Raw genomic sequence first — 57,671 nt, forward strand, 5'->3', positions numbered from 1 at the left:
GATATTTTCAAGATTAATAAAATCTATTATATCTTTATTTTTTATAATATTAATTTTAAATAATTGCATTTTTGGTAATAGCATGAAATTTATTTTATTGTTATTTTTTTAGAATTAAAGGCGATAAACTAAATTATCTAAAATGATAATACATTTTTTTACTCGTGCAATTTACATATAAATTAAATCTTATTTTTCAATAATAAGATCTATTTAATACACTAAAGCTAAATTCTAATAAATTATTTTCTCTTGCTATTTTTCTAAATTCACTAGATATAAAAACAGCTATTTCATTATCTTTGATGGCTTTTAAAATCGAGTTGGTTTTTAAGGATGCTTTTCTAAGACTAAATTCCTCATTAAACGTATATCTATACTCAGAATTTCCATAGTCTAATATACCTAAAGAATTAATCGCGTGCATAATTTTACAATCATAATAAATTATTTTTTTACTTCTGATTTCTCACATCCATTCTAATACTTGACTAAGTTCCTTAGCCACAAAACATTTCAAACCCACATCTTCAATAGGTTTTGAAGGAATAATAGCATTTTTAAATTTTTGCATTTTTGCTTCTTTTAAACGAGTATCAAGACTAAAAACTTCTCTAATTTCACCATTTAAACTAAGCTCTCCGATAAAAACACTATCTTTACTTAAAGGACGATTTTTAAAACTCGAAATTATAGCTGCAACCACAGCCAAATCGGCTGCAGTTTCACTTACTCTAACGCCACCGCTGATATTTACAAACACATCATAATGCCCTAATGGAATTTCAAGTTTTCTTTCAAGTAAAGCCAAAAGCATATCAAGACGATTTTTTTCATAGCCTGTAGCACTGCGTTTTGGATAAGCACTTTCACAAACTAGAGCTTGCACTTCCAAAACTAAAGCGCGAGATCCTTCCATCACTACACCTAATGCACTTCCTGAAATGGCTCTTCCGCGAGTAAAAAAACGATTTGCGAGATCTTTTGCACTCACTAAACCCTTAGAAGTCATTTCAAAAATCCCTACTTCACTTGTCCCACCAAAACGATTTTTAAAGCCCCTTAAAAGTCTAATTTCTTTTGTTGCATCGCCTTCAAAATAAAGCACCACATCCACCATATGTTCTAAAACTCTAGGACCTGCTATAGATCCCTCTTTGGTGATATGCCCTATAATAAAAGTGCTTATATTAAAAGCCTTGCTCACTCTCATAAGTTCAAAAGTGATCTCACGCACCTGAGTAATGCTTCCTGCTGCGGAAGAAATTTTATTAGAATACAAAGTTTGTATGGAATCAATGATTAAAATTTCATAATCTTTTTTGTGCAATTCCTCTAAAATATTTTCAAGGCATAATTCAGTCAATAAAAATAGATCAGACGCATTTGCTTCAAGCCTATCTGCTCTTAATTTGATTTGTGCTTTGCTTTCTTCACCACTTACATAAAGAACTTTTTTACCTTTTTTGGCTAAATTTGAAGCAATTTTTAACAAAAGTGTTGATTTGCCAACACCAGGACTTCCCCCAATAAGAATCAAAGAGCCTTCAACCAATCCTCCGCCCAAAACCAAATCAAGCTCATCATCTCCTGTGCTTGATCTTGAAAAATGTTCAAGTTCTACATCTTCAATACATACAGCTTCACTAGCCTTTGAACTTGCTTTAGCCATTTCTTTTAAGACTTGAATTTGTTCAGTTTTTAACTCTACAAAACTATCCCAAGCACCACATTCTGGACATTTTCCTAACCATTTACTTTGTTGATTTCCACAAGCTTGGCATTCAAAAAGAATTTTATTTTTGGCCATTTATTCAAAAACACCCTCTAATAAAATATCTAAAAAACTATCCGGATTAAATTCGATTAAATCTTCCATTTTTTCGCCTACTCCTATATATAAAATAGGAAGTTCAAGCTCTCTTGCTATACCCAAAAGTGCTCCGCCTTTAGCTGTGCCATCTAGTTTGGTAATGATAACTCCATCAAGTTTAACAATTTCATTAAAAGCTTTAGCTTGTAAAATTCCCGCATTTCCTTGAGTTCCATCAAGAACTAAAATTTTTCTATGAGGGGCCCCTTCTAAGGCTTTGTTTGAAATTCTTACAATTTTTTCAAGCTCATTGGCTAAATTTTTTTGATTTTGTAAACGACCTGCCGTATCTATAATAACTTGATTAAAATTTTTAGCCTTGGCTTTGCTGATCGTATCAAATGCAACCGCTGAAGGATCGTGCCCTTGATTAGTAAGCACAATATCTACTCCAATTTTTTCAGACCAAAGGCGTAATTGTTCAATCGCACCCGCTCTAAAGGTATCACAAGCACCTAATATCACTTTTTGCTGTCTATTTTTATAAAGATAAGCAAGTTTGGCAATCGTTGTTGTTTTTCCTGCCCCATTAACCCCTAAAATTAACTCCACAAAAGGCTTAGAATTTACAATTTCAGGTTTATCATAAAGAAAATAAGAACGCATCACTCGTTTTAAGTCTTCTTTTTTAACCTCATTGCTAGGCGGTAAATAATAAATGATTTCTTCAACGATTTCATAACTTACATCAGATTCTAATAAAATTTCCTCAAGTAAATCTTTAGTTATTTTTTTACTATCACCCTTAATACTAATAATTCCTTCAAGGGTTTTTGAAAGTCCTTTTTTTATAAAATCAAACATTAAAATATAGCCTTTTGAATATCAACTTCTAACATTTCTTGAGGAATAAGACCTAAATATTCATTGATTAATTTAGAATATTTATCATATAAAAACATGGTAGGAATGCCATTAACACCTCCTAATGACTTTGCTAAAAGATAATTGTTTTCTCCATTAGCTATTTCATATACAATCTTATTTTCATCTTTAAATGCCTTGATATCTTCATCGCTTTTATCTTCGAGTAAAACGCCTACTATATTGATTTGGTCTTTATATTTATTTTGAAGATTATTTAAATAAGGAATTTCTGCAACACAAGGGGTACACCATGTAGTAAAAAACACAAATAAAGTTGCCTTATCAGTATCAAAAGTGATTTTTTCATTGCTTTTTTGAACCAAAATCGAATTTCCATCAATCAAATGAATATCAAAATTCACATCTTCGCCTTGTTCTAAATTTGCCTCTATATTTGCGCTTGTATTTTCATCTTTATCTTTTTGTTTATCATTGCTACAGGCTGCAAAAAAACAAATCATCAAAGTCAATAAAAATATTTTTTTCATAATCTTTTATTTCCTTATTCTCATTTAAAAAATGGTAAAATTATAACACAACTAAGATAATAAGTTTTTAAAAAGGCATATGATGCAAAAAATCCATTTTAGAGCTTTGCAAAAAACTAAATTAAAACGCCATCCAAATTTGTATTTTAAACAAGATTTTCAAATATTTCAAGAATGCTTTCATATCATTAAAAAATTAAAGGCAAAAAGAATCCTTATTTTTATTCCTTTAGCTTATGAACCAAATTTGGTTAAATTTCGTCATCTGCTTAGCAAAAAATGCATACTTTTCGCTCCATTTATGCAAGATAAAAGTTTAAAAATTGTAAAATTAAGGCTACCTTTTGTTAAAAAAAGGTTTGGAATATTAGAACCTATGAATTCTTTTTTAGAAGCTAAAATTGATCTAGCTATTGTCCCAGTTATCGGGATAGATAAAAATTTAAAAAGAATAGGACATGGGCAAGGTTTTTATGATAGATTTTTCGCAAATTTACATTATAAACCTAATATAATTTTTACTCAAAGTATCCATGCTTTGAGTGAGAAAGAAATCACTCAAGAACATGATATTATGGGTGAATTTTATATCAATCCTTATAGAAAATATTATAAGAAAGAAAGAAAAAATGATAGAGTCAATAATCGCATTTGTATCCGCTATAATAGGCATCGCAATCGGATACCTAATTGTTAAAAAAATTAATGATGCTAAATATGAAATTTTTGTTGAGCAAGCTAAAGCAAAAGCAAGAGCTATAGAGCACGAAGCTGAGCTTACTCTTAAAGATGCTAAAAATTCTATACTTAATGCAGAACTTGAGGCAAAGAAAAAATATGAAGATAAAATTCATAAAATTCAAAGAGACTATAATCAAAAATTTGACGAGTTATCCAAAAAAGAACAAAAACTTCAAATTCAAGAAGAAAAAATAAAAGAAAATGAAGAAAAACTCACGCACACTAAAAGACAAATTCAAGATTTGCATTTAGATGCTGAAAAAGTAAAAACTCAATATGAGTTAAAACTTCATGAACTACTTAATATTTTAGAATGTTCTACAGGACTAACCCAAGATGAAGCACGTGAAATTATCCTTAAAAAAGTCGAAGAAGCTTCACGCAGCCAAATCGCACACATAGTAAGAAAATATGAAGAAGAAGCCAAAAATGAAGCCAAAAGAAGAGCTAATTATATCCTAGCTCAAGCGACTTCGCGTTTTGCAGGAGAATTTGCCGCCGAAAGACTTATCAATGTGATCAATATCAAAAGTGATGAGTTAAAAGGGCGCATCATAGGCAAAGAAGGACGTAATGTAAAAACCTTAGAAATGGTTTTAGGAGTTGATATTATTATCGATGATACACCTGGAGCTATCATAGTAAGCTGCTTTAATCTTTATCGTCGTGCTATTGCTACAAAGGTGATAGAACTGCTTGTTCAAGATGGAAGAATTCAACCTGCACGTATAGAAGAAGTTCATGATAAAGTGTGTCAAGAATTTGAAAGCGCTATTTTAGAAGAAGGTCAAACCATCGTTATGGATTTAGGATTAAGTAAAGTTCATCCAGAGATTGTTAAATTGATTGGAAAACTTAAATATCGTGCAAGTTATGGGCAAAATGCTTTGACTCATTCTTTGGAAGTCGCTCATTTAGCAGGAATTATTGCAGCTGAATGCGGGGGTGATGAAAATTTAGCTAGAAGAGCTGGAATTTTACACGACATTGGAAAAGCTTTAACACATGATTATGAAGGCTCACATGTTGATTTAGGCGGAGAGCTTTGTAAGCGCTATCAAGAACATCCTGTGGTGATCAATGCGATTTATGCCCATCATGGACATGAAGAAGCAACAAGCATCGAAGCGGCTGCTGTATGTGCTGCTGATACCTTAAGCGCAGCAAGACCTGGCGCAAGACGAGAAGTTTTAGAAGCCTTCTTAAAAAGAGTCACAGAGCTAGAAGACATTGCAAAAAGCAAAGAAGGGATTAAAAATGCTTATGCTATCAATGCAGGTAGAGAAATTCGCGTCATTGCTAATGCAAGATTGATCAATGATGATGAAAGTGCTTTACTGGCTAAAGAAATTGCCAATGAAATTCAAGAAAAAATGCAATATCCTGGAGAAATTAAAGTTAATGTCATACGGGAATTAAGATCTATAGAATATGCTAAATAAGGACTTATAATGCAAGATATGGTTGACACTTTAATCCAATATGGTTATATAGTCCTGTTTTTTTATTCTTTAGGTGGTGGCATGGTTGGAATTTTAGCTGCTGGAATACTTTGTTCTCAAGGAAAAATGGAAATTGGCCTATGTATTTTTCTAGCTTTTTTAGGAAATACCTTAGGCTCTACTTTATTATTTATACTTGGAAAATATTACAAAAAAGACATCATGCCCTATTTTAAAAACCATCGACGCAAACTTGCACTAGCAACAATGAAAATTAAACAATACGGTATGATTTTACTTATCGTGCAAAAATTTATTTACGGATTAAAAACTTTCATACCAATAGCGGCTGGAATAGCAAAATATAATTTTACAAAATTTGCATTTATTAACGCTTTTGCGAGCTTAATTTGGTCAATCATCCTAGGTTTAGCAGCCTATATTTTTGGTCATATTATAGAAGAAATCTTTACCCAATTAGGAGAATATCCTTATATCGCTCCTCTTTTTTTATTAGCATTAGCTGGAATTATTTGGTTTTATTTGGCTAAATTTTCTAAAAAATAATGCTTTGGCGAAATTCTTTTTTTAATCATTTTAAAGAATTTCGCTATGTATTTTTGTTTGGAATCATTATTTTTGCTTTTAATATAGCTTTGCAATACTATAATTTTTCACTGTTTAAAAAAAATAAACACTATCTCATAGAAAATGCTATTCTCTTGCAAAATTATACAAAAAACAATAAAAAAAATAAAAAATATTGGATTTTAAAAATACAAACAAAAGATTTTGCTTTTTACACGACAAGTTTTAAAGATCTAAATTTGAGTAATAATCAACTTTTAAATTTAAAAATCATTACTGAAAATGTCACTTTTAAAGATTATCTTAGTCAAATTTTTTACGCGCCTAGTTATGATCTTGAAAAGCTAAAAATAAAGGAACAAAATGCCATTATTTCTTATTTTTTAAATCAACATACAAATCAAAAAATTCGCGAATTTTACGGGGCTTTATTTTTTGCATTGCCTATATCTAAAGATTTAAGAAATGATGTTAATTATTACGGAATTGCTCATTTAATTGCTATTAGTGGATATCATATCGGTCTTATTTTTAGTTTGATATTTTTTATCCTAACTCCAATTTATAGCTTTTTTCAAAAAAAATATTTTCCTTATAGAAATCTGCGTTTTGATTTAAGTATTTTAATTTTTATTTTGCTTTTTTCTTATACCTATCTTATAGGCTTTGTTCCTTCTTATGTGCGTTCTTTAACTATGGCTATTTTTGGATTTTATCTTATTTGTAAAAATATCAAAGTGCTTAATTTTTTCACACTTTTTACTAGTGTTTTTATTTGTATTTGTTGCTATCCTAAGCTTTTATTTAGCGTGGGATTTTTATTTTCCATCATGGGAGTTTTTTATATTTTTTTATATTTACATCATTTTTCAAAATCTTTTAACGCTTTTTTTAATGTCCTTTTTTTAAATATATGGACTTTTTTTGCTATGACTTTACCTGTTATTTATTTCTTTCCATTGATTAGTTATCAACAAATTTTATCCATATTTTTAAGCGCTATCTTTGTAATATTTTATCCCTTAAGTTTGATTTTACATTTTATTGGAATTGGAGATCTATTTGATTTTGCATTGAAAGAATTTTTTGATTTTAAATTTTATGCAAACAATGTTCAAATTCCATTTTGGATTTTTATCAGTTATCTTGGAGCTTCGCTTTTGTCAATTCGTTTTAAATTATTAGCTCTTTTTTGTATTTTTTCTAACCTTCTTCCCTTCATTATCATTGTGATTTAGAAAAAAATAAACCTTAAGTCCAAAAAGGTAAATTATCCAAGAAATATAAATCCAAATAAAGAAAAAAAGTATAGTAGAAAAAGATCCATAAACACTTGCATAGGTTTTATTATAAACTATATAATAAACAAATAAATTCTTTCCGATATACCAAATAGCACTTGCGCTAAAGGATACAAGAAATAAACTTTTCAAAGAGCTTTTATACACAGAACTCGAATAAGATATAAAAAATAAGCCCCAAACAATCACAAAGGGTAAAATTTCAAAAAAATTAAATCCTATTTTATAATCATCCAAAGTTTGTTGAATAAAACCAGAAATATAAAAACTAAGCCCGAGTCCCAAAGGAACAAGAGTCAATAAAGTCCAATAAGAACTAATGCTTTGCCAAATTCCTTTAGGTTCGCTTTTAGTGATACGATTAATAACAAAATCATAACCAGAAAAAAACGCTAAGGAAGTAAAAGTCATCGCTATAAGACCGACTATACCTAAATTAACACTATTTTTTAAAAAAGTATCTAAATAAGTAGCCACTATATCTTGTTGCGCAGGAATTAAAAAAGCAAAAATAACGCGCTTAGCTTTTTCATAATACATTTTAAAACTTGAAATTTGAGTAAAAACAGAAAAACATATAAATAAAATCGGAATTAAAGATAATATAGTATAAAAACTAAGTGCAGCAGCATAATTTAAAATTTCTTTATCACGAATACTCAATAAAATATTAAAAATTCTTTTCAAATTTTCATTCCTTTAAAGTCCCATTTTGAAAGGGTTAAGTATGTTGTTTGGATCAAAAGCTTTTTTTATATTTCTCATTAAATTCATTTCAGTATCAGAAAATGCCAAATTCATAAAAGATGCCTTTGAAATTCCTATGCCATGCTCCCCGCTTAAAGTCCCGCCTAGTTTAATTGTAAGTTTAAAAAGCTCTTCTACGGCTAAATATCCTTTTTTAACCTGCTCTTGATCATTTTTATCTTCAACCATAATATTAGTATGCACATTGCCATCACCTGCATGACCAAAACAAGGAATTTTAAAACCATATTTTTCTGAAATTTCAGCAATACCTTCTAACAAATCAGGAAGTTTTGACCTTGGAACAGTGATATCTTCATTTAATTTTAAATTTCCATACATAGCAATACTTTGAGAGCAATTTTTTCTAGCAAACCATATATCTTTAGCCTCTTTTTCATCTCTAGCGATCTTAAATTCACTTGCTTTTTCTTCTAAAAAATAATGCTTTATTATTTTCAAATCCTCATTAATAGATGCCTCAATATTACCATCCACCTCAACAACCAAAATCGCTCCAGCATTTATAGGCAATCCTATATTAAATTTAGTCTCCACCGCATAAATGCTAAGATTATCTAAAAATTCCATTGAAGCAGGAGTAACTCCACTTGCTAGAGTTTTAAAAACGGCATTCATAGCACTTTTTACATTTGGGAAAACTCCCATGGCTGTTTTTTTAAATTTAGGCAAAGCAACTAATTTCAATGTTAACTCACTAAACACCGCTAAAGAACCCTCGCTAGCGATTAAAATTCCAGCTAAATTATAACCTGCAACATCTTTTACAGTCCGTTTGCCTGCGGAAATTATCTCTCCATTTGGCAAAACCGCTCTTAAAGCTAAAAGATAATCTTTTGTAATTCCATATTTTGTTGCACGCATTCCACCAGCATTTTCACTGACATTGCCCCCTAAGCTTGAATGCTCCATGCTAGCAGGATCAGGCGGATAAAAAAGTCCATATTTGGCAATTTCTTTTTGTAAATGTATATTTATAACGCCTGGTTGAACAACGGCAACTAAATTATCTAAATCGATTTCTAAAATTTTATTCATATGCTTTTCAAAAGCTAAAATCAAACCACCATTAACAGCCAAAGAACCTCCACTCATACCAGTTCCTGCACCGCGTGGAACTACAATGATACCTTTATCATTGCAAAATCTTAAAATGTTAGAAATATCTTCTTCGTTTCTTGGAAAAAGCACGCCATCAGGCAGATAATGATTTTTAGTTGCATCATAACTATAAGCAATTTTGTGTATTTGATCAAAATAAGCATTTTCTTTGCCTAAAAGTTTGATAAAATATTGCTTAAATTCTTCTTTCATTAATCCGATAAAACCTTAGAAAAATCAATTAAAGCATTATAATAACGGTAATAATCATTCATCTCTTGTGCATTAAAATCAAAAAAGTTAGTTTTATATCCACTCACGCGAGAATAAAAAGGAATTTGCACACTAGAGGCTTTTTCAATAGGAAATTCATAAAGTTCATTGAAATTTTGACAATCAATGATTTTAGCTTTATTCTCTAAAGCAAAAATTAAAACGCCCACCGCATTATCTGCACAAAATTTCCTAAAATCACTACGCTTTGGTGCAACAGTAGAACTTCTAATTAATTGTGCTCCAAAAATATCTATATGAGTAAAATAAATTTGAGGAAAATCCGATACCAAATCTTTATAAGTTTTTTCATCTGGAGCGATGATCATTCCTCTATCATAAAGAAAATTTAAAACCACTTCATCACCACTTTGAGGTAAAACATTTGGTAAAGGCAAGGCTTCTTGTTTTAAATCTGAAAAAACACTAAATTCTAATTTTGCAAGACCATTTTCTTTCGCAATCACACTTGCTCTAGCTATAATGCTTTTAGAATTTTTAAATTGTTGTAATACAACACCACTAGAATTGATTTGAATTTCTGAACTATCCTTGATATAACCATAAATATCATCTACTTTTAAAAGTTCTGTTTTAAAAGGCTTTAAATCGAAATTTGCAGCAAATAAAGTAAGATTTAATGTTAGAAAAAGTGCTATAAATCTAAGCAAATTTTGCTCCTTTAAAAAATAATTTTATGTAATTATATTCCTTTTTTGTTAAGCAATTGTAAGAAAAATAAAGTAAAATATAGATTTTAAATTTTCAAAATCTATAAAAATCAAGGTTTTTTATGAGAAAAATTTTACTTTTATTTGTATTTGTTATCCAAAGTTTTGCTGCCTTAAGTGTTGAAGAATTGACTTGGGATAATGGAGATACTTTACTTAAATTTTTACAACGAAATTCTATTCCTATGTCACTTTATTATGGACTTGATAAAGAAGATCAAGAGCTTGCTTCTGACATACTTTATAAAACAAGATATCAAATTTTAAAAGATGATAATAACAATATAGAGCAAGTTTTAATTCCAATAAGCGATGATTTGCAAATTCATATTTATAAAAATAAAAATAATCAATATGCACTAACCTTTACTCCAATCATTTATCAAATTGATAATAGAATTTTACACCTAACCATTAAAAATTCAGCCTATCAAGATGTGTATGAAGAAAGTGGAAGTAGTACTTTAGCTCGTGCAATGGTTCGAGCTTTTAAAGGGATTAATTTTAGAAATATCCAAAAAGGAGACGAAATAACCCTTTATTATGAGCAAAAAAGACGTATGGGGAAACTATGGGGAGATATTACAATTAAAATGGCTACAGTTGAAATTAATAAAAACACCCAAGAGATCTTCTCCTATAATGATACTTTTTATGATCGAAAAGGTAGAGAATTGGATAATTTTTTACTGACAAAACCTGTTAATTATATAAGAATTTCTTCTCCTTTTAGTACTGCAAGATATCATCCTATACTTAAACGTTACCGCGCACATCTTGGTATAGACTATGCTGCACCTACTGGCACACCTGTTAAAAGTGCTGGTAAAGGAACGATTATTTTTGTTGGAACAAAAGGGGGATATGGAAACGTTGTACAGGTAAAACATGAAGGAGGATACACGACTTTATATGCGCATTTAAGTCGTTTTGCCAAAATAAAAACAGGCCAAAGGGTCAATCAAGGACAAATTATTGCTTATGTGGGATCAACAGGAATGAGCACAGGCCCTCATTTACATTTTGGAGTGTATCTTAACAATAAAGCTATCAATCCGACCTCAGTTGTAAAAATCGCTAAGTCTGAATTAAAAGGAAAACAAAAAAAGGAATTTGAAAACACTATAGCCCAATATGAAAAAACTGTTCAGGAGGCTTTAAACAATCACCAACCAAATCCTCCAAAAGAAGAAGATTTTGAAAATTATATAGAATTAAATTAATTGCTAAGCAAAGCCTTGTCTTTAGCTTTTATTAAAGAATTTAAAAGAGCGATCAGCTCTTCTTTTTCTTTAGATTCTATTTCGTTAAAAACTAAATTAACAAGCTGATGAACTAAAATTTCATTGCATAGATCCAAATCACCAAATTCTCTAGCCTTTTGAATAATCTTTAAAACCCTTAAATCTTTTTTTTCATACATTATTCAATCCTTTAAATAAATCACACTCGCAAAACGTTTTTGTGTTTTATTTCTACGATAAGAAAAAAAATCTTTATTTTCAAAGCTGCAAATTTCAGAGTCTAAAATATGATTTATATTTAAATTTTTAGCTTGAAATTTGACTAAAGATTTCAAATCTAACCGATTATCTGATAAAAAATCTTTAAAATTTTGCTGTGAAAAATTTAAAATATCTCCACTAATTTCATAATTTTTCCAGCAAATACTTGGCATGATAAAAAGATGAAATTTAGTTTTATCTAAATTTGGATTTTCTAAAATAATCTTATCTACACATTTTTTTAAAATATTTTCAAAACTTCCTTTTCTACCAGAATGCAAAGCCGCTATAATACCATCTTCATGATACAATAACAAAGGTAAGCAATCAGCACTTAAAACACAAAGTGCAGTATTTGTTTTTTTAGTGATTAAACCATCACAAGTTAGATCTTTTAAATTTGTATCATAATTTTGCACCAAATCAGAATGAATTTGATCCATAAAAACACATTCTAAAATACCCTCAAAACCTAAATGAGAAAATAAATTTTGCTTAAAAGAATTAGCTCTAAAAATATTATAATCTTGATCATAAGCACAAAAAACACTTACTTTTTCATTGTCTAATAAAGATAAGAAATTTTGTCTATTTCTTTCCATGATATTTCCTTGGTGTCTTTTAGTTGTGCGTGTATATATCTAGCAAGTAAGTCAGTTTCGATATTGATTTTTCTACCTACCTTATATCCTTTAAAAAGAGTTTCTTTAAAAGTAATAGGAATAATAGTCAATCTAATCTGATTTTCAAAAACCTCATTCACAGTCAAACTCACCCCATCAATCCCTATACTACCTTTAGAGGCAACAAATTTCATCGCATCTTTAGGTAAGGAAATAAAAAAATCCACTCCATTTTCATCTTGATGAATTTTTTCTAGTGTTCCTATAAAATCAATATGTCCTTGCATTAAATGTCCATCGATTCTATCTCCAAACCTTAAAGCCGGCTCTATATGGACATTTTCTTTTAAATTTTGCACCGCTATATGCAAACGACTTTCATGAGAAAGTTCAACCTCAAAACCATTGTGATAAATTTTTGTTACACTTAAACAAGCTCCATTAACAGCTATGCTATCCCCTAAATTGGGTTTATGATGCGCTTTTAATCTTAAAATATTATTCTGATAAGATACAACCTGTGCAATTTCTCTTATAAGGCCATTAAACATTGAAATTCCTTAAAATATCTTGTTAATTATCTTATTAATTGCTTTGTCCACTTTTTTATTTTTATCTGTAGTATCATTATTTTTTACACCAAATATATTTTTTACAGAATCAACAACACTGCTTGCATCTAATTTTATTTTAGGATTATCAGTTGTTCCTGTAATATTTCCTTTAAAATCAACCTTATCGATTTTGGCACTAAAAGGAAGATTTAAAGAACCGCTTTTTGAATTAAGCTCTCCTGAATTTATAAGAATACTGGCATTATCAGCTTGCATATTTAAATTTAGTTTTATATTTTCTTTATTGATTAATGCTTTTGCGTTTGCTGTATGAAAAACTTCTTGAGTAAAATCTTTAAAAGTTAAAACTTTTAACGCCGTTGTAATTGCATTTGGCTTAAGTTTTCCTTCTTTGATATCTAAATTGACCTCACCTTTCTCATTTAATATATCATAATTTGCTTTTACATTAGCCTTGCCTTGATAAACATCCATAATACCTATTCCTTGAGCTAAAGTATCTAAATCTACATTGTTTAAATCAGCATTAATAATATTATCTTTTAAAATTGCGTTTAAAGCTCCGTTGAATAAATTTTTACTCATGATATTAAAATTGAAAGTTTTATCATAGCTAACATCACCATTAAAACTCGCAGAACCTTTAAGTTTTCTATCTAGCAAAAATCCTAATTTAGAAAAATCATTGACATCTAAAATAAAATCAGATTTTAAATTTATTTTATTAATATCAAAACTGCCTTTTAAATGTGTAAGATTAACTAAGGTAGAATTTAAAGCATTGTCAAATTGGGCGATATTATTTTTTAAAATTATATTTGAATTTAGATCATAATTTACATTATTTGGAAATTTTTTATCTAAAATTTTACTTAAAATCACAGAATTTAAAATACCTTTGACTTTTAAATTCAAATTACCATTTAAATTTTTAAAATCAACATTATCCAAATGTGCTTTTGCATTAATATCTCCACTTGCATAATTTGGCATACCTACAATCACTAAAAGCTTTGAAAGATCAAGTTTATTAATATCTAAATCTAATTTTTCACCATTAGAATTTGCTTTTATAATTCCATTGGCAATATTTGCATCCGCGCTTAAATTTTTTATCTGAGATCCTATAAGATGGGCTTTTGCGTTTAACTCTGCATTACCTTGTAGTTTTTGTCCTGCAATAGCGCTAAATTGGGATAAATCATCGATAAAAGAATTTAAATCTGTATTAAGTTCTTTATTTTTTAGATTGTAAGTTCCGGATAATTTTTTGATATTTAATAAATTAGAAGCCAAAATCGCATTATAAGCAATATTGCTATTTTTACCAACTGCTTTTGCATTAAAACTAAAGCTTGTATTTGGAAGTTCTATATGGGCGATTTTTTTAAGCTCCTCAGTGTTTATTTTTGCATTATTGATTTTTGCTTCAGCACTAAAATTTGCAAAATCAAGTCCTGTGCTGTTTAAATTAGCATTCAAATTACCATTGATCAAGCTACCATATCCAGCAATGGCTAAAATTTTTCCTAAATCTGCATTATCAATTTGAGCGAGTAATTGATTATTTTTAAAACCGGCCTTAATTTCACCGCCCAATCCTATAACATTGGCATTCAAAGTTTGTAAGGAATTGTTCGCCAAACTTAAGTCTCCTACGGTTTGTAAATTACCATTTAATTTTGTTTTTGTCAGTTTTTCAAGTTTAGCCAGACTAGGAATTTTTAAATCAAAATCAGTAAAAAGAGTATTATCGAATAAATTATATAAAGTTTTTTGGGTTTGTAAATTTAAATAATCATTATAAATCTTACTTATAGCATAAATTTTATCGTCTTTTACATTTGCCAAAATTTGAGCTTTTAAATTTGAATTTTCAGGTAAGTCTAATCCAAATTCTTTTTTAATCATAGCATAGTTTATATAACTATTATCAAGTTTTATTATAATATTCCCATTAGGTTTTAAATCTTTTGCACTGATTTTACTTGCTATATCTAAAGTTCCTTTTGCTAAATTTGCTCGACCAAAAAGTCCTAGCAATTCTGAAATTTGCACATCTTGGGCACTTAAATTTAAAGCAATAGGAGAATAATCATAAATGCGTGCATTTAATAAAACATCAGATCCAAACAAATAACCTTTACCATTAGCTGTAAAATTACTTGCTTTGCCTTGAATTTTCCCTCCAAAAGCCAAATTTTCTTTTAAATTTAAACCTAAATTTTGAGCATAATTTTTATTTAATTTAACGATATAATCAAGATCAAAACCTAATTTAAAAAAATTTAATTTTCCATACACATTAAGATTAACCATATTGGCTAAACTAAGCTGAAGATCAACATTAGAAAAACGAAGTTTAAAACGCGTAATATTTACATCAAGTCCAGAACTTTCTTTAATCTTATTTTGAGCTATATTGGCAACGATACTATTACCAAAGCCTGTAAATAATATCACATAAGAAGCTATTATAAGCACCACAATTAAAGCAAGTATTGTATAGAAAATTTTTTTCATTTTTTATCCTTATAAGTTAATTTATAAAAAAACTTTAGTCAATTTAACTCAAGTTATATAAATATTTTTACTAAAAGTATTGACAAAATTCATTTTTTATAGTATGATTTTATCACTCTAAATTAAAGAGTGCTAGAAATCAATATTATATTAAGGATGGACAAAAATGAATTTTCAACCTTTAGGAAAACGTGTTTTAATCAAACGCGTAGAAGAAACTAAAACAACATCTTCAGGTATAATTATACCAGATAATGCTAAAGAAAAACCACTAATGGGAGAGGTAATTGCAGTAAGCAAAGAAATAAGTGATATATCAAGTGGAGATAAAATTATGTTTTCCAAATACGGTGGAACCGAAATTAAACTTGATAATGATGAGTATCTAGTACTAAATATAGATGATATTTTAGGAATTTTAAAATAATTTAAAAAAAGGATCAACGATGGCAAAAGAAATTATTTTTTCAGATGAGGCAAGAAATAAACTTTATGAGGGCGTTAAAAAATTAAATGACGCTGTAAAAGTAACTATGGGACCGAGAGGTCGCAATGTTTTAATCCAAAAAAGTTTTGGTGCTCCAACAATTACAAAAGATGGTGTTAGTGTTGCTAAAGAAGTTGAATTAAAAGATTCTTTAGAGAATATGGGTGCTTCTTTGGTAAGAGAAGTTGCAAGTAAAACAGCTGATCAAGCAGGTGATGGAACAACAACTGCAACTGTTTTAGCTCATGCTATTTTCAAAGAAGGTTTAAGAAATATCACAGCAGGAGCTAACCCTATCGAAGTTAAACGCGGTATGGATAAAGCTTGTGAAGCTATTATAGATGAACTTAAAAAACTTTCTCGTGAAGTTAAAGATAAAAAAGAAATAGCTCAAGTCGCTACTATTTCAGCAAATTCTGATGAAAAAATCGGAAATTTAATTGCTGATGCTATGGAAAAAGTAGGTAAAGACGGCGTGATAACTGTTGAAGAAGCTAAATCAATTAATGATGAATTAAATGTTGTTGAGGGTATGCAATTTGATAGAGGATATTTAAGCCCTTATTTTATCACAAATGCTGATAAAATGTTAGTAGAACTTTCAAATCCTTATATTTTACTTTATGATAAAAAAATATCAAGCTTAAAAGATTTATTGCCAATTTTAGAGCAAATTCAAAAAACAGGCAAACCTCTTTTAATCATCGCTGAAGATATTGAAGGTGAAGCACTTGCAACCTTAGTTGTTAATAAACTCAGAGGTGTTTTAAATATTTCAGCTGTAAAGGCACCTGGTTTTGGAGATAGAAGAAAAGCTATGCTTGAAGATATTGCTATTTTAACAGGCGGAGAAGTGATTTCTGAAGAACTTGGAAGAACTTTAGAAAGCGCAACCTTAGAAGATCTAGGACAAGCTTCAAGCGTAATTATTGACAAAGATAATACAACTATCGTAAATGGCGTAGGTGAAAAAGCAAATATTGATGCAAGAATCAATCAAATTAAAGCTCAAATTGCTGAAACAACAAGTGATTATGATAAAGAAAAATTACAAGAAAGACTTGCAAAATTAAGCGGTGGTGTAGCTTTAATCAAAGTTGGAGCTGCAACTGAAACTGAAATGAAAGAGAAAAAAGATCGTGTTGATGATGCTTTAAGCGCAACAAAAGCTGCTGTTGAAGAAGGTATAGTAATTGGTGGTGGCGCTGCACTTATCAAAGCAAAATCAAAAATCAAACTAGATCTTAAAGGTGATGAAGCTATTGGAGCTGCAATAGTAGAAAGAGCTTTAAGAGCGCCTTTGAAACAAATTGCTGAAAATGCTGGTTTTGATGCAGGCGTTGTTGTTAATACTGTAGAAAATACAAAAGACGAAAATACAGGTTTTGATGCCGCTAAAGGCGAATATGTAGATATGTTTGCCTCTGGTATTATCGATCCTGTTAAAGTAGAAAGAGTTGCTTTGCTTAATGCAGTATCTGTAGCAAGCATGCTTTTAACAACTGAAGCAACTATCAGTGAAATTAAAGAAGATAAACCTGCTATGCCTGATATGAGCGGTATGGGTGGAATGGGAGGTATGGGTGGAATGATGTAATTTCCATCTAAGCTAAAATCAAGTCAGTTTTTCTGGCTTGATTTTTACCAACTTAATTTAAAAACACTCCCTTCATTCTCTATAGATTCACAAACAATCTTTATATTATTATCATGACAAATCTTTTTTACTAAAGATAAACCTATACCAAAGCCCCCTTGATCTTTGTTAAATCTTGCATAGCGATCAAAAATAAATTTTAAATTTTCTTTTGAAATGCCACAACCTGTATCAGCAATACTAAAAAAATTTTCTTTTAGTTTTATAAAAATAGTTCCATTTTTCTTATTATATTTAATGGCATTACTTAAAAGATTGTCTAAAAGTTTTGAGATTTGATTTTTAGTGGCAAAAATCATAACTTTATTATCTAACTTAAGATCCAAATTAATCTTTTTTTGCTCAAAAAATAATCTAAAATATTCTATCCTTTCTTCGAATAAATTTTTGAGATCAAATTCTTCTTTTTTATCTTCTAAAGTATTAGGAAAATTATAAAAAACTAAATCAGAATATACTTGAGATAAACTTTTTGCTGCAATTTTTATACGCTTAAATTTATTGTTATCTAAATTTTGCCGTTCGAGTTGTTCTATACTCATTAAAATAACACTTAAAGGCGTATTTAGCTCGTGCGTGGAATCTTTGATAAATCGATTTAAGACAGTAATTTTATCTTCTAAAGGTTTTAAGGCAATTTTAACTAATATATAAGCAATAAGTCCTAAAACAAAAAAAGCCAAAAAAGAAAAACTAAAAACCTTAACCCTGATCCAAAAAAGCTCCTTACTAACATCTTCTCCTTGAATTAGAACTTTTAAGCCATTTTCTTGAGTTAATTCCTCATTTCTTGAGTATTGTAAATAATACAAATCCGTGCTCATAGGAAAAATAAAAAATACCTTTCCATCATAAATTCCCCTACCCTTGAATTCAATTTTTGCTTTTCTAAAATCAAAATTTAGATTATTAAAAATCGTATGATTATTATCAAAAATTGCAAAATTTAATCCTGAACTTTCTGCTATATTTTTAGCACTTGTAGCAATTGGAGTGAAGCGAGAATTGATAATATTAATCACGATATTTCTATGAATTTCTCTTAAAGAACTACTCCTTAAAATCACCAGTTCTTCATACAGTTTTTGATACCAAATGACAAAAAAGAAAGCTAGAAAAAAACCTGTGGTTGTAAGATAAATGAGTAAAATTTGCCTGATAACTTTTTTACTCATAACGATAGCCTCTGCCTCTTTGATTGATAATTTTTTCTTTGCCCAATAATTTTCTTAAATTTTTAATATAGGCTCTTAAACTAAGTTCACTTGGTTCTTCATTATAATCCCAAAGTTCTTCAAAAATCTTTTCTGCGCTTAAAAAGATATTTTTATTTTTTAACAATAAAGATAAGAGCTTAACTTCCTTGCTTGGCAAAGGTAAAGCTTTATCAAAATGAAAAAGAATTTGGGATGCAAAATTAAATTTAAAACCATTACCTAAATTTTCAAAATCTTCATTCTTATGAGAAAAAGATCTTTTTAATAAAGCTTTTATACGTATAGCAAGTTCGGCTAATTCAAAAGGCTTTTTTATATAATCATCACAACCTGAACTAAAGCCTTCTTTTAAATCATTTACCGTATTTAAGGAAGTCATAAAAATAGCTGGTGTTTCCTTTCCGTAACTGCGCAAATCTTTAAGCAAAGAAAAACCATCTCCTAATGGAACTTTAACATCTAAAATCCATAAATCAAAATACTTTTCATAGGCTAAATTTAAAGCCTCTTTGGCATCAGTACAAACACTAACTTCATATCCTTCATCACTTAAAAATTCTTCTATAATTTCACTTAAGCTTAAATCGTCTTCTAAAAGCAAAATTTTTGCTGCCATAAATTTAATCCCTTTTTATTGTTTTTGAGAATTATACAAAAAATAATTATTGATTTGAAAGCAAACATGAAGTAAAAAGTGGCTCCGGATGTAGGATTCGAACCTACGACCAATCGGTTAACAGCCGACTACTCTACCGCTGAGCTAATCCGGAATATGAAAGTTTTAAAAATGTAATTATATTTAAAATTAATGTCTTTGTCAAGATTTTTTGCAAAATTTTTTAGAAAATTATTCTTTTACTAAAATATTATTCAAACCAATAAAATAAAAATGATTCACTCCATCTTTATAATCATAATCAAGTTTCATATCATGAGCTTCTAAAATTGTATTAACTATATAAAGTCCCAATCCAAAACTTGATTTTTGTTTTGTACCTTGAGTAAAAGCTTGGGTATAATATTCTAAAGTATTATTAAGTTCAGGACCACAATTTTTAAAACATATATAATTATCTTTAATGCAAATTTCCACAAAACCATCTTGAGAATGCTTGATACCATTATCAATCATATTTTTAATCGCCGTTGTAAAAAGTTTAAAATCCACATTGACAAAAAAGCTTTCACCCATAAAAATACGTATATTATTATCATCGCGCATCGCTATCTCTTTAGCCTCATCTAAAATATCTAAGATGTTATATTTTTTTCTATTAATGAAAGCAGCTCCTGAGGTTACCTGCTCTATCGCAGCAAATTCATTGATTAAAATTTCAAGTCGATTAAATATACCATCTAATCTTTCTTTATATTTATTATCCTCTAGCATTTCAAGAGTAATAAGCCCTTTTGTAATTGGAGTTTTTAATTCGTGCATAATATTTCTTAGAAAAAATTGACGAGATTGATTAAGTTTTCGAATTTGCAAAATAGCTTGATAAAAAGCTTCACTTACTTGAGAAATTTCATCTGCCCCAGTGCTAACATCCTCAATATCTCCAAGTCTTCCTTCTGCAAATTTATCAATTTGCTTTTTTAAAGTTTTTAAAGGTTTTAATTTTTTAAAAATAAAAATATAAAGCAAAATAAGTATGCAAATAACAGCCACTGCAATTGCTTTTATAATAAAATATCTATAAGTTTGATAATCTTGATCTTTATAAAGATTAATCTTCCCATCATAAATAATATTTAAATAAACTTGATTGTCATAAGAAATAATCTCTATTAGACCATTATTAACTTCAACGCGAGCAAGAACATCTCCGCTAAAAAGAATTTTACGAATTTGTTTTGGCTCTATAATTTGCTCCATTTTATTGTAATTTTTTGTTTGTTCTTCAAATTCTTTTTCATTAATAACTCCAGCAAAATACAAAAGTCTAGCATTAGCAATTAAAGAATACTTTGTATTCAACTCTCTTGTATAATTTTGCTGATCGTATTCAATTAACCATAAAAATCCTAAAACAACACTTACTCCAGCAAAAATAAAAATAAAAGTAATGGTATAAAAAATCGAAGATTTATTCATTGAGTTAATTTATAGCCTATCCCTCTGATGGAATGTATATATTTTGGCGTTTTTGGATCATCTCCCATTTTTTGACGAATTCGACTAATGATAACATCTATACTTTTATTGCTAGAATCTTCACTAATAGAAGAACAATTATATACAAGCTCTTCTCTGCTTACTACTCCGCCTTCTTTTTTGATTAAATAACTTAAAATATCAAATTCAGCATTAGTTAAAATAAGTTCTTGTCCCTTCATTGAAATTGTATGCTTGTATTGATCATAAACAAGATCTTTAACACTTTTAGAAAGAGTGCTTTTTGTATTTGAAATCCTTCTTAAATGACTTTTAATGCGTGCTTGAAGTTCTTTGGGATTATAAGGCTTTGGTAAATAATCATCTGCACCAAGCTCTAAAGCATTTACTTTGTCTGTAATATCATGTCTGGCACTTGAAATAATAATAGGAGTGTCATACTTTTTACGAATTTCCTCACACACTTCAAGTCCATCAAGTCCCGGCAAAGAAAGATCTAAAATAATCAATTGATATTCTTTTAAAGCAAGCTTTGAAAGTCCTATATAAGGTTCGTGAGCAATATCGACTTTCATATCAAATTTTTCTAAGTATTCAGCAGTAATTTCAGCTAATTCTAAATCATCTTCTATCATAAGAATATTTGTCATTATATTCCTTTTTTAATTAATCTTAAAATCTAATTTTAAACTAAAATTTATAACGAAAGGAAAATCCTTTCGTAAAATTATCTTAGCACCAATAAAGTAGTAAAGCCATTTCTATACACCCAAATTTTCATAAATTCCTTTTTATTAACTTGTTTTAAAGCCTGATCTAAATCTTTTAAATTTTTAATTTCATCTTGCCCTATACCTATAATCACATCTCCTTCTTTAAAACCAACCTCTTCTGCTTTGCTTTTACTCTTAACCTTCTCTACTAAAACTCCGTTAATATCTCTTGGAAGTTGCAAACGATCTTTTATTCTAGGATCTAAATTCCTTAAACTCAATCCTTCAATTAAATTATTTTGCACTCCTTTATTTTCTTTTTCTCCTTTAAGAGTAAAGCTTGTTTGTTTATTACTTCCATCTCTTTCATAATCAATTACTACCTTTTCTCCAATCTCGAGAGTTCCTATGTAATTTTTCAAATCAATTGGACTTTTAATAACCTTATTATTTACCTTAGTCACCAAATCTCCTCGTTTTAATCCAGCTTCATCAGCGCTAGATCCTTTTTGAACATCTGTGATTAAAGCACCTTCTTGATTTTTATAAGCTTTTTTAGTTTCTCCTTGTAAAGCTGAAATGGTTACCCCTAAAAATCCCCTTTCAATTTTACCTTTTTCAATAAGCTTTTTCGCTATATCTTCAACCATATTTGAAGGAATAGCAAATCCTATACCATTATTGCCACCTCCACGAGAAAGTATAGCAGAGTTAATGCCTACTAAAAATCCACGACTATCAACCAAAGCACCGCCTGAATTTCCTGGATTAATAGAAGCATCAGTCTGTATGAAATTTTCATACTGATTAAGGCCGATATTATCTTTATTTAATGCTGAAATAATTCCACTTGTAACACTAAAGCCAACCCCAAAAGGATTTCCCAAAGCAAAAACAACATCACCCTCCATTAAATTATCTGAATTAGCAAAAGTAATAGCTGAAAGATTTTTAGCTTCTATCTTAATCACCGCTAAATCTGTTTTTGGATCTTTTCCTATTAATTTAGCCTTATATTCTGTATCGCTTCCTGGCAAATTTACAGTGATTGTATCTGCATCTTCTACAACGTGATTATTGGTTACTATATAGCCATCTTTTGAAATGATTACCCCAGAACCTAAAGAGCTAATTACCTCCTTATCGCTTTTGTTTTTTCTTTGAGGAATATCGAAAAATTGTTTAAAATAAGGATCATCAAAAAAATCATCCAAAGGACTGAAACTATTTGCTCTTGTTATGGTTTTTGAGGTTGAAATATTAACAACTGATTTTTTAGCATCCTTAATAGAATCATGATAACTCAATATAACTCCGCCATCTGCTGGATTAACGCGATTGGCTGATGAAGTTGATTCATTAAAATTAATACTTGTTGCAAATAATGCACTTGCTAAACCTATTGACAAAAAAATCTTTTTCATAATTTTTCCTTTCTATTAGAAAATTTATATTCTAAATTATGATTTTATTTGTAAAAATATTTTACATGAGTTATAGTATAAAATCAAAAATTTACAAAATTGTAAATAAAAAACTTGAGTGATAAAAATTGATAAAACTTGATTGACTTAGACTAAAGTTTTTGATATAATTTTAAATCCTAAAAATAAATTATTTTATTAACTAAACAACCAAAGGAAGATAAAAATGAATAGTTTATACGAAACTCTTGGAATATCCAAAAATGCGAGCTCTGATGAAATAAAAAAAGCTTATCGTCGCTTAGCAAGACAATATCATCCAGACATCAATAAAGAAAAAGGAGCTGAAGAAAAATTTAAAGAAATTAATGCCGCTTATGAAATTTTAAGCGATGAAAAAAAACGTGCTCAATATGATCAATACGGAGATTCTATTTTTGGTGGGCAAAGTTTTCATGATTTTTCAAGAAATACGGGTGGTATCAATTTAGATGATATTTTAAAAGATTTATTTGGTGGAGGATTTGGAGGATCTTCTCGCGGAAGTCGTTTTGGTGGATTTTCTTCCAAAGGCTTTGGAGGATTTGGAAATTTTGAAGAAGAAAATTTGGATACAACTATAGAATTAACCATTCCTTTTGAAAAAGCCATTACAGGAGGTGAGCATCATTTTACCTTTCAAGGAGAAAATATCAAATTTAAAATTCCTCATGGAATCAAAGAAGGCGAAAAACTTAGAATTCGTGGTAAAGGAAAAAGCGCTTACAATAAAACACGCGGAGATCTTATCATCATCGTTAAACTTGAGGAAAGCAAGATGTATCAAAGAGAAGATGATGATTTATATCAAAAAATAGATATTCCACTTAAAACCGCTTTATTTGGTGGAAAAATTACAATTAAAACTTTTAAAGAGGATAAAAAAGAAGCAAAAATCACCATAGCTCCCAATTCAAAAAATGGACAAAAAATACGCCTAAAAGGATATGGGGTGCAAAATAGAAAAAATAATATTTATGGGGATTTGTATTTAATTTTGAATGTTATCTTACCTAATACAGAAACATTGGATGAAAATTTTATCGAACTCTTAAAAGAAAAACTTCCAGAATAAGGAGAAAATAATGGATCATCATTATGACGAACCCGTATATTTAATAAGCGTTGTTGCTAAAGTTTTAAGCATACATCCACAAACCTTAAGACAATACGAAAGAGAAGGATTGGTAGAGCCAAGTCGAACTGATGGTAAAATAAGACTTTATTCTCAAAGAGATATTGATCGTATTAAATTGATTTTGCGTTTAACTCGCGATATGGGAGTTAATTTAGCAGGAGTTGATGTTATATTAAAATTAAAAAATCAACTTCATGAATTTGAAAATTTAATTGATGAATTACGTTTAGAACTTAGCAAACAAAAAAATCCAGGTGCAGCTACAAAAGCTGTTGTTAAACACAAAAATAGTTTTGATTTAATTTTTTATAAAAAAAAATAAAAAAAGATGGATAATTTTTTAGAAATTTTTCTTATTGCAGCAGCAATAGCTATCGTATTAAATGTCATTTTAAAAAAATTTGAAATTCCTACTATCATTGGTTATATAGCAGCAGGAGAAATTATTTCTGAAATTTATCATTTAAGCGGAAAAGGGGAAATAACCCATATTGCCGAATTTGGTATTGTTTTTTTTGATGTTTACTATTGGACTTGAATTTTCTTTTAAGTATTTAATAGCCATGAAGCAAGAAGTTTTTCTAAATGGATCTTTGCAAATGCTTACTTGTGGATTTATATTTACTTTAATCATCATAGGAATTTTTTCTCTTGAAGATAAAAGTGCAACTGTAGTGGGTTTTGCCTTAGCACTCTCTTCCACAGCTGTAGTTTTAAAAATCTTAAATGATAATGGAGATATCAATGAACAATACGGTAGAAAGGCTTTAGGAATTTTGCTTTTTCAAGATATAGCTGTTATTCCTTTGCTTTTATTTATTGATATACTCTCATCCAATAACCAAAATATAGAACAAGTTTTAATTACCTCACTTGCTTCTGCCATCCTTTTAATCGTTTTACTTTTTCTCATAGGAAAATATTTAGTCGATCGAATTTTTAGACTTATTATTAGAACTTCTTCTCAAGAAATTTTCATAGGTACTATTTTATTTATGGTTATTGGAGCAAGTTTTTTAGCCAATTATTTTGGATTTTCTTACTCTTTGGGTGCTTTTATAGCTGGAGCATTAATCGCAGAAACAAAATATAAGCATAAAATTGAAGCAGATTTGATTCCTTTTAGAGATTTACTTTTAGGGCTTTTTTTTATGACAGTAGGTATGCAAATTCAACTTAACGTCATAGCGGAAAATTGGTTTTTAATTTGCATCTTAACCCTAATTGTTATGCTTATGAAATTTGGCATAATTTTTGGATTTTTATTTCTTTATACCAAAAAAAGAGTTGCCTTGAAAACCGCTTTTTCCATTGCACAAGTTGGAGAATTTGCCTTAGCGATTTTTTCTCTTTTACAAGCTAAAAATATGCTCGATGTTAAAACTTCGCAAATTTTAATTGTCGTTTCCATAATAACGATGATTATTACACCTTTTATACTTAATAATATACGAAAAATTACCAATGTAGTTGAAGATATCACTTTAAATACAAATGCGATCCAAAGCACTTCTCAAAGCAATCTAAAAAATCATCTTGTCATTTTTGGATACGGTCGCTTAGGTCAAGAAATGGTGCAAAGAATCAAAAATACTGGGGTGCCTTATTTGGTCTTAGAAAGTGATTTAAATCTAGTTGAATTAGGAAATAGCCGCGGAGAAAATGTAATTTTTGCAAATGCAGCTCAAGAAGAAACTCTAAAAATTGCCAATATTGAAGAATGCGCAGTTGCAATTATCACCATCACTAACGAAGCAAAACTTGAAATGCTCTGCCAACTTTTATCATCTTATCCAAAACCTATAGATACTATTATCCATGTTAATGGAAATCTTAAAAAAATGCTTTTTTCAAGCATTGATGATAATATTCGCATTGTAAGATCAGAAAAAATTCTAGCTCGAAATTTAGTTCAAGAAGCATTAGAATGCAGAATTCATAAAAACACCTAAGGATTATTTTGACAAAAATTAATGAAAAAACATTAAGGGTAAAATATCTAAGATTGTTAGAAAAATTTGCTAACACAGCAAAATCTTGCCTAAAAAGAGAGGATTTTGATTTAGAAAAATTTCAAGAAAGAATGCAAAAAAACAAAAAAAACTTAGAAAAATGTCAAGCGGTAGTTTTAAATTCAACCTATAGTAAAGCTTTAGAAAATTTTGTTAATGCTTGTCTTGATTTTTCCTTAAAAAAAGAAGAACTCTTAAACCTTGTAAATGCTTTAGATAAGCTAAAAAATCAAAATCATAAAGAAAAACACAAAAACTATTTAAAGGATTATAATGATTAATGTATTTTTTGATATGGATGGAACCTTAATTGATAGTGCAAATGCAATTTCTTGCGCCGTTAATGAAATTCGCGCAGATCTCAATCTAAGCGCCCTCAAAAAAGAAGAAATAATTAAGATCATCAATACTCCAAATATAGATTGGGGTAAAGAACTTTACAATATAGATAATTTTCATCATTCTAGCTTTAAAGATGGTTTTGAAAAATATTTTATAAAGCACTATGAACAAAGCGTGATACTCTTTGAAGGGGTTATGGATCTTTTAAAATTTTTAAAAAGTAAAAATTGCTTTTTAGCCATCGCAACAAATGCACCCCAAAGCTCGCTTACAAGCATTCTTAAAAAGCATGAAATCATTCCATATTTTGATAAAATTTTAGGTGTAAGCGTAGGCATAGAACCTAAACCAAGCCCACAAATGCTTCAACTTCTTATGGATGAAGCCCCTTATCAAACTAGCATTTTTATAGGCGATAGTCAAAAAGACAAAGAATGTGCTAAAAATGCAAAAATTCCGTATTATCACGCTAGATGGTATCAAAAAAATTTACAAGAAAATGAATTTGGTGATGCGCAAACTTTAAAAGAATACTTATTAAAATATTTATGAGTTTTTTAAAAAAATATAGCTAAAATAACGCAAATTCAACAATATCAAAGAAAGTAAAATATGAGTGAATTATTAATCGAAATTGGCACAGAAGAATTACCGGCTATACCTTTATTAAAAGAACTTCCAAATATAGAAAAAAAATGGCAAAACATTTTAGATGAATATCATTTAATGAGCGAATTTGAATTTTATTACACTCCGCGTCGTTTAGTATTTTTTCATAAAAATTTTCATCAAAAGCAAGAAGATACCACAGCTGAATTTATAGGAGCACCTAAAAGTATAGCTTTTAAAGAAGGTAAATTAACCCCTGCGGGTGAAGCATTTTTAGAAAAAGCGGGTATTAAAGAAAATGAACTTGAATTCAAAGAAATCAAAGGAAAAGAAGTTTTATACTATCAAAAAACCTTGACAGGAAAAAATAGTGTTGAAATTTTAGGAGAAATGATCAATAAATTCCTCAAAAGCTTAAATTTTGGAAAAAGTATGCGTTGGGGGGATCATTCTTTTGAATTTATACGTGCTATTAGAAATATTGCATGTGTTTTAGGCGATCAATTGGTTGAATTTGAAATTTTTGGAGTTAAAAGCTCTAAAAAAACCTTTGTTCATAGAAGTGTAAGTTATGATTTCTGTCCTTTTCGAAGCATTAAAGAATATTTTCAAATTTTAGAAAATAACTTTATCATTCTTGATCCAAAAAAACGCGAAGAAAAAATTTTAAATGAATTTAAAGAACTCGAAATAAAACACAATATCACTATTAGCGAAGATAAAGAACTTTTAGCTGAAGTTGTAGCTATTACAGAATATCCAAAAGCTCTTTTTGGAAGTTTTGATAAAGCCTTTTTAGAAATTCCTAATGAAGCTATCATCACTTCAATGAGAGAAAATCAACGCTATTTCGCTGTTTTTAACAACAATAAATTAAGTAATCATTTTATAGTTGTTAGCAATGCGGTTTGTGAGGATTATTCTAAAATCATACATGGCAATGAAAGAGTTTTAAAAGCAAGATTAAGCGATGCAATGTTTTTTTATCAAAATGATTTACAAAAAGGCTTAGAACCTGAAAAGCTTAAAAAAATCGTTTATCTTGAAAATCTAGGAACAATGAGTGATAAAAGCTCAAGAGAAATTGAGCTGGCAAAAATTTTATGTGAATTTTTAAAAAATAATGATTTTGAAAAAATTTCTAAAGCTATTTACTATGCCAAAGCTGATTTAACCACTCAAATGGTTTATGAATTCACAGATTTACAAGGAATTATCGGAGGCTATTATGCTGCCAAAATGGGACTTGAACAAGAAATTTGCTTAGCTATAAAAGAGCAATACTTGCCAAATTCTGAAAAATCAGATCTTCCTAGCACAGAATTTTCAAGCATAGTTGCTTTAGCTAATAAATTTGATACTCTTTTAGGACTTTTTAGTATAGGTAAAATTCCAAGCGGAACAAAAGATCCTTATGCATTAAGACGTGCTGCTAATGGGATTTTAAAAATACTTTTAAAATTAAATAAAAATTTCGATATCAATGCGTTTTTAGAAAAAGCTTTAAAAAATTATCAAAATTTTAATTTGCAAATTTTAAAAGATTTTATTTTTGAAAGAATTTATACATTTTATGATTTAAATCCTAGCTTTATCAAAGCTGTTCTTGTTTCAAAAAATTCCGATATTGTTTCCATTGATGAAAGCATTAAAGCTTTAGCAAAAATCAGTCAAAAAAGCAATTTTAGTGATTATTTTAGCACCTTTAAACGCCTTGCTAATATCGCTCAAAAAACTACAAATACCATCGATGAAAGTTTATTTGTAGAAGCAGAAAAAAAACTTTATACAGCATTTAAAGAAAGTTTAAAAGCTCTTACGATTGAAGAAAAACTTAACAAATTATTTGCCTTAAAATCTGAAATTGATGCCTTTTTTGAAGCTGTTATGATTAACGATAAAGATGAAAAACTTAAGAGCAATCGCCAAGCTTTAGTATTTAGCATCTATCAAGAATTTCTTAAAATTGCAGACATTAAGGAACTTAGCTTATGAAAAAAATATTGACTTTACTTTTTTGTTTCTTTACTTGTACCTTTGGAACTCAAGAAATAAAACTTATCAAAGGGCAAGCCATATTTTTAGAGCTTGATAAAAATAATTTTATAGAATTAAAAAACCAAAATAAAATAATTCCAACCTTTAATCATCCAAAAAATAAAAATAAAATCCTTGCCATTTTTGCCCTACCCTATAAAAATCCTCCAAAAAGCACAAAATTAATCGCTATTTATAAAAATAAACAGCAAGAATTCATCATCAATGCATTAGAAGGAAATTATAAAAGCGAACAAATACAAGTAGCAAAAAATAAAGTTCTTCCACCTAAAAACGTTCAAGATCGCATTAAAAAAGAATTTCAAGAAGCGAATGAAATCTATGCTTCTTACACTCCAAAACCTTTATACAATGGAACTTTTGCAATACCTCTTGCAAGTTTTATTACAAGTGATTTTGGTAAAGCTAGAATTTTTAATCAAAAAGTCGCAAGTTACCATAGTGGAACAGATTTTAGAGCCCTAAGTGGAACTCCGATTTATGCTGCAAATTCGGGCATAGTAAAAATCGCTAAAAATAGATATTATGCTGGAAATTCCGTGGTTATTGATCATGGTTTGGGAATTTATTCTCAATATTATCATCTTTCAAAGATCAATGTAAAAAATGGACAAAAAGTTAAAAAAGGAGAGCTTATTGGACTAAGTGGAGCTACTGGAAGGGTGAGTGGACCGCATTTACATTTTGGAATACTTGTCGCACAAAAACAGGTAGATCCTTTAGATTTTATAAAAAAATTTAATGCACTGTTTGATGAAATTTAGTCAATTTTTTAATATCTGGCTTCATGAAAATTACTATAAAAATGTTAGTAAAATAGGTAAAAATGGAGATTTTTTCACCGCAGTAAGCGTGGGAAATCTCTTTGGAACTTTACTGGCAAAACATTTTTTAAAACTCATTGATGAAGGCGTATTAAAACTTCCTTTAGAAATCGTTGAAATCGGAGCCAATGAAGGCTATTTGAGTCGTGATTTTTTATCCACTTTAGTTGAATTTAGACCTGAAATTTTTTCTCAAATTTCTTTTTTTATTATAGAGCCTCATGAAAAATTACAAATTTTACAAAAGAAAACCTTAGATGGCATAGATTTTATCCATAAAAATAATTTAGAAGAATGCCGTTTTAAAAACGCTTTCTTTTTTTGTAATGAACTTTTTGATAGCTTTACTTGTGAGCTTATAGACAATGATATGATGGCTTATGTAAAAGATTATCAAATCGTTTTTAAACCTATAGATGAAAACTTACAGCAAAGATGTCAAGAACTTGGATTAAAAAAAGGAGAATTAAGCCTAGAGCTTGAAAATTTTCTTAAAAAACTCGATCAAATCAGTGAAAAATTTATCTTTGCGGGTTTTGATTATGGAACTTTTGATAATGATCGTTTCAGTATAAGAATTTATCAAAAACACGAAGTTTTTAATCCTTTTGAAATTGCTTTAAAAGATTTTTTTGGCAAAAGCGATATAACTTATAATGTGAATTTTAATCATCTAAAAACTACTATTGAAAATTTAAATTTTAAACTTTTACATTTAAAAAAACAAAGTCAAGTTTTAATCGATTTTGGTTTTGAAGAATTACTAGAATATACTAAAAATAAAAATATAAAAAGTTATGAAAATTTACTCTCTCAAAGCAAAATTTTATTTTTTAATTTTGATGAAAAATTCCATTTTTTTGAATTTGCAAAATTATAAATTTGCTATGCAAAGCCCTTCTCTTAAACCCTCATCGATAACTATAAATTCTTCTTTACCAAAAATAGCAAAAAACAAAAAACAACCTGCAGCTAAATATTTTCTACGCGTTTTTCCAAGATAAAAATTAGCCTCTTTTTCACTCATATTCCAAATTTTTAATGCATATTTGAAAAAATCTTGAGTGTGTAAAATTTGGCCATTAATTTTTTTAGCGTCATATCTTTCATAATCTAAACCACATTTTAAAGCAGCCAAAGCTGTGGGGACACCTGAATTTAAAACCACTTTTTTTATTTTATTTTTTTTAAAAACTTTTTTAAGCTCTTTAACCTCATCAAAAGCTTTAAGTGCTATATTTTTTAAATTTCTATCTTGAATTAATAGGTGAATTTTTAATTTTTTATCTTTGATTTTATGAAAGAAATTGGGATGTTTTTTCAATATTTTTTTAAAAGAAAAAGTAGAAAAATCATCTTTAAAATTACATTTTTCATAAAAACTTATAATGCCAAAATCAAAACTTTGAAAATGTTCATCAAAAGATAACTCGCAAGAAGCACCCCCTAAATCACAATAAGCAAAACGCCCTTTCATGCCCAAATTAGCAAGAGCATTTTTCATCCCTAAAACGCTGATTTTAGCTTCTGTTTTAGCATCAATAACTTTAAAATTGATCCCAAATTGCTCTTTTAAATTTTTAAAAATTTCATCCGTATTACTTGCCTTTCTAAAAGCTGCCGTTGCAACAGCTTTTGCTTTGCATAAATTTTGCTCCTTAGATAAAACATTTAAAGCTTCTTTGATTTTTTCTATAGCCTCAGTTGAAATTTGCCCACTTTTAGATAAATTTTTTGCTGCACCTATAATAAATTCATACTCTTTTATTTTTTTAAAATTGTCATCCATCTCAACCGCTCTTAAAGTATTTGATCCCAAATCTATACCTAGCATTACTTTTCCTTGCAAATTTTAAAGTATAATAACAAAAACTTATTAAAGGAATCATTATGCTTTTGGGTGTAAATATCGATCATATTGCTGTTTTAAGACAAGCAAGAATGGTTAATGATCCTGATCTTTTAGAGGCGGCATTTATCGTAGCAAAATTTGGAGATCAAATCACTTTACATGTAAGAGAAGATCGTCGCCATACTCAAGATTTTGATTTGAAAAATCTTATCCATTTTTGCAAAAGCCCTATTAATCTAGAATGCGCCATTAATGAAGAAATTTTAAATTTAGCCCTTACTCTAAAACCCTCACGCGTTACTTTAGTACCAGAAAAAAGAGAGGAGCTGACCACAGAAGGAGGCTTAAATTTGAACCATCCTGATCTAAAAAAAAGCATCCAAAGACTCAAAAATGAAAATATAGAAGTTTCTCTTTTTATCAATCCAAAATTAAATGATATTGAAAAATCTTATGAGTTAAACGCTGATTTTATAGAACTTCATACCGGACTTTATGCAAATTTACATAATGCTCTTTTTACCAATATCTCACATACAGCTTTTGCACTTAAAGAATTGCAAATGGATAGAAAAAAACTTCAAAATCATTTAAAAGAAGAATTAAAAGCATTAAAACTTTGCGCTAAAAAAGGAGCAGAACTTGGCTTAAAAGTTGCTGCTGGGCATGGACTTAACTATAAAAATGTAAAAGAAATCGTAAAGATTAATGAAATTTGTGAATTAAATATAGGTCAAAGTATTATAGCAAGATCTGTATTTATGGGACTTAAAAAAGCTATTTTAGAAATGAAAGCTCTTATTGATGAAAACAAAAATTGCAATTAGCATTGGCGATCTTAATGGAATAGGTCCTGAAATTTTAATACGCTCTCATGAAAGCTTATGTGAAATTTGCGAACCTTATTATTTTATCCATGAAAAATTATTATATCAAGCTTTAGAATTACTCAATTTAAATATTTCAAATGCCAATATTGTTTATTTTAAAGAGAGTCAAGAATTTAGTTTTGAGTTAATCAAAAATCAAAATGGGTTAAAAATTTATTGCTTTTCTTTACCTCTAAATTTTCAAGTCAATGAAAATTTTACTATAAACCCTGGAAAGATTGATGATAAAAGCGGACTTTATTCTTTCTTAAGTTTTAAAGCTGCAAGTTATTTCACTTTTAAAAAATATGCACATGCCCTATTAACTCTACCTATACATAAAAAAGCTTGGGAATTAGCAAATATAAATTATAAAGGACATACAGACGCTTTAAGATCTTTTTTTAAAAAAGATGCTATCATGATGCTAGGTTGCAATAAGCTCTTTGTAGGATTATTTACCGAGCATATTCCGCTGGCAAAAGTGAGTCAAAAAATCACTTTTGAAAAATTAAGTATCTTTTTAAAGAATTTTTATGAACAAACTCATTTTAAAAAAATAGGGATTTTAGGCTTTAACCCTCACGCTGGAGATTATGGAGTCATAGGTGGAAAAGAAGAAGAAATTATGATCAAAGCCATCAGTTTTATCAATGCTTATTTACACTCAAAACGAGATGAATTTTTTTTTCATCAAGCCCTAAAAGATGAAATTTTACAAAAAGAATTGATTCAAAATTTCAAAGGAAAAGAAATCTACCTACCCTATCCTTTAGTTGCAGATACAGCTTTTACTCGATCAAGTTTAAAAAAATGCAATCGTTTAGTTGCCATGTATCACGATCTTGCCTTAGCTCCTTTAAAAGCTTTATATTTTGAAAAGAGTATCAATGTAAGCTTAAATTTACCCATCATTCGAGTTAGTGTTGATCACGGAACCGCATTTGACAAAGCCTATAAAAATATGAAAATTAACACTCAAAGCTACTTTGAAGCTGCTAAATTTAGCATGCAATATCACCAAATTAAACTTGATAAAGAAATTAAAAATGCAAAATTATAAAAAAGCTCTATTTGCTTTAGCTTTAAGTGCTTTTTGTATGGGTGTGACTGAATTTGTTATGGCTGGAGTTTTAATCGATGTACAACATTATTTTAAAATTAATGCAAAAGCTGCTGGTTATCTTACAACTTTATATGCTATAGGAGTTGTTATAGGAGCTCCTATTGTAAGTATTACTTTAAGCCATTTTTATAGACATATACAACTTTTAATTAATCTTGGAATTTTTGCTTTAGCTAATTTAACAATCTTTTTCAGTAATAATTTTTATTTAACAGCTTTTGCTCGTTTTATTGCTGGAACTCAGCATGGTGTATTTTTTGTTATTGCTACACTCGCTATTTCAAGCATTACTCCAAATGAAAAAAAATCTAGTGCCTTAGCCATTATGGTAACAGGACTTACAGTTGCACTTGTTACCGGTGTCCCTTTGGGAACCTTCATAGGATATCATTTTGGTTTTAAACTTATTTTTTTATTAATTTTTATCGTTACAGTTTTTGCCTCTTTGGGTGTTTGGCATATGATGCCCAAAAATTTATATCCCAATCCCACCAATTTAAAAAATCTTACACCAGCTTTTTCACATCGCAATTTACTTAAAACTTACACCATTACTCTTTGTAGTTGCGGTGCGCAATTTATTCTTTATACTTATTTACAAAAATTGCTTATAAATATTAGCGGATTTGAAGAACAAAATACAACTTATATCCTACTTTTATATGGAATATGTGCTATTTTTGGAAATTTATGGGGTGGAAAAATGGTAGATAAGAATGGTGCTATTTTTTCTTTAAGATTAATTTTATGTATGCAAATTATTACATTTTTAAATTTTTTATGGACAATTTATATTCCAATTTTTGTTATTTTAAATATCGCTTTGATGGGATTTTTTTCTTTTTCAACCATCCCTGCTTTAAAAATGTTAAGCATTATCAAAGCCAAACGACATACATATAAAATTATGGATAGTACTATCAGTGTTAATGAAGCAGCTTTTAATGTGGGTATAGCCTTAGCAAGTTTTATAGGAGGTCTTGTTTTAACAAGCATAGGTATAGAATTTAACGCACTTTTTGCATCAATTTTTGTCTTACCTGCTTTGATTTTTGTATTAATATCTCCAAGAGATAAAATTAATTATAAACACTTTAAAAGAAAGGTGGAATAAAAATTGCTTGTTCTATAGTGTATAAAAATTAAAGGAAAACAATGACCATAGATAACACTAAACAAATTTCCAATGCTGTTTTTAGCTCAACTAAAATTAAAGAAAAAACAACTTCAGCAGATCAATTTCAAGCCAATTTAAATGAAGTTAAAAATAAAGAAGATAAAGAAAAAACAACTTCTAATAACTTTAGCAACAAGGACTTAGATCTTGGAGCTATTAGAGAAGATTTTAGATCTTATGCATGGCAAAAAATGAGAGAGGATCAATATAAAAAAAATGAAGAAACCTTACTCAATAAACTTTTTGCAACTATCGATGCTGGAAATGGTATAAAATAAGCTAAATTGATACAAGAAACAAGTAAAATTTTGTTATAATTTTGCAAAAATAAAGGAAAATTATGATTTTCATTGATGCTTGTTTTAAAAAATCAACGCCCTATACTCCTATTTGGATGATGCGTCAAGCTGGGCGCTATTTGCCTGAATATATGCAAGTCCGTGAGCAAGCTGGAGATTTTCTTTCTTTATGTAAAGATTACAAAAAAGCGTCTGAAGTGAGTTTGCAACCTGTAGAAATTTTAAGAGTGGATGCAGCGATTATTTTTTCAGATATTTTAGTCGTTCCTCTTGAAATGGGAATGAATTTGCGTTTTGAAAAAGGAGAAGGACCTGTATTTAATGATCCAATTTCTAGCATAGAAGACCTAAAAAAACTAGATACTCAAAAGGCTCATCAAAAATTAAATTATGTTTATGATGCTTTAAAACTTACTCGAGAAAAACTTCCAAAAGATAAAGCACTTATAGGATTTTGTGGAAGTCCTTGGACTATAGCCACTTATATGATAGAAGGTGGCGGAAGTAAAAACTACGCAAAATGTAAAAAAATGCTTTATCAAAATCCAGAATTTTTGCATTTGATTTTATCAAATCTTACAGAAGTTTTAAAACTATATTTAGAAGAACAAATCAAAGCAGGAGCTAATGCTGTGCAAATTTTTGATAGCTGGGCAAGCGCTTTAGAATATAGTGAATTTTTTAATTTCTCTTTTAAATATATGCTTGAAATTTCTAATTTTATTAAAAATAAATATCCTAACATACCTGTCATTTTATTCCCTAAAGGAATCAGTGGCTATTTAGATAAAATCGATGGAAATTTTGATGTTTTTGGGGTTGATTGGAGCACTCCTTTGGAATTAGCACGAGATAAATTATCACACAAATATACCCTTCAAGGCAATATGGAACCTTGCAGATTATACAATAAAAATTCCATTAAAGAAAGCGTGGAACAAATTCTACAAACTATGAAAAATAAAGCCCATATTTTCAATTTAGGACATGGAATTTTACCGGATATTCCTGTTGAAAATGCTAAATATTTTATCAAGCTCGTTCAAGAAAGCTCAGCTAAATGAAAGTTGTTTTCGGGCCTGTAAGTTCTAGACGCTTTGGGCGATCTTTAGGAATTGATTTAAGCCCGAGTAAAAAACAGTGTAATTTTGATTGCGTCTATTGCGAACTTGAAGCTAAAAAAGCACAAGAAAAACAAGATGAAATTATAGAAGTTGCACAAATCATTTCAGAAGTTCAAATGACTATGGATAAAGGTATCGAATTTGACTTTCTTACTCTAACTGCCAATGGCGAACCAAGTCTTTATCCTCATTTGGACGAATTAATTAATTCTTTGCGTCAAATCGTTGAAAATAAAAAACTTCTTATTTTAAGCAACGGCACAGCCGTACTTGATCAAAATAAATTTCAAAGTTTATTAAAACTTGATGTGGTTAAATTCAGCCTAGATAGTGCCATTTCCAAAACTTTTTATCGTATAGATAGAGCTTTAAAAAATATCAATTTAGAATTAATGATACAAAAAATGGCAGAATTTAAAATAAAATTTCAAGGCGATCTTGTAATGGAAATTTTAGTGGTTAAAGATCTAAATGATAATGAAGAAGAATTTATAGCCCTTAATGAAGCTCTAGCTACAATATCACCGACAAGAATTGATCTAAGCACTATTGATCGGCCTCCATCTTATCCAGTCAAATCAATTGATGAAGAAAAGCTTTATGAGCTTTCAAAATTAATCACTTGTGCGCCAGTTTTTTTAGCAAAAAGAAATTATAAAGAACAAAAACTTGATTTAAATAAAGAAGAATTGCTAAAATTTCTTCATTTAAGAGCACAAAGTCAAATCGATGTAGAACACACTTTCAGTGAAAGTTCTAAGATTCTTTTACAAAAATTAATCCAAAAAAATGAAGTAAAAATCATTGATCTTGCAGGTGTCCGATTTTACAAAACTTGATTTCATTTTATATCTTTTAATTTTTGCGCCGCCTTTTTACCTATAAGAGTGCAAAGTTCATCAAAATTTGCTTTATAGATGGATTCAAAATTCCCATAATAAGCTAAAAGTTTATGTATTGCTCCTGCACTTAAACCCAATTTAACCAATTTAGAACTTTCTAAATCTTGTTTTTTCTTTGTTTTTTGATGAAAACTTATAGCAAAACGATGTGCCTCATCTCTTAATTTTTGCAAAAATTGCAATTTTTTATCATTCACACTCAAAGAAAATTCACCCTTAAAAGAATGGATTTTATCTTTAGCGCCTCCTTTGGCTCTATGGGCTTTTGCATCAATTTTTTCTTTAGAAATGGCTAAAATATCTATATTAGCACCACTACTTAAAACAATATCTTTTGCTAGTTCCAATAAAGCTTTTCCACCATCTATAAGCCACAAATCAGGTGGAGTGTTGTTTTGAAAATCCAAAGCCCTACGCGTTAAAACTTCTCGCATCTGTTCATAATCATTTTTGTATTCAAGATGAAATTTTCTATATGAGTTTTTATCCCATGCTCCAAATTTATAAACCACCATAGCTCCAACATTTGCAATCCCTTGCAAATGGGAATTATCAAAAATTTCAATATGATTTGGAAAATTTTCAAGTTCAAAATACTCTTGAATCTCTTTTTGTATTTTAAAATTGCTATTTTTTTGTTCTTTTTCTATATTTAAAAGTGCATTTTCAAAAGCAAGATCACAAATTTTTCTTTTTTCTCCTATTTTTGGCATTTTGATACTGATTTTTTTCTCAAAGCGTTTGCTTAAAATTTCCTCTAAAAGCTCTCTATCGTCAAATTCTTCATAAATATAAATAGTATTAGCTATTAAAGGTGTATCGGTATTAAAATTCTCTAAAATAAGTTGTTTATAAATTTCATTTTTTTCAAAACTTAAAGCATTTTTTAAAAGAGTTGTTTTAGAATTTACACTGATAATCTTTCCATTTTGCACCACAAAACGAATCGTTGAAAGTATGGAATCTTTAAAAGCAACCGCAAAAATCTCAAAATCCTCCAATTTAGCAATATCAATTTGAATTTTTACCTCCAAATCTTTAATGGTAGCAATTTGATCTCTTACCTTGGCCGCTTCTTCATAATTTTCATTTTGAGCTAGACTAAACATTTGTTTTTCTAAATTTTTAATTAAAATACTAGGATTTAAAAGCGCATTAATAGCACTACCTAGGATTTTTTTATATTCTTCTTGGGTAACCCCGTTATCACAAGGCGCTAAACAACGATGAATTTGATAAAAAATACAAGGATTTTTACAATTTGCTTTTTGTTTCAAAGGATAATACAAATAAAGAGCGTTTAAAAGCTCTTTAGCTCCTTTAAAAAATGGGCCAAAATATCTAATTTTAGTTTTTTTTATAAGCTTTCTTGTGCTTTGAAAACGTGGAAAATCTTCATTAAAATCAACATAGATATAAGGGTAAGTTTTATCATCTCTTAAAAGTATATTGTATTTTGGATGCAATTGCTTGATAAAAGAATTTTCTAAAATTAAAGCATCAGCTTCTGAATTAGTTGTGATAAATTCTAAATGCACCGCCTCTTCTATCATTTTTTGTATTCTTAAAGAATTTTTACTATTTGCACACAATTTAGGACGAAAGGTAAAATAACTCCTAACTCTATTTTTTAAATTCTTCGCCTTGCCCACATACAAAAGTTTTCCATTTTGATCAAAATACTGATAAACACCTGGTTTTTGAGGTAAGGTTTGCAATTCTTTTTCTAAAATATTTTTAGATGATTTTTCAAGCATTTTTTATAATTTGCCTTAATTCTTCAAATTTATTTGCTAACACTTTATTTTCTAAAGTATTTTTAAAACAGCCCAAACTTAATTCTATGTATGGATTTTTTTTGATATTTTCTTCATTTTTAACACTAAAGCTATATTTTTGCGTCATCACTCTAATATCTTTTATATTTGAAAAACCACTTAAAGGATACACTTGAGCGTATTTTTTTATGAGAATTTTAATATAAATTTTGCTATTATCATGATTTAATTCTTGAAAGCCTGCGGGATGCGAAGTAATGATATTTAAAATATCATTTTTTATATAAATTCTAGCTATTAAACGTTGCTTTGCGGGGGGTAAAGAATTTAAAAAATCTTTACAAAAAAACAAAGTTTTTAAAGGTTTATAATGAGATTTACTCATCAAATCATTAACAATAGCACTAACATTTCTAATCGTTTTTTGATTTTGAATTTTTACCATAAAATAATTTTATCATTTTTTTTCTTAATTTTTTTGTGCTCTTGTGGATATAAAGGCGATCCGCAATACACAACTTATGAACAAAATGGCTCAATAAAAAGCATTAAAAAATATGAACAACTCAATAGGTGGTGATATAATGAAAAAAGCAGATATTTTAGTTTTAGATTTTGGCTCTCAATACACGCAATTAATCGCTAGGAGATTAAGGGAACAAGGGGTTTATGCTGAAATTTTACCCTTTAATGTAAGCTTAGCTGATATTAAAGCAAAAGAACCTAAAGGTATTATATTAAGTGGTGGTCCAGCAAGTGTTTATGCAACTGATGCTTATTTTTGCGACAAAGGTGTGTTTGATTTAGGCTTGCCTATTCTTGGAATTTGTTACGGTATGCAACTGATGGCACATCATTTTAACGCTAACGTTGCTCCAGCAGGGCACAAAGAATATGGAAAGGCAACCATAGAAATCCAAAAAGATAGTGCATTGTTTAAAAACTTACCTAAAAAACAAACCGTATGGATGAGTCATTCTGATAAAGTAGAAAATTTACCTCAAGATTTTGAAGTTTTAGCAACGAGCGAAAATAGCCCTTTTTGTGTCTTTACTAATGAAAAAAAGAAATTCTTTGCTTTACAATTTCACCCAGAAGTTCAACACAGCGAATTTGGTAAAAACATTTTGAAAAATTTTGCTAAATACGCTTGTAATTGCGAAAGTGTTTGGAATATGGGCTCTTTTGCTAAAACTCAAATAGAAAAAATTCGTGAAGAAGTTGGAAATGATAAAGTTTTATGCGCTGTAAGCGGTGGGGTTGATAGTAGCGTTGTAGCAGCACTTTTATCAAGTGCGATTAAAAAACAAGTCATTGTTGTTTTTGTAGATAATGGCTTATTGCGCGCTAATGAACGCGAACAGGTAGAATTTATGTTTAAAAACACACTAAAAACAGATCTTATCAGCATTGATGCGAGCGAAATTTTTCTAAGTCGTTTAGCCGGAGTAATCGATCCTGAACAAAAAAGAAAAATCATAGGAAATACCTTTATAGAAGTTTTTGAACAAGAAGCAAAAAAGCATAGTGACGTTAAATATCTCGCCCAAGGCACTCTTTATACCGATATCATCGAGAGTTCAGTCATCGGCGCTGGTAAGACTATTAAAAGTCATCACAATGTTGGGGGTTTGCCTGAAAAAATGAATCTAAAACTTATTGAACCTTTGAAAGAAATTTTTAAAGATGAAGTAAGAGCTTTAGGTTTGGAACTAGGTTTAAGCAAAGAAGTTGTTTATCGTCATCCTTTCCCTGGACCTGGTCTTGCTATACGCATTATGGGTGAAGTTAATCGTCCTAGCTTGGATCTACTTAGAAAAGCAGATGTTATCTTGCTTGAAGAATTAAAAAGCACTGGTTGGTACGATAAAACCTGGCAAGCATTTTGCGTGCTCTTAAATGTAAAAAGTGTTGGCGTTATGGGAGATAATCGTACTTATGATAATACTATTTGCGTGCGTATTGTAGATGCAAGCGATGGAATGACTGCAACTTTTTCACATCTGCCTTATGAAATTTTAGAAAATATCAGTCGTCGCATCATCAATGAAGTAAAAGGAATTAATCGCGTAGTGTATGATATATCGAGCAAGCCACCTGCAACAATAGAATGGGAGTGATTATTTCTTACAATAATACACTATAGCCGGTGGAATATTTTGCCAGACTATTTTTGAGATTTTTACTTCACTGAAAAGTTCGAATATTTTTAAACGAAAGGCCCTACTTGAAGGGCTTGGAATTATATAAGCAAAAGTGGTAAAATATCCACCTTTGGATAAATTTTTATAAATTGCACCTAAAAGCTTTTCTTGTTCATGATTTTTTAACAAAGCCCAAGGAATTCCAGAAACTACAACATCTACATTTTCCATAGCTCTTTGATATAAAAAATGCTCTAAATTTTCAGCATTTCCAATTTGCAAATCTAAATTTTCATATTTTTTAGAAAGTTTTTGTGCCATTTGATCGTTAATTTCTATTGCAAAAAATTTAGCATCCTTGTGTTTTCTTTGAAGTATAGCTTCTGTAAATGCTCCTGTTCCTGGTCCTATTTCAACTATATTTTTAACACTTTCTAAACCTATGTTTTGAGTGATTGCTTTTCTTAATTTTTTAGAACTAGGACATAAAGCTCCCACTTGTTTAGGATTTTTTAAATAATAATAAAAAAACACAATTATCCTTGTAAAATAAAATATTCTAAAAAAATAATTATAAAAATATGTGAAATTAATGTGAATTTCAATGATAAAAATCTTAAATCTATTATTAAAATTTTATAAAAATAAAGTTAAAATATTCTTTTAAAACATTTCAAGGATGAAATATGCACGGAAAAATAGCCATTTATATGGATTCTACTGGACGAGGGACTGTTACAAATTCAGCAAATACTTTTTTTGATTTCAATCGTCAAATTTGGAATGATAAAAAGAGTATGCCTACGGTTGGAATGTTTGTAGAGTTTAGAACTCTTTCAGCTGAAAACAAAAATGGAGATGGATCCCCCGCTCAAGTTAATAAAACAATTACAAGCATAAGACCTTCCAAATTTCAAGAATTTAAAGAAGGTGATTTTATCACAGAAAATGATTTTTGGAAAACAAATGATGATGATGAATTGGAAGATTTGCAAAATTCAAGAAGAAGTACCTATATTACAGAACTTTACAGAACCATAGATTTTGATTCTATAGAAAAAATTCCTTTATCTTTTACTATACCTCAAGCCATACAAAAATATTTTGCTCACGAAATTTTATCCGTAGAAGCTTTACAATCAAACTTAGAAGATGAAAAAGATATTCCGTGTATTTTAGATTATGTGATCATTAAAAGATTTTTATTTAAAGCTTATGATACTCTTATTTTTATGGATAATTCTATTGATCAAACTCAATTTAATGCTTTAAAAAGTATTATGATGCACTTAGAAAATTCCTACAAGCAAATGGCTGCGGATCGCAAACCCAATATAACTAAAATTTTTAATGAAACTTTTCTATCTTTACAGTGTCATTATCAAGCCCTTATGGCAACCATAGATACCAGAAAAAATAGGCTTGCATCTATTGAAGCTCAAATGAAAACCTTACAATCTGAAATTACTCTTAAATCCAGAGCCGCTAATCCAGATCAAGAAAAAATCAAAGCACGTCAAGAGAAATTAGAAAACCTTCAAAAAGAATCAGAAAGCTACAAAACCTCCCTTAAAAGATTACAAGCTCTCCAAGAAGACTTTTATAAAAAAAATTATAATATTTTTGAAAACGCCTTTAAACTTTCTCGTGAAAAACTTTTTAAAAAAATTATTACAGGACTTAATTTATGCGCTACGATTATGGATATTAAAATTTGGCATTTATCAGTAAAATCTTCAGGAGTAAAAAATTCTTATTTTTCAATGACTAATATAGAAAATTCTTTTTGTTCTCTTTCTTTCGCGGAACATTATTTAAGTAGGTTAAATAAATCAGCTCTTAATCCATTTGACCAAAAACTTTTAATTTATATTCAAAAAATCACAAAAGAACAAAGAAGAAAATTTTTAGTTGTCACTTCAGATTTGGATTTACTTTGCAAATTAAAAATTGAAAATTTTGCTCAAAATCCTTACTATATCGTAAAATATGCCCCTAAAAAAGTTAATTATCAATCTCTAATGCGTGATAACACTTTTGATATTGTTTATATTGATGAAAAGCATGTTTGGGAAAGTGTAGCAGATATCATACTACAAGGAAAACATTTTGATAAAACAGGAAAAACCAAATTCAAGCTCATTTAAAACGTAATTTTAAGCTAAGTCAAGCTATAATTTTACGCCTAAACAGTACGCGAATTTTTAGTGATCCAACACATTTTTAATTACTGTGAGTGTGCGATTTACCGTGTCTGTGGCGTCGTTTGAATTTCGAAAGAAATGAGAAGTTGCAGCCTTTAAAAATCGCCTAACGGTTTTCTTTTGACTTTTTGGGGTCAACTTTAATAGCGGCTGTTTGGGTTTTATTAAAGGAGAATAAATGAAAATAATGATTTTAGGCAGTGGTGCTAGAGAATATTCTATCGCTTTAGCTTTAAAAAATATAGATCCAAATTTGGTTTTTTTCTTCTCTCCTGGAAATGGTGCGACCAAAAGTCTGGGCACAAATATCGATCTTAAAAAACCTTTAGAATTAGCAAATTACGCAAAAGAAAATGAAATTGATCTTTGTATAGTAGGAAGCGAAAATTTTTTAGCTCAAGGGATTGTAGATATTTTTAAACAACATAATCTTGCTATATTTGGACCAAGCAAAGCTGCTGCTATGCTTGAAACATCAAAATCCTTTATGAAAAATTTTCTTCAAAAATATCAAATTAAAACGGCTAAATTTTTAAACACTGATAATTTAGAAAAAGCCAAAGAATTTATTTTAACCTTAACACCACCTATAGTTGTAAAAGCGGATGGATTGTGTGCTGGAAAAGGTGTGATTATCGCACAAACCTATGAAGAAGCTATTAACTCAGCTTCTAAAATGCTTAGTGGAGAAAGTTTCGGAGATGCTGGAAAATTTATAGTAATAGAAGAATTTTTAGATGGATTTGAACTTAGTGTTTTTGCAGTCTGCGATGGAGATGATTTTATTTTATTGCCTGCTGCTCAAGATCATAAAAAACTTCTTGATCAAGATAAAGGCCCAAATACCGGAGGAATGGGAGCTTATGCGCCTAGCTCTTTAGCCAGTGAAGATTTGCTTGAAAAAATCAAAAAAGATATCATTATTCCCACTTTAGCTGGAATGAAAAAAGAAGGCAGTGAATTCAGTGGGGTTTTATTTATAGGAATCATGGTTATCAATCAAGAACCTTATGTTTTAGAATTTAATGTGCGTTTTGGTGATCCAGAATGCGAAATTTTAATGCCTTTAATTGAAAATCCCTTAGAATTAATTTTAGCCACAACCCAAAAACGTTTAAAAAATACAAAAATCAATATAAAAAAAGAATACGCTGTTGGAGTTGTTTGCGCTAGCGAAAATTACCCTTATAAAAGTTCTGAAAAAACAGAAATTTCTATCAAAAATATTCCAGAAAATACCCATATTTCTTATGCTGGAGTTAGCTTAGATAATGGTAAATTAATGGCCGATGGAGGGCGTGTTTTAGTCTGTGTTGGCGTAGGAAAAGATATAAAAGAAGCACAAAAAAAAGCTTATGAACTTTGTGAAAATGTTGAATTTAAAGGAAAACAATTTAGAAAAGATATTGCTTATCAGGTTATCCAATGAAAGAAGATTTAGCCACTCGTTTAGAGCGTGAAAATTTAAGTATTGCTAGTTTTAAAAAAAGAGTTTTAGCTTATTTTATAGATAATTTTATCCTTTCTTTTATTATTTATATAATTTTTTACACTCCTTTATCTCAAGCAAAAGATTTAATGGAAATGATTGAAGTGTCACGTAATTTTAGTTTTAGCTTTATTTTGATTCATTTAATTTATCAAATCATTTTTACCTATTTATACGGCGCAAGCTTAGGAAAAATGATATGTAAAATAATCATTTTAGATGAAGATCTTTTGGATAAACCTAACTTGATTCAAAGTTGCATAAGAGCTAGTGTTAGCGAGCTTAGTAATAGTGCATTTTTTTTAGGATTTGCATGGGCTTTAGGCAATGATTTGCGTAAAACATGGGAAGATTATGCAGCAAAAACAGTAGTGGTCAATGTGGCGTAAATTTTTATTTTTATGTTTTACAAATATTGCTTTAAATGCAGCACAAGTCGATATTTATGCGCTAAATGCAAAGAAAGAAGGTGATATACTTACAGCAAAAAATGATGTGGTTATTTTTTCAGATTTTTATTTCATCACTGCAAATAAAGCAATATATAACGAAAAAAGTGGAGATGTAGAGCTTTTTGGTGATGTTAATATTTTAAGAGGGCAAAATGAACGATCTCATTCAAATTATGCAAAAATAAATTTAAACTCCAATGAAGCACATTTTGACAATTTTTTCTTTTCCAATAATAATTTAGAAGTTTGGTTTCAAAGCAAACAAAGTTATTTAAACGATAAAGTTTTTGAAAGCAAAATTTCTTCAGTTTCGAGCTGTAATGTTGAAGATCCAGATTGGGAAATTCGATTTTCTAAAGGTTGGCTAAATAGAAAAAATAATTTTGTTCATCTATATAATGCAAGATTATACGTTAAAGATATACCTATATTTTATTTGCCTTATTTTGGATTTAGTGCTGATACTCACAGACAAAGCGGGCTTTTAATTCCCAAAATCGTTCTAAAAAGAGGCGAAGGTTTATACTATGAACAGCCTATTTACATAGCAACAGATGAAAATTGGGACTTACAAATCGATCCTCAAATTAGAACCAATAGAGGTTTTGGAGTTTATTCTACTTTAAGATTTATAGATTCACCTTATTCTATAGGGGAACTTAATTTCGGGGGTTTTAGAGAAAAATATTCTTATTATCATAAAGAAAATTTAAAAAATAAAACTCATGCTGGTATCGAACTAAAATATTCTAGAGATGATTTGATTAAATCTTTATTGGGGGATAATTTTCAAGAAGGACTATGGATTGATGGAATTTATATTAATGACATAGATTATTTTAATCTTAGCTCAAAGGATACTTACGATCTAAATTCATTAGTTACCTCTAGGATTAATTATTTTTTAGCCGATGAAAACAATTATTATGGGGCTTATGGAAAATATTATATTGACACTTCCAAATTAAACAATAAATCAACCTTACAAGAATATCCAAGTTTTCAATATCACCGATTTTTAAATAATTTATTTGATGAACGTTTACGTTATTCTTTTGACGCAAGTTTTCATAATTTTTATCGCCAAGTAGGTCCTTATGCTAATCAAATTAATTTAGAATTGCCAATTTCATATCATAATGCTTTTTTTAATGACTTACTTCATTTCACTTTTACAGAGCATCTTTTTGCCTCTTTTGTTAATTATACCCATGATCCTAGAAAAGATCATGAACATTATTTTCAAAATACCCATAATTTTAATTTTTATACAGATCTTTCAAAAAATTATGGATATTTTTTTCATACTTTAAATTTTGGCTTAGAATATTCACTGCTTGGAGCAAAATCTGGAAATATTAGCGAAAATTATCTTGAAGAGTCCACTGCTCAAAAAGACGATCAAATCAATTTTTACACGGTTCAATATTTTTACAATGATTTGGGTCAAAAAAAAATAAAACATAAATTTAATCTCGAATACTTAAACAAACAACACCGCTTTGATCAATTAAAAAATTTAATAACTTATTATTATAATGATTATATCAATTTAAGCAATGAAACATTTTATTCTTATAAAGATCAAAGATTTACCAATGTGATCAATCAAATTGAATTTAGCACTAATTTTGATTTTAATTGGAATTTTTCACATGCTTATCAAAATAATGAATACGGTAAATATAATTTCATAGGAACTCATGCAAATTATATCATAACACCAAATTATAATCTATTTGGAGGAATTTGGCTTGATACTCAAAGAGCACATGCAAATATGTGGGAATTTGGATATACTTTCCAAAGAAAATGTTGGAATTATTCTTTGATGTATAGAGAAAGAATTGATCCACAGCTTACAAGTGCTGGGATTACTGCCAAAAATCAAAGCGGGGTTTATTTTGTATTTAATTTTTACCCAATAGGTGGAATTAAATATGATTTTTCACTAGCTGAAACTGAAAATAAAATTTAATAAGGAAGGATACTTGCTTAATATTTTTAAAAATTTAACCCATTTATTATCTGGAAAAAAAGGACAAACAATGCAATACGAAATTCAAGTAAATAAAAATATAGAAATCTTTGATATAGACAAAGTAGCAAAACAAGCCTCTGGTGCTGTTTTAATGAGGCAAGGAAAAAGTGTTATCTTAGCAACAGTTGCAAGAGAAGAAAAACCAGTTGAAGAGGATTTTTTACCCTTAACTGTTCAATACATAGAAAAAGCTTATGCTGCAGGTAAAATTCCAGGAGGTTATGTCAAAAGAGAAACCAAGCCAACCGATGCTGAAACTCTTACAGCTAGGATTATAGACAGATCTTTGCGCCCACTTTTTCCAAAAGGATATGCCTATCCAACTCAAATTGTCGTTATGGTTCTTTCAGTCGATCCTCAAACAGACTTACAAGTCATGAGTTTAAATACTGCTAGTGTGGCACTTTATTTGAGTGATATTCCTATGAAAGCTCCAGTTTGTGGGGTTCGTATAGGACGCATTAATAATAACTTTATCTTAAATCCTAGCAATGAAGAACTTAAAAAAAGCACTTTGGATCTTTATGTTTCTGGAGTAAAAGATGAACTTTTAATGATAGAAATGAGAGCCTTACCAAGTCAAGAATTTAATCAAAATACTCAAGCTATGAATGAGCTAAGTGAAGATGAAACTTTAGAAGCTTTAAATTTAGCTCAAAAAGCCATCTTAGAAGGATCAAGCACCTATGAAAAAACTTTTATGAAACACAAAAAAAATAATCCTATAGAATTAAAAGATGAAATCGAATATCCAGAAATTTTCACCTTTTTAGAAAATAATTTTCACAATGATATCAAACAAGCTATCAATCAAATGGCAAAAAGTGAAAGAGCTAGTGAATTAAATAAAATTGCTAAAGAAATTATAAAATTAGATATCGCCAAAGATTGGGATGAAGAAAGCGTGCTTAGCACTTTAAATAAAATCAAACGCAATATCATACGCTCTCAAATTCTAAATGAGGGAAAAAGAGCAGATGGCAGAGGCTTAAAAGAAGTAAGACCTATTAGCATAGAAACAAATATACTCCCTAACGCTCATGGATCTTGTCTTTTTACACGGGGACAAACTCAAGCTTTAGTTGTAGCAACTTTAGGCGGAGATAATGACGCTCAAATGATAGATTTACTCAATGAAAAAAATCCTGTAAGTGAACGTTTTATGGTAAATTATAATTTTCCAGGTTTTTCAGTGGGCGAAGCTAGTCCTATTAAGGCACCAAGTAGAAGAGAATTAGGACATGGAAATTTAGGAAAAAGAGCTCTATATCCAAGTGTGCCACAAGATTATCCTTATGTTATCCGTTTAGTTAGTGAAATTTTAGAAAGTAATGGATCAAGCTCTATGGCTACAGTTTGTGGAGGCTCTTTAGCTTTGCGCGCTGCAGGAGTTCCTAGCTTAGATCTCATTGCTGGGGTTGCAATGGGCTTGATTTTTGAGAATGATCAATTTGCAGTTTTAACCGATATCATGGGGCTTGAAGATCACGATGGGGATATGGATTTTAAAGTTGCTGGAAATAAAAATGGTATCACTGCCTTACAAATGGATATTAAGCTTGGCGGAATAGATCAAGAAAAATTAAAAATCGCCCTTTATCAAGCTAAAGAAGGAAGACTCCATATTTTAGATATTATGGAAAAAGCGGCAAAAGAAATTATTGTTAATGAAGAAATTTTACCAAAAATAGAACTATTTAATATCGAGCCATCTAAAATTGTAGATATTATAGGTCAAGGTGGCAAAACCATTAAAGAAATTATAGAGAAATTTAATGTATCCATTGATCTTGACCGAGATAAAGGTGAGGTGAAAATTTCAGGCTGCGATAATGAACAAATTATGACTGCTAAAAATTATATTTTAAATATTACAACGTCTAATAAAGCCCATAAAAAATCACTAAAAGAAAAGAAAATATCAGAATTTGAAATCGGTCAAGAATTTGAAGGAGTGATTAAGAAAATCACTCAATTTGGAGCCTTTGTAGAGCTTAAAGATGATATAGATGGTTTAATTCATCATTCTAAAATAAAACATTTAAACATCAAAGAACAAGATATTTTAAAAGTAAAAGTAAGTGAAATCAAAAATGGCAAAATTTCTGTGGATTTATGCGAATGAGTGATTTTCTCACTCATCCTTTAAAACCTTTTTTTGATAAAAATTCTAAAATTTTAATCCTAGGATCCTTTCCTTCAATCCAATCTAGAAAAGATGGCTTTTACTATCAACATCCAAGAAATAGATTTTGGCCTATTTTTGAAATTTTATTCTCGGTAAAATTATCAAGCATAAAAGAGCAAAAAATATTTTTAAAAAATCAAAAAATAGCCCTTTGGGATATACTTCAAAGTTGTAAAATAAAAAATTCCGATGATAAAACCATAAGTTATGCTAAGGCTAATGATTTAAACATTATTTTTAATCATGCCAAAATAGAACACATCTTTACCACAGGAAAAAGTGCTTATCATTTTTTTAAAAAATTCTATCCCAAATTAGATGCTATTGCTTTACCATCCACTTCCCCTGCAAATTTAAATTTTTCCCTTGAACAGCTTATAAGCGAATATGAAAAAATCAAAGAAATTTTAAAAAATTAAATATGCTTTCTAAATAATAAAAAGATTAAAGCATTAAATATAAAAATAAAACACATGAGAATAAAAACCATTTCTATTTTAAAATAAGCTGTTATTACTCCTCCTCCAAAGGCTCCGCAAAAATTGCCTAAAAATTGAAATGTTTGATTAAGACCAAAAATAACACTCAAATTTTTTGCGCTCACGCTTTTTTTAAGCAGAGCATTCACACAAGGCAAAAGACCGCCAAGTGCCATTCCTATTAACAATCTTATAAAAATCAGCATATAGACATTTGTGGCTAGAGATTGCAAATAAAAACAAATTCCACAAAATATCAAAGAATAAAAAACAATCTTAACTGGATTTATTTTATCCGCAAAACTACCAATTCTTGGTGCAAAAAATAAATTACTCACGCCACTTGAAGCCACAACAACTCCAGCCCAAAGAGCTAAATTGCCTCCTCGATGAATTTTTTCTACAAAAATACTTAAAATAGGCATAACTCCAAAAGTTCCAAATTGAATTATAAAAGTTGTGATAAAAAGGATAATAATAAGAGTTTTATTTTCTTTTTTCTTATGGGTGTATTGCTGAATTTCTTTATTTTTCTTATCTTCATGGATAAAAAAATAAATCGTCACAAAAGAACAAGCGATTAAAAATGCTATCAGATCAAAAACAATACTAATACTTAAAAACTCAGCGACAAATCCACCAAATAAAGGTCCTATCAAGCTGCCACTAACCGAAGCAGTAGAAAGAGTACCCAAAGCGTAAGCTACTTTTTCTTTAGGTGCAATCACTGCTATAAAAACAACACATGCAGATGTAAAACCGGAAACAATCCCTGTTAAAGCGCGTATTAAAACTACTTCTGTAGCACTATGAGCAAAGCCAAGCCATAGGGTTAAAAGTGACATTCCTAAACTCGCACGAAGCAACATGTTTTTATAACCATATTTTGCACCTAAAAAAGCCCAAAGAGGTGAAAAAATAGCCATTCCAAGCGGAGTTACGCCAAAAGCAAGCCCTGAATAAAATGCAATATCATTGGGATTAACATGTCCTAATTCTTTTATATATAAAGGCAAAATAGGGGCAATTTGACTTAGTCCCATGCTCGTGGTAAAAACGCCAAACCAACATATCCACAAAGTTTTATTGAATTTTTCCATGGTTTTATTGTATGATACTTTTTATAATTTTTGATTAAAACACAAAGGAAAAATATGAAAAAAATAACCTTTATATGCTTAGGAAATATATGTCGCTCTCCTATGGCTGAATTTGTCATGAAAGATTTAATCAAAAAAAATAAATTAGAAGAACTTTTTTTCATTACCAGTGCAGGTACTTCAGGAGAACACGATGGCGAAGGAATGCATTTTGGTACAAAAACCAAACTTCAAAGTCTTAATATCGAGCATCAAAATTTCAAGAGCAAAAAACTCACACAAAAACTCTGTGACGAAAGTGATTTTTTAATCACTATGGATAATTCTAATTTTGACAATGTTTTAAAAAAATTTAATAATACTCAAAATAAACTTTTAAAAATGACTGATTTTGCTTCTGATTTGGGTTATGATGAAGTTCCTGATCCTTGGTATAGTGGAAATTTTGATGAAACATATAAAATTATTTCTTTAGCTTGCAAAAACCTCTTAACGTATCTAAAAAAATAAAAATTATTTAAAATCCTTAAAAGCGTATCTTTGCAGCATGGAAGCATTACCTAAAATGCCTCCTTGGTGTATATAAAGCAAAGGCTTTTCCCACTTTCTTTTTAACACAACACTTAGACCTATCATATCATAAAGCAAGTCAAATTCTATAGAACATTCTTGTTTTAATTCTTTATAAAGTTGATAAATTTCTTTATAAGGTTTTCCAAAGTGGTATTTTTGATTTTTTTGCAAAATTTGTAAATTTTTAAAATCATAATCTTGTATTAGCTCTAAAATTTGTTTTTTTAAATAATCTTCATCACCAACACACGCACAAGTAAAAACTTTAAATTGAGAATATTTGGCTAAAAAAGCGGCAGAAGTTCCTGTTCCAGATGGCAAAAAAATATCAAATTCCAAATTTAATTCTAGGCTTTGTTCTTTAATTTCGTTTGCCAATTCTTTATAACCTTGCTCTGCATTTAAATTAGCCACGCCTTGTTCTATAAAAATATCATCTTTATTACACAAAGATAAGGCATATTCTTTTAGATTATCATCAATTTCTATGATTTCAGTCTTATTTTTTAAAGCTAAAGCATAGTTGCCGCATGGATTTTCTTTAAGATAGGATGGAATTTTTTTACAGATAAAAATAAATTTTATATTTCTTTGAAAACAAAAAAGGCTAAGCGCAGCCATTGCATTACTTTGAATGCCACCATAACTGATAAAACGCTGATGTTTAGCATAGGTTTTAGAGGAATAAAAGGCAAGTTTTCTAGCCTTATTGCCATTGATTTCGCCTAGTAAATCATCACGTTTTACATAAAATTCAAAACCTTTAAAGCAAATTTTATCAATAGTAGATTTTAGCATCTCATAAAATTTTAATGAAATTCAAAAAAATTTTCTACATCTTTTAAGGCATTATCATTTTTAATACTAAATTTGATTTCTATGCGACGACTTTTATCTTTGTCTTCTACTCCATTACTCATAATAGGATCAGAAAAAGATCGACCGCTTGCCATCAAAAGTTTTTGCAATCTTGGATCCTTATAAAAACTATAAATAAAATTCATCACTTCATAGGCTCGTTTTTGAGATAAATCTAAATTATAAATATAAGATCCATCGCTATCTGTATGCCCTTCGATAATAATATTTTCAATATTAGATAAAATTTTTGGATCATTCATAATCGCATCAAAATATTCACTTAAAATTTTTCTCAATTTTGCCTTTGCTTCATTTTTCAAAACATAAGAATCCTTATCGAATAAAACCTCAGCAGGTAGAGAAATTGCCCCTGTTTTATCATTGATTGTAATATTATTGTCAAGCTTTTTTTGCAATTCTTTGCTTAAATTTTCACGTATAAGTCCTAAATTTTGAATTTTTTCCTTAGCTTGTTTAAATTCTTCTTGCAAATTGGATAACTCTTCATCTTTTTTTTCAAGCTGTCCAAGTAAAATAAGAATTTGTTTGTCTTTATTATCAAGAGTCGAATTTAAATCCTGACTTAATTGTTTGTAGTTAGTTATATTTGCCTCAAGTTCTGCTTTTTGTAAATTGGCAAGATCTAAAGCACTTGAAGCATTGTTTAAATCGGAACTCAGTTTAAAAACAATTGCTTCTTTATTTTTTAATTCTTGTTTATTTTCTTCCAAGCGTGCTTCTTGTTTAGTTAGGCTATCTTTAATCTCTCTTAAATCGCTTTGAGTTAAAACATATTTAACCACAATAGCGCCTATTAGTAAGATAAAAACAAAAAGCAAACCTGCCATTAAATCAGCATAGGCTATCCAAAAATTATTATCTTCTTTAAAATCATTTTTCATAATTTTTTTTCTTCGTTTACCTTTTCCAAATCCGATTCTTTTTCTTGTTCATCTTCTTTAATAAGATCTGATTGTTCTGTATTTTTATTTTCTTCAGCATCAACTTCTTTTTCTTCTAGCTCTTTACTAAATTTTTTTATCATTTCATTGGTTTCTTCATTAAGATCTTGAATTTCTTTCTTAAATTCTCCCATCATCTTAATTTTTTCATCAATACTTTTTTCTTCTTCATACACTTCTTTAAATTTATGCATTCCCTCGAAAAGACTTGTTTTAAATCCTTCAAAAATTTTCTCCTGACTTTGAAGCATTTCTTGCTCATAAAGTTTAAAATTATAGCTAAAACGCTCTATTTCCTCCGTAAAAACACCCAAAGTTTTATCAAAATGTTGAATTTTTTCATTGCTAATATCCAATAAACGATTGTATTGTTCTGACATACGCATATTAACTTCTTTAAGATTTTGATTAAGCATGCCAATACCATTAAGCATTTCACTATACAATTTACCAAGATCTCTTTGATCTCTTTGCGCTCTACTTAATTCTCCCATGGTCTGTTTAATATGTTCGCCACTTAATCTTATGGCTTTTTCTTCAACATTGATCATATCTTGAAAAATTTTAAATTTTCTATCGATAGCATGATCAAGCTCTGCAAAAAAATCCTGATTGCTCACTTGCTTAAAAATAGCACCGATTTTTTCAAAATGCTGCAAACTTTCACTTAAATATCTTTGATCAAGTTCCTCTTTAGTCCAAAAAAATCCGCTTGTAGAATTTTTTTGACGATTTAACAAACGCTCAATCTTACTCTTGCCAAATTTTTCAAAAAAAATCCACCAAAGAGCTAAAAAAATACCATAAATTGAAACATAAAAAGCAGTCCCTACTCCGCTTAATAAATTTGCAATTTCTTGCTCTAAAGCCGCTGTATTACTGGAACTAAAATCTGGCATAGAAATTGCAATACTGATAAAAGTTCCTAAAATTCCCATCATAGGAAAAATTGCCGAACCTATACTTGCAAAGTTCTCATTTCTAGTTTCTTTAATATAGCTATAAGCAAAATCATCAAAATTAGCATTTGATTTTGTGTCTTTTCCTATAACAAGAAAATGTTTCATAATATGTCTTTTTAAAGCTTGTTTAAATTCATCTTTTTGTTGTTCAAAAATACTATAGGCGTATTCAGAATTATGACGTGCAAAAATAAGAGAGACAAAGAAAATAATGCCCGTCATAACAACTGTGTGTAATTCAACTTCAAAATTTATAACATGAAAATAACCCAGCAAAATCAAAAAATAAAGCAAAGCAGGAATAAAAATAATCTTTAAATAAACAAAATATCCTTTTCTTTCTTTACTTTCAGGCAAAATAAGTTCTGCAATTTCATCCGATTTTACTTCCATATAAACAATCCCTAATCAAAAATAAAATTTTACTTTAAAAATTATTTAAAAATAATCTTTAAACTAAAATAAAAACTAAGCACAAGGCTTAGTTTTTATTAATACAATTTAAATTCTCAAAAGCAATTTCTAAACGCTTAATCATACTTTCCTCGCCTGATCTTAACCATACGCGTGGATCATAATATTTTTTATTTGGTTTATCATCGCCTTCTGGATTTCCAATTTGACCTTGCAAATAAGCATGATTTTTAGCTTCATACTCGCGAACTCCATCCCAAAAAGCCCACTGAGTATCTGTATCAATATTCATTTTAATCACACCATAGCTTACCGCATCTTTAATATCTTTTAATTCGCTTCCACTTCCACCATGGAAAACAAAATTAATTGGCTTATCACTATTTAGCCCAAATTTTTCTTTTATGAATTTTTGAGAATTTTTGAGAATTTCAGGCTGTAAACTTACATTGCCAGGTTTGTAAACTCCATGAACATTACCAAAACTTGCTGCGATTGAAAATTTATCACTGATTTTTCCAAGTCTTTCATAGGCAAGAGCTACATCCTCAGGCTGAGTATAAAGTCTAGCATTATCAATACCCGTATTATCAACGCCATCTTCTTCACCACCTGTACAACCAAGTTCTAATTCAAGACAAATCCCTAAAGCATCAAGTTTTTTCAAATACTCTTCACAAGTTTTTAAATTCTCTTCTAAACTTTCTTCACTAAGATCAAGCATATGAGAACTAAATAACGCTTGTCCGTGATTTTTCTTAAATTCTTCGTTTGCTACGATTAAGCCATCTATCCAAGGTAAAAGCTTTCTAGCAGCATGATCAGTGTGTAAAATAACTGGAATTCCATAAGCCTTAGAAAGCAAATGAACATGTTGAGCTCCACTAACAGCACCCAAAACATCCCCATTAGAACAATTTTTACCGGCATAAAATTTAGCACCTCCATTAGAAAACTGAATAATTACAGGGGAATTCACTTTTTTAGCAACTTCTAAAACCGCATTAATAGAATTTGTTCCAACAACATTCACAGCAGGGATCGCAAATCCCTCTGCTTTGGCATAATCATAGACTTTGTTCAACTCGTTACCGCTTATAACTCCTGGTTTAACTAAATCTAATACACCCATTTTATTTATACTCAACTTTAGCGTTATTTAAAAGCTCTTGACCTTTTTGATTCATTACCTTCTTAAATTCTTCGAATTTAAGTCCGTTTTCAATGCCTTGTTTCACATCTTCAAACTTGATTTGTTCTCTTGGATGTGAATTTTCTTTTAAGATAACATGATATCCAAAATTTGTTTTTACTGGAGTGGTTGTAATGGTACCATTTTTAAGTGCAAAAGCTGCATCTGTAAAAGGCTTTACCATAGTTGATTGATCAAACCAACCAAGCTCTCCACCTTGATTTTTTGAACCTGGATCTATAGATTTTTCTTTAGCAATTTGACTGAATTTATCCCCCAAAGCTTTACCTTTTAATTTTTTAAGCTCGTTAATAATTTCTTTAGCTTCTTTTTCACTAGAAACTAAAATATGTCTTGCTTGAACTGAAGCAGGTTTTACGTATTTATCTTTGTTTTGATCATAAAAAGCTTTAGCTTTAGCTGGATCTACTTTAATGGAATTTAAAATTTTTTCTTGATACACATTAACCAAAATGCTTTCTTTTGCACGATCAAGCTCTTTTATATAAAGTGGATCTTTTTCTAAATTTTGTTTTTTAGCATCTTGCAAAACTAAATCTTGAATGATATATTGTTGCAAAAGAATCTTTTTTTGATTATCAGGTAAAGTTTTGAAATCTTGACCTCTAAGCATAGGAGCAAAAAAATCATTTACCTCAGTATCGCTAATATTTTTACCATTTACAGTAGCTATTGTAGCTGCATTAGCACTTAAAGCTATACCAAAAAACAAAGTTGCCGCGACTAGAGAAAATTTTTTCATCGAGTTTCCTTTTTAATTAAAATATTTAAGATAAATCTATTATATCTCAACTTGGTTTAAAGCAAATTAACTAAAATAAAAAAATGAAAAGAAATTTACAAATCAAAGAACTTTTTTTAAAAAAATTTGACAAACCCGTCACAGAATTAAAATTTAAAAACCTTTATGAACTTATAGTTTGCGTGATGCTTTCAGCTCAATGTACCGACAAAAGAGTGAATTTAATCACTCCGGATCTTTTTAAAGCTTATCCAGATATCAAAAGCTTAGCAAATGCCAATCTAGCAAGCTTAAAAAGCTACATCCAAAGCTGTTCTTTTTTTAACAACAAAGCGCAAAATCTTATTAAAATGGCCAAGGCTGTTTGTGAAAATTTTGGCGGGGAAATTCCTTTAAATGAAAAAGATTTAAAATCCTTAGCAGGAGTAGGACAAAAAACCGCTCATGTTGTTTTAATCGAGTGGTGCGAAGCTAATTTTATGGCCGTAGATACTCACGTTTTTAGAGTTTCTCATCGCTTAAATCTTAGTAAGGCAAAAACTCCAGAGGCTACAGAAGAAGATTTAACGCGTATTTTCAAAGACAATCTTAATTATCTTCATCAAGCCATGGTGCTTTTTGGAAGATACACCTGTAAAGCAAAAAAACCTCTGTGTAAGGAATGCTTTTTAAGTCATCTTTGCAC

Annotated in this window: 55 protein-coding genes, 1 tRNA gene and 1 pseudogene (1 of these 57 running past the window's edge); 30 read left to right on the forward strand and 27 right to left on the reverse strand. The window is 29.3% G+C overall.

Going from position 1 to position 57,671, the window contains the following annotated elements; all coding sequences use genetic code 11:
• Window positions 1-196 precede the first annotated feature (196 nt).
• Genes H2277_RS00005 through H2277_RS00020 form a run of 4 tightly spaced genes read right to left on the reverse strand, consistent with a single transcriptional unit; the run spans window position 197 to window position 3,228 of the window.
• Window positions 197-427: a hypothetical protein gene (locus H2277_RS00005; protein ID WP_337200375.1), complete on the reverse strand. Its 231-nt coding sequence runs from the start codon at window positions 425-427 to the stop codon at window positions 197-199.
• A 42-nt stretch (window positions 428-469) separates the two neighbouring features.
• Entirely contained in the window at window positions 470-1,810 is a 1,341-nt protein-coding gene (gene radA, locus H2277_RS00010; RefSeq protein WP_337200376.1) for a DNA repair protein RadA, read from the reverse strand.
• A complete protein-coding gene (ftsY, locus tag H2277_RS00015) occupies window positions 1,811-2,677 on the reverse strand; it encodes a signal recognition particle-docking protein FtsY (protein WP_337200377.1) in 867 nt (288 codons plus the stop codon).
• Window positions 2,677-3,228 (reverse strand): TlpA disulfide reductase family protein, encoded by a 552-nt coding sequence (locus H2277_RS00020; protein WP_337200378.1) that lies wholly within the window; start codon window positions 3,226-3,228, stop codon window positions 2,677-2,679. Before H2277_RS00020 ends, ftsY begins: the two co-directional genes overlap by 1 nt.
• An 82-nt stretch (window positions 3,229-3,310) precedes the next feature.
• On the opposite strand from H2277_RS00020, the gene H2277_RS00025 reads away from it, so the two are divergent.
• The 4 genes from H2277_RS00025 to H2277_RS00040 are packed head-to-tail and all read left to right on the forward strand — an operon-like array spanning window position 3,311 to window position 7,237.
• On the forward strand, window positions 3,311-3,925 hold the full coding sequence (locus tag H2277_RS00025) for a 5-formyltetrahydrofolate cyclo-ligase (protein WP_337200379.1): 615 nt from the start codon (window positions 3,311-3,313) through the stop codon (window positions 3,923-3,925).
• Window positions 3,858-5,411, forward strand: a complete 1,554-nt coding sequence (gene rny / locus H2277_RS00030; RefSeq protein WP_337200380.1) for a ribonuclease Y — start codon at window positions 3,858-3,860, stop codon at window positions 5,409-5,411. Before H2277_RS00025 ends, rny begins: the two co-directional genes overlap by 68 nt.
• A 9-nt stretch (window positions 5,412-5,420) precedes the next feature.
• Window positions 5,421-5,978: a DedA family protein gene (locus H2277_RS00035; protein ID WP_337200381.1), complete on the forward strand. Its 558-nt coding sequence runs from the start codon at window positions 5,421-5,423 to the stop codon at window positions 5,976-5,978.
• Window positions 5,975-7,237, forward strand: a complete 1,263-nt coding sequence (locus H2277_RS00040; RefSeq protein WP_407928545.1) for a ComEC/Rec2 family competence protein — start codon at window positions 5,975-5,977, stop codon at window positions 7,235-7,237. The genes H2277_RS00035 and H2277_RS00040 overlap by 4 nt, the downstream gene beginning before the upstream one ends.
• Here H2277_RS00040 and H2277_RS00045 read toward each other — a convergent pair.
• The 3 genes from H2277_RS00045 to H2277_RS00055 are packed head-to-tail and all read right to left on the reverse strand — an operon-like array spanning window position 7,181 to window position 10,113.
• On the reverse strand, window positions 7,181-7,987 hold the full coding sequence (locus H2277_RS00045; RefSeq protein WP_337200383.1) for a YihY/virulence factor BrkB family protein: 807 nt from the start codon (window positions 7,985-7,987) through the stop codon (window positions 7,181-7,183). The genes H2277_RS00040 and H2277_RS00045 overlap by 57 nt on opposite strands.
• 12 nt (window positions 7,988-7,999) lie before the next feature.
• The gene (locus tag H2277_RS00050; protein ID WP_337200384.1) at window positions 8,000-9,382 is read right to left on the reverse strand and encodes an FAD-linked oxidase C-terminal domain-containing protein; all 1,383 of its coding nucleotides are present in this window, start codon (window positions 9,380-9,382) and stop codon (window positions 8,000-8,002) included.
• A complete protein-coding gene (locus H2277_RS00055; protein WP_337200385.1) occupies window positions 9,382-10,113 on the reverse strand; it encodes a plasminogen-binding N-terminal domain-containing protein in 732 nt (243 codons plus the stop codon). Before H2277_RS00055 ends, H2277_RS00050 begins: the two co-directional genes overlap by 1 nt.
• A 122-nt stretch (window positions 10,114-10,235) precedes the next feature.
• Between H2277_RS00055 and H2277_RS00060 the strand changes: the two genes are divergently transcribed.
• A complete protein-coding gene (locus tag H2277_RS00060; protein WP_337200386.1) occupies window positions 10,236-11,396 on the forward strand; it encodes a peptidoglycan DD-metalloendopeptidase family protein in 1,161 nt (386 codons plus the stop codon).
• Here H2277_RS00060 and H2277_RS00065 read toward each other — a convergent pair.
• Genes H2277_RS00065 through H2277_RS00080 form a run of 4 tightly spaced genes read right to left on the reverse strand, consistent with a single transcriptional unit; the run spans window position 11,393 to window position 15,399 of the window.
• The gene (locus tag H2277_RS00065) at window positions 11,393-11,596 is read right to left on the reverse strand and encodes a hypothetical protein (RefSeq protein WP_337200387.1); all 204 of its coding nucleotides are present in this window, start codon (window positions 11,594-11,596) and stop codon (window positions 11,393-11,395) included. The genes H2277_RS00060 and H2277_RS00065 overlap by 4 nt on opposite strands.
• Before the next feature lie 3 nt (window positions 11,597-11,599).
• Window positions 11,600-12,280, reverse strand: coding sequence for a laccase domain-containing protein (locus H2277_RS00070; protein ID WP_337200388.1), 681 nt, complete (start codon window positions 12,278-12,280; stop codon window positions 11,600-11,602).
• A complete protein-coding gene (gene ribE / locus H2277_RS00075) occupies window positions 12,244-12,852 on the reverse strand; it encodes a riboflavin synthase (protein WP_337200389.1) in 609 nt (202 codons plus the stop codon). The genes H2277_RS00070 and ribE overlap by 37 nt, the downstream gene beginning before the upstream one ends.
• A gap of 9 nt (window positions 12,853-12,861) precedes the next feature.
• The gene (locus H2277_RS00080; RefSeq protein WP_337200390.1) at window positions 12,862-15,399 is read right to left on the reverse strand and encodes a hypothetical protein; all 2,538 of its coding nucleotides are present in this window, start codon (window positions 15,397-15,399) and stop codon (window positions 12,862-12,864) included.
• Between the two features lie 166 nt (window positions 15,400-15,565).
• On the opposite strand from H2277_RS00080, the gene groES reads away from it, so the two are divergent.
• Together groES and groL are read left to right on the forward strand one after the other, a co-directional pair.
• Window positions 15,566-15,826 carry a co-chaperone GroES gene (gene groES / locus H2277_RS00085; protein WP_137623986.1) on the forward strand — a complete coding sequence of 87 codons (261 nt, stop codon included), beginning with the start codon at window positions 15,566-15,568 and terminating at the stop codon, window positions 15,824-15,826.
• Window positions 15,827-15,845: 19 nt separating this feature from the next.
• A complete protein-coding gene (gene groL / locus H2277_RS00090; RefSeq protein WP_337200391.1) occupies window positions 15,846-17,483 on the forward strand; it encodes a chaperonin GroEL in 1,638 nt (545 codons plus the stop codon).
• A gap of 44 nt (window positions 17,484-17,527) precedes the next feature.
• On the opposite strand, the gene H2277_RS00095 is transcribed toward groL, so the two are convergent.
• From H2277_RS00095 to H2277_RS00120, 6 genes are all read right to left on the reverse strand, one after another.
• Window positions 17,528-18,718 (reverse strand): HAMP domain-containing sensor histidine kinase, encoded by a 1,191-nt coding sequence (locus H2277_RS00095; protein ID WP_337200392.1) that lies wholly within the window; start codon window positions 18,716-18,718, stop codon window positions 17,528-17,530.
• Window positions 18,711-19,376, reverse strand: a complete 666-nt coding sequence (locus H2277_RS00100) for a response regulator transcription factor (protein ID WP_337200393.1) — start codon at window positions 19,374-19,376, stop codon at window positions 18,711-18,713. The genes H2277_RS00095 and H2277_RS00100 overlap by 8 nt, the downstream gene beginning before the upstream one ends.
• A gap of 79 nt (window positions 19,377-19,455) precedes the next feature.
• Window positions 19,456-19,530 (reverse strand) — tRNA-Asn (locus tag H2277_RS00105).
• A gap of 77 nt (window positions 19,531-19,607) precedes the next feature.
• Window positions 19,608-20,855 carry an ArsS family sensor histidine kinase gene (locus H2277_RS00110; protein ID WP_337200394.1) on the reverse strand — a complete coding sequence of 416 codons (1,248 nt, stop codon included), beginning with the start codon at window positions 20,853-20,855 and terminating at the stop codon, window positions 19,608-19,610.
• Entirely contained in the window at window positions 20,852-21,526 is a 675-nt protein-coding gene (locus H2277_RS00115; protein WP_337200395.1) for a response regulator transcription factor, read from the reverse strand. The genes H2277_RS00110 and H2277_RS00115 overlap by 4 nt, the downstream gene beginning before the upstream one ends.
• A gap of 77 nt (window positions 21,527-21,603) precedes the next feature.
• Window positions 21,604-23,013, reverse strand: a complete 1,410-nt coding sequence (locus H2277_RS00120) for a DegQ family serine endoprotease (RefSeq protein WP_337200397.1) — start codon at window positions 23,011-23,013, stop codon at window positions 21,604-21,606.
• A 226-nt stretch (window positions 23,014-23,239) separates the two neighbouring features.
• Here H2277_RS00120 and H2277_RS00125 point away from each other — a divergent pair, with 226 nt between their 5' ends.
• From H2277_RS00125 to H2277_RS00160, 8 genes and pseudogenes are all read left to right on the forward strand, one after another.
• On the forward strand, window positions 23,240-24,127 hold the full coding sequence (locus H2277_RS00125) for a J domain-containing protein (RefSeq protein ID WP_337200398.1): 888 nt from the start codon (window positions 23,240-23,242) through the stop codon (window positions 24,125-24,127).
• A 10-nt stretch (window positions 24,128-24,137) separates the two neighbouring features.
• Complete coding sequence (locus tag H2277_RS00130; RefSeq protein ID WP_337200399.1) at window positions 24,138-24,512, forward strand: heat shock protein transcriptional repressor HspR; 375 nt, start codon at window positions 24,138-24,140, stop codon at window positions 24,510-24,512.
• 6 nt (window positions 24,513-24,518) lie between these two features.
• A pseudogene (locus H2277_RS00135) lies at window positions 24,519-26,142 on the forward strand (cation:proton antiporter).
• Window positions 26,143-26,150: 8 nt separating this feature from the next.
• The gene (locus tag H2277_RS00140; protein WP_337200400.1) at window positions 26,151-26,483 is read left to right on the forward strand and encodes a hypothetical protein; all 333 of its coding nucleotides are present in this window, start codon (window positions 26,151-26,153) and stop codon (window positions 26,481-26,483) included.
• Window positions 26,476-27,096: an HAD family hydrolase gene (locus H2277_RS00145; protein ID WP_337200401.1), complete on the forward strand. Its 621-nt coding sequence runs from the start codon at window positions 26,476-26,478 to the stop codon at window positions 27,094-27,096. Before H2277_RS00140 ends, H2277_RS00145 begins: the two co-directional genes overlap by 8 nt.
• Window positions 27,097-27,156: 60 nt before the next feature.
• Entirely contained in the window at window positions 27,157-29,148 is a 1,992-nt protein-coding gene (gene glyS, locus H2277_RS00150; protein WP_337200402.1) for a glycine--tRNA ligase subunit beta, read from the forward strand.
• A complete protein-coding gene (locus H2277_RS00155; RefSeq protein WP_337200403.1) occupies window positions 29,145-29,975 on the forward strand; it encodes a M23 family metallopeptidase in 831 nt (276 codons plus the stop codon). Before glyS ends, H2277_RS00155 begins: the two co-directional genes overlap by 4 nt.
• Window positions 29,965-30,915 carry an SAM-dependent methyltransferase gene (locus H2277_RS00160; RefSeq protein ID WP_337200404.1) on the forward strand — a complete coding sequence of 317 codons (951 nt, stop codon included), beginning with the start codon at window positions 29,965-29,967 and terminating at the stop codon, window positions 30,913-30,915. The genes H2277_RS00155 and H2277_RS00160 overlap by 11 nt, the downstream gene beginning before the upstream one ends.
• On the opposite strand, the gene H2277_RS00165 is transcribed toward H2277_RS00160, so the two are convergent.
• Window positions 30,910-31,869 (reverse strand): Ppx/GppA family phosphatase, encoded by a 960-nt coding sequence (locus H2277_RS00165; protein WP_337200405.1) that lies wholly within the window; start codon window positions 31,867-31,869, stop codon window positions 30,910-30,912. The two genes, H2277_RS00160 and H2277_RS00165, sit on opposite strands and share 6 nt — an antisense overlap.
• A gap of 56 nt (window positions 31,870-31,925) precedes the next feature.
• On the opposite strand from H2277_RS00165, the gene H2277_RS00170 reads away from it, so the two are divergent.
• The 6 genes from H2277_RS00170 (at window position 31,926) to H2277_RS00195 (ending at window position 37,321) form a co-directional block, all read left to right on the forward strand.
• The gene (locus tag H2277_RS00170) at window positions 31,926-32,714 is read left to right on the forward strand and encodes a pyridoxine 5'-phosphate synthase (protein WP_337200406.1); all 789 of its coding nucleotides are present in this window, start codon (window positions 31,926-31,928) and stop codon (window positions 32,712-32,714) included.
• Window positions 32,692-33,819, forward strand: a complete 1,128-nt coding sequence (gene pdxA / locus H2277_RS00175) for a 4-hydroxythreonine-4-phosphate dehydrogenase (RefSeq protein WP_337200407.1) — start codon at window positions 32,692-32,694, stop codon at window positions 33,817-33,819. The genes H2277_RS00170 and pdxA overlap by 23 nt, the downstream gene beginning before the upstream one ends.
• Entirely contained in the window at window positions 33,806-34,996 is a 1,191-nt protein-coding gene (locus H2277_RS00180) for an MFS transporter (RefSeq protein WP_337200408.1), read from the forward strand. The genes pdxA and H2277_RS00180 overlap by 14 nt, the downstream gene beginning before the upstream one ends.
• Before the next feature lie 41 nt (window positions 34,997-35,037).
• Window positions 35,038-35,337, forward strand: a complete 300-nt coding sequence (locus tag H2277_RS00185; RefSeq protein ID WP_337200409.1) for a hypothetical protein — start codon at window positions 35,038-35,040, stop codon at window positions 35,335-35,337.
• Between the two features lie 62 nt (window positions 35,338-35,399).
• Window positions 35,400-36,422, forward strand: a complete 1,023-nt coding sequence (hemE, locus tag H2277_RS00190; RefSeq protein ID WP_337200410.1) for a uroporphyrinogen decarboxylase — start codon at window positions 35,400-35,402, stop codon at window positions 36,420-36,422.
• Entirely contained in the window at window positions 36,419-37,321 is a 903-nt protein-coding gene (locus tag H2277_RS00195; RefSeq protein ID WP_337200411.1) for a radical SAM protein, read from the forward strand. The genes hemE and H2277_RS00195 overlap by 4 nt, the downstream gene beginning before the upstream one ends.
• 2 nt (window positions 37,322-37,323) lie before the next feature.
• Here the strand turns inward: H2277_RS00195 and uvrC are convergent, their stop codons facing one another.
• A complete protein-coding gene (gene uvrC / locus H2277_RS00200) occupies window positions 37,324-39,141 on the reverse strand; it encodes an excinuclease ABC subunit UvrC (protein ID WP_337200412.1) in 1,818 nt (605 codons plus the stop codon).
• Window positions 39,134-39,607, reverse strand: coding sequence for a hypothetical protein (locus H2277_RS00205; protein WP_137623962.1), 474 nt, complete (start codon window positions 39,605-39,607; stop codon window positions 39,134-39,136). Before H2277_RS00205 ends, uvrC begins: the two co-directional genes overlap by 8 nt.
• Window positions 39,608-39,746: 139 nt before the next feature.
• Between H2277_RS00205 and guaA the strand changes: the two genes are divergently transcribed.
• On the forward strand, window positions 39,747-41,282 hold the full coding sequence (gene guaA / locus H2277_RS00210; RefSeq protein ID WP_337200413.1) for a glutamine-hydrolyzing GMP synthase: 1,536 nt from the start codon (window positions 39,747-39,749) through the stop codon (window positions 41,280-41,282).
• Here guaA and H2277_RS00215 read toward each other — a convergent pair whose 3' ends face one another.
• Entirely contained in the window at window positions 41,283-41,840 is a 558-nt protein-coding gene (locus tag H2277_RS00215) for a methyltransferase domain-containing protein (protein ID WP_337200414.1), read from the reverse strand.
• Between the two features lie 152 nt (window positions 41,841-41,992).
• On the opposite strand from H2277_RS00215, the gene H2277_RS00220 reads away from it, so the two are divergent.
• The 6 genes from H2277_RS00220 (at window position 41,993) to H2277_RS00245 (ending at window position 50,099) form a co-directional block, all read left to right on the forward strand.
• Window positions 41,993-43,453: a hypothetical protein gene (locus H2277_RS00220; RefSeq protein WP_337200415.1), complete on the forward strand. Its 1,461-nt coding sequence runs from the start codon at window positions 41,993-41,995 to the stop codon at window positions 43,451-43,453.
• Window positions 43,454-43,688: 235 nt separating this feature from the next.
• Window positions 43,689-44,939, forward strand: coding sequence for a phosphoribosylamine--glycine ligase (purD, locus tag H2277_RS00225; protein WP_337200416.1), 1,251 nt, complete (start codon window positions 43,689-43,691; stop codon window positions 44,937-44,939).
• Window positions 44,936-45,388, forward strand: coding sequence for an RDD family protein (locus tag H2277_RS00230; protein ID WP_137623957.1), 453 nt, complete (start codon window positions 44,936-44,938; stop codon window positions 45,386-45,388). The genes purD and H2277_RS00230 overlap by 4 nt, the downstream gene beginning before the upstream one ends.
• Window positions 45,378-47,429 carry an LPS-assembly protein LptD gene (locus H2277_RS00235; protein WP_337200417.1) on the forward strand — a complete coding sequence of 684 codons (2,052 nt, stop codon included), beginning with the start codon at window positions 45,378-45,380 and terminating at the stop codon, window positions 47,427-47,429. The genes H2277_RS00230 and H2277_RS00235 overlap by 11 nt, the downstream gene beginning before the upstream one ends.
• A gap of 70 nt (window positions 47,430-47,499) precedes the next feature.
• Window positions 47,500-49,617, forward strand: coding sequence for a polyribonucleotide nucleotidyltransferase (locus H2277_RS00240; protein ID WP_337200418.1), 2,118 nt, complete (start codon window positions 47,500-47,502; stop codon window positions 49,615-49,617).
• The gene (locus tag H2277_RS00245; protein ID WP_337200419.1) at window positions 49,614-50,099 is read left to right on the forward strand and encodes a DNA-deoxyinosine glycosylase; all 486 of its coding nucleotides are present in this window, start codon (window positions 49,614-49,616) and stop codon (window positions 50,097-50,099) included. The genes H2277_RS00240 and H2277_RS00245 overlap by 4 nt, the downstream gene beginning before the upstream one ends.
• On the opposite strand, the gene H2277_RS00250 is transcribed toward H2277_RS00245, so the two are convergent.
• Complete coding sequence (locus H2277_RS00250) at window positions 50,096-51,259, reverse strand: MFS transporter (RefSeq protein WP_337200420.1); 1,164 nt, start codon at window positions 51,257-51,259, stop codon at window positions 50,096-50,098. The genes H2277_RS00245 and H2277_RS00250 overlap by 4 nt on opposite strands.
• 54 nt (window positions 51,260-51,313) lie before the next feature.
• Between H2277_RS00250 and H2277_RS00255 the strand changes: the two genes are divergently transcribed.
• Window positions 51,314-51,769 (forward strand): low molecular weight protein-tyrosine-phosphatase, encoded by a 456-nt coding sequence (locus H2277_RS00255; RefSeq protein ID WP_337200421.1) that lies wholly within the window; start codon window positions 51,314-51,316, stop codon window positions 51,767-51,769.
• Window positions 51,770-51,772: 3 nt separating this feature from the next.
• Here the strand turns inward: H2277_RS00255 and H2277_RS00260 are convergent, their stop codons facing one another.
• From H2277_RS00260 to H2277_RS00280, 5 genes are all read right to left on the reverse strand, one after another.
• Complete coding sequence (locus H2277_RS00260) at window positions 51,773-52,630, reverse strand: 1-aminocyclopropane-1-carboxylate deaminase/D-cysteine desulfhydrase (RefSeq protein ID WP_337200422.1); 858 nt, start codon at window positions 52,628-52,630, stop codon at window positions 51,773-51,775.
• A gap of 11 nt (window positions 52,631-52,641) precedes the next feature.
• The gene (locus H2277_RS00265) at window positions 52,642-53,595 is read right to left on the reverse strand and encodes an OmpA family protein (RefSeq protein ID WP_337200423.1); all 954 of its coding nucleotides are present in this window, start codon (window positions 53,593-53,595) and stop codon (window positions 52,642-52,644) included.
• Complete coding sequence (locus H2277_RS00270) at window positions 53,592-55,010, reverse strand: MotA/TolQ/ExbB proton channel family protein (protein ID WP_337200424.1); 1,419 nt, start codon at window positions 55,008-55,010, stop codon at window positions 53,592-53,594. The genes H2277_RS00265 and H2277_RS00270 overlap by 4 nt, the downstream gene beginning before the upstream one ends.
• A gap of 88 nt (window positions 55,011-55,098) precedes the next feature.
• The gene (gene fbaA, locus H2277_RS00275; protein ID WP_337200425.1) at window positions 55,099-56,163 is read right to left on the reverse strand and encodes a class II fructose-bisphosphate aldolase; all 1,065 of its coding nucleotides are present in this window, start codon (window positions 56,161-56,163) and stop codon (window positions 55,099-55,101) included.
• A gap of 1 nt (window position 56,164) precedes the next feature.
• Window positions 56,165-56,986: a peptidylprolyl isomerase gene (locus H2277_RS00280; RefSeq protein ID WP_337200426.1), complete on the reverse strand. Its 822-nt coding sequence runs from the start codon at window positions 56,984-56,986 to the stop codon at window positions 56,165-56,167.
• Between the two features lie 83 nt (window positions 56,987-57,069).
• Here H2277_RS00280 and nth point away from each other — a divergent pair, with 83 nt between their 5' ends.
• On the forward strand, window positions 57,070-57,671 hold the 5' portion of the coding sequence (gene nth / locus H2277_RS00285) for an endonuclease III (protein ID WP_337200427.1). Its footprint extends 22 nt past the window's final position; 602 of the gene's 624 nt are visible here — the first part of the coding sequence; it begins with the start codon at window positions 57,070-57,072; its stop codon lies off the right edge, out of view.

The organism is Campylobacter sp. W0014 (assembly GCF_020135975.1).
Classification (GTDB): Bacteria; Campylobacterota; Campylobacteria; order Campylobacterales; family Campylobacteraceae; genus Campylobacter_D.

Bases quoted from the DNA above. Each gene is read 5' to 3' on its own strand.
- H2277_RS00005 (WP_337200375.1), bottom strand. From the start codon at position 427: ATGCACGCGATTAATTCTTTAGGTATATTAGACTATGGAAATTCTGAG.
- radA (WP_337200376.1), bottom strand. From the start codon at position 1,810: ATGGCCAAAAATAAAATTCTTTTTGAATGCCAAGCTTGTGGAAATCAA.
- ftsY (WP_337200377.1), bottom strand. From the start codon at position 2,677: ATGTTTGATTTTATAAAAAAAGGACTTTCAAAAACCCTTGAAGGAATT.
- H2277_RS00020 (WP_337200378.1), bottom strand. From the start codon at position 3,228: ATGAAAAAAATATTTTTATTGACTTTGATGATTTGTTTTTTTGCAGCC.
- H2277_RS00025 (WP_337200379.1), top strand. From the start codon at position 3,311: ATGCAAAAAATCCATTTTAGAGCTTTGCAAAAAACTAAATTAAAACGC.
- rny (WP_337200380.1), top strand. From the start codon at position 3,858: ATGATAGAGTCAATAATCGCATTTGTATCCGCTATAATAGGCATCGCA.
- H2277_RS00035 (WP_337200381.1), top strand. From the start codon at position 5,421: ATGCAAGATATGGTTGACACTTTAATCCAATATGGTTATATAGTCCTG.
- H2277_RS00050 (WP_337200384.1), bottom strand. From the start codon at position 9,382: ATGAAAGAAGAATTTAAGCAATATTTTATCAAACTTTTAGGCAAAGAA.
- H2277_RS00060 (WP_337200386.1), top strand. From the start codon at position 10,236: ATGAGAAAAATTTTACTTTTATTTGTATTTGTTATCCAAAGTTTTGCT.
- H2277_RS00065 (WP_337200387.1), bottom strand. From the start codon at position 11,596: ATGTATGAAAAAAAAGATTTAAGGGTTTTAAAGATTATTCAAAAGGCT.
- H2277_RS00070 (WP_337200388.1), bottom strand. From the start codon at position 12,280: ATGGAAAGAAATAGACAAAATTTCTTATCTTTATTAGACAATGAAAAA.
- ribE (WP_337200389.1), bottom strand. From the start codon at position 12,852: ATGTTTAATGGCCTTATAAGAGAAATTGCACAGGTTGTATCTTATCAG.
- H2277_RS00080 (WP_337200390.1), bottom strand. From the start codon at position 15,399: ATGAAAAAAATTTTCTATACAATACTTGCTTTAATTGTGGTGCTTATA.
- groES (WP_137623986.1), top strand. From the start codon at position 15,566: ATGAATTTTCAACCTTTAGGAAAACGTGTTTTAATCAAACGCGTAGAA.
- groL (WP_337200391.1), top strand. From the start codon at position 15,846: ATGGCAAAAGAAATTATTTTTTCAGATGAGGCAAGAAATAAACTTTAT.
- H2277_RS00095 (WP_337200392.1), bottom strand. From the start codon at position 18,718: ATGAGTAAAAAAGTTATCAGGCAAATTTTACTCATTTATCTTACAACC.
- H2277_RS00100 (WP_337200393.1), bottom strand. From the start codon at position 19,376: ATGGCAGCAAAAATTTTGCTTTTAGAAGACGATTTAAGCTTAAGTGAA.
- H2277_RS00110 (WP_337200394.1), bottom strand. From the start codon at position 20,855: ATGAATAAATCTTCGATTTTTTATACCATTACTTTTATTTTTATTTTT.
- H2277_RS00115 (WP_337200395.1), bottom strand. From the start codon at position 21,526: ATGACAAATATTCTTATGATAGAAGATGATTTAGAATTAGCTGAAATT.
- H2277_RS00120 (WP_337200397.1), bottom strand. From the start codon at position 23,013: ATGAAAAAGATTTTTTTGTCAATAGGTTTAGCAAGTGCATTATTTGCA.
- H2277_RS00125 (WP_337200398.1), top strand. From the start codon at position 23,240: ATGAATAGTTTATACGAAACTCTTGGAATATCCAAAAATGCGAGCTCT.
- H2277_RS00130 (WP_337200399.1), top strand. From the start codon at position 24,138: ATGGATCATCATTATGACGAACCCGTATATTTAATAAGCGTTGTTGCT.
- H2277_RS00145 (WP_337200401.1), top strand. From the start codon at position 26,476: ATGATTAATGTATTTTTTGATATGGATGGAACCTTAATTGATAGTGCA.
- glyS (WP_337200402.1), top strand. From the start codon at position 27,157: ATGAGTGAATTATTAATCGAAATTGGCACAGAAGAATTACCGGCTATA.
- H2277_RS00155 (WP_337200403.1), top strand. From the start codon at position 29,145: ATGAAAAAAATATTGACTTTACTTTTTTGTTTCTTTACTTGTACCTTT.
- H2277_RS00160 (WP_337200404.1), top strand. From the start codon at position 29,965: ATGAAATTTAGTCAATTTTTTAATATCTGGCTTCATGAAAATTACTAT.
- H2277_RS00165 (WP_337200405.1), bottom strand. From the start codon at position 31,869: ATGCTAGGTATAGATTTGGGATCAAATACTTTAAGAGCGGTTGAGATG.
- H2277_RS00170 (WP_337200406.1), top strand. From the start codon at position 31,926: ATGCTTTTGGGTGTAAATATCGATCATATTGCTGTTTTAAGACAAGCA.
- pdxA (WP_337200407.1), top strand. From the start codon at position 32,692: ATGAAAACAAAAATTGCAATTAGCATTGGCGATCTTAATGGAATAGGT.
- H2277_RS00180 (WP_337200408.1), top strand. From the start codon at position 33,806: ATGCAAAATTATAAAAAAGCTCTATTTGCTTTAGCTTTAAGTGCTTTT.
- H2277_RS00185 (WP_337200409.1), top strand. From the start codon at position 35,038: ATGACCATAGATAACACTAAACAAATTTCCAATGCTGTTTTTAGCTCA.
- hemE (WP_337200410.1), top strand. From the start codon at position 35,400: ATGATTTTCATTGATGCTTGTTTTAAAAAATCAACGCCCTATACTCCT.
- H2277_RS00195 (WP_337200411.1), top strand. From the start codon at position 36,419: ATGAAAGTTGTTTTCGGGCCTGTAAGTTCTAGACGCTTTGGGCGATCT.
- uvrC (WP_337200412.1), bottom strand. From the start codon at position 39,141: ATGCTTGAAAAATCATCTAAAAATATTTTAGAAAAAGAATTGCAAACC.
- H2277_RS00205 (WP_137623962.1), bottom strand. From the start codon at position 39,607: ATGGTAAAAATTCAAAATCAAAAAACGATTAGAAATGTTAGTGCTATT.
- guaA (WP_337200413.1), top strand. From the start codon at position 39,747: ATGAAAAAAGCAGATATTTTAGTTTTAGATTTTGGCTCTCAATACACG.
- H2277_RS00220 (WP_337200415.1), top strand. From the start codon at position 41,993: ATGCACGGAAAAATAGCCATTTATATGGATTCTACTGGACGAGGGACT.
- purD (WP_337200416.1), top strand. From the start codon at position 43,689: ATGAAAATAATGATTTTAGGCAGTGGTGCTAGAGAATATTCTATCGCT.
- H2277_RS00230 (WP_137623957.1), top strand. From the start codon at position 44,936: ATGAAAGAAGATTTAGCCACTCGTTTAGAGCGTGAAAATTTAAGTATT.
- H2277_RS00235 (WP_337200417.1), top strand. From the start codon at position 45,378: ATGTGGCGTAAATTTTTATTTTTATGTTTTACAAATATTGCTTTAAAT.
- H2277_RS00240 (WP_337200418.1), top strand. From the start codon at position 47,500: ATGCAATACGAAATTCAAGTAAATAAAAATATAGAAATCTTTGATATA.
- H2277_RS00245 (WP_337200419.1), top strand. From the start codon at position 49,614: ATGAGTGATTTTCTCACTCATCCTTTAAAACCTTTTTTTGATAAAAAT.
- H2277_RS00250 (WP_337200420.1), bottom strand. From the start codon at position 51,259: ATGGAAAAATTCAATAAAACTTTGTGGATATGTTGGTTTGGCGTTTTT.
- H2277_RS00255 (WP_337200421.1), top strand. From the start codon at position 51,314: ATGAAAAAAATAACCTTTATATGCTTAGGAAATATATGTCGCTCTCCT.
- H2277_RS00260 (WP_337200422.1), bottom strand. From the start codon at position 52,630: ATGCTAAAATCTACTATTGATAAAATTTGCTTTAAAGGTTTTGAATTT.
- H2277_RS00265 (WP_337200423.1), bottom strand. From the start codon at position 53,595: ATGAAAAATGATTTTAAAGAAGATAATAATTTTTGGATAGCCTATGCT.
- H2277_RS00270 (WP_337200424.1), bottom strand. From the start codon at position 55,010: ATGGAAGTAAAATCGGATGAAATTGCAGAACTTATTTTGCCTGAAAGT.
- fbaA (WP_337200425.1), bottom strand. From the start codon at position 56,163: ATGGGTGTATTAGATTTAGTTAAACCAGGAGTTATAAGCGGTAACGAG.
- H2277_RS00280 (WP_337200426.1), bottom strand. From the start codon at position 56,986: ATGAAAAAATTTTCTCTAGTCGCGGCAACTTTGTTTTTTGGTATAGCT.